The following is a 57671-nucleotide window of genomic DNA, read 5'->3' on the forward strand; positions in this document are numbered from 1 at the left end:
CTCGCTGGCGTGGGTCGCGACGATCGTCATGTTCTGGTACGTGACCTCGCACAACGTCCGGCACGGCCTGCTGCCCGCGCCCGCCCCCGTGCGGAGCCTCCTGGACGAGTTCACCTGGGTGCTGCCCGCCCTGCACATCGGGATCATCGGCATGCTGATCCTGACCCGCTGGTGGGACTTCTGGACCGGCTGACCGGTACCGCGGCCGGCGCCCCGCACCGTCGCCACGCTGGGTTTCCTCCCCAGTCGGCCCCCACGGGAGGAACCCCCTGCGCGGCACGCTCCACGGTCTCAGGGCGGGCGCGGGCGCCACGGCGGCCGCCGCACTGCTCACCACGACGCTCGCGGGCTGCGACGACCCGTTGCGGTCCGGGACGGGCCCGCGCAGGAGTTCACCGTCACCGTCCGCACCGAGCGGTTCCGGCTGCGGGCCGCGACCGCCGCGCCGACCGGCAGCACACCGCTCATGGTGAGCCTGTTCGACACGGACGCCGCCCGGAACGCTCCCCTGCGGGACGCCCGGCCCGGCTATGGCTCCCTCCCGCACACCACCCGGGGCGGCTGAACACGCGAAAAACAGCCGCCTCTTCGAGACGGACGGGCCGCTTCCCGGCGTAGAGCCGATGAGGAGCAGGACCGGGATCGATCGGGAGGGGCCGGGGAATGGCGATGCGGTGCGGAGGGCGGATACGCGGAGGGGTCGCCAGGACGGCGGCCGCCGCGGCCGCCATGGCGGCGTTGACGGGGTCCCAGGCGCCGGGCGCCCTGGAGCGGGCGGCGCAGCCGGGGCGGGACGGCGCCGTGTCGCCGGGGCATGAGGCGCCCGGTGACGCGTACTACTACACGGCGCTGCCGCCGCTGGGGCCGCGCGGCGCTCCGGACGCGGGCCCGGGGCGGTCGCCGGCGGACGGTGTGGTCGCGACGCCGGGCGGGGGCGGGATCCCGGCGACGGTGCTCGCCGCGTACCGGAGGGCGGAGGAACGGCAGCGGGAGAGCGATCCGGGCTGTGGGCTGCGGTGGCAGCTGCTCGCCGCGATCGGCCAGGTCGAGTCGGGGCAGGCGCGCGGGGGACAGGTGGACGCGCACGGGACGACGTACCGGCCGATCATCGGCCCCCGGCTCGACGGCGCGGGCTTCGCCCTGATCCGGGACACCGACGGCGGCGCGCACGACGGCGACACCGTGTTCGACCGGGCGGTCGGGCCGATGCAGTTCATCCCGTCCACCTGGGCCCTCTGGGGCGCCGACGGGAACGACGACGGCCTCGCCGATCCGCACAACGTCCACGACGCCGCGCTCGCGGCCGGCCGCTACCTGTGCGCGGGCGGGCGCGACCTGTCCGACCCGGCCGACCTGGACCGGGCGGTCCTCGCGTACAACCGGTCCCGGGAGTACCTCCGTACCGTCAGGGCCTGGTACGCGTACTTCGGCGGCGGGCGGTGGTCGGTGCTGCCGGACGGGCGCGGACCGGTCCCGGGACGAGAGCCGGGTACGGGTACGAGTACGGGGCCGACGGCCCCGGCGTCCCGGCCCACGCCCCGGGCGACGGGCTCCCCTTCACCCGCCCCGTCGCCTTCGTCGTCCGGTACGGGCTCGGGCTCACCGTCCGGGGCGCCGTCGCCGACGCCCACGCGGACGGCCGACCGGCCCGGCGGAGGCTCAGGCTCCGCGGTCCCGCCGCTGGTCACGGAGGTGAGCACCGGCATGCCTCTGCCGGAGGACGGGCTCCTGCCCGGGGTCGGGGGCACTCACCGGTAACGGTGAGGACTCACTGCGCCCCGGCCCCTCCACAATCACGCGTACCGAAGGGTAACGTCGCCGCCTGCCCTGCTATCGGTTGTGAGCGCGAAGGGGCCCTCATGACGACGACGGACATGCACCCCTCCCACCCGGCCGGACCCGGCGACGACGCGGCCCGGTCCCGGTGGGAACGCATGTGGAGCCACCGTGAGCAGCTGCTCAAGGTGGCCCGCCGGAGGTCGATGACCGCCGAGGACGCCGAGGACGCCGTCCATGAGGCGATGCTGCGCGCCGCCGAGAACCCCCACCTCGACGACGCGCGGCTCGGCGCGTGGCTGACGACCGTGACCATGCGGCTGTGCGTCGACCGGTACCGGCAGGTCAACCGCGAGGCCGAGGTGCGCGCCCTGCCGAAGCTCACCGCGCCGGGCCCGGTGCCCGTCGAGGAGGCGGTGTGCGACCGGGCGGAGGCCACCTGGCTCGCGTACCGGAGCAGGGAGCTGCCCGCGCGGCAGGCCGAGGCGCTGCGGCTGAAGTCGCAGGACCGGGACGTCGAGCAGGTCGCCCGCGAGATGGGGCTCAGCTACCAGGCCGTCGAGTCGTTGCTGGCCAGGGCCCGGCGGACGCTGCGCAACTCGCTCGCCGGCACGCTCGGGCTCGCGCTGTGGCTGTGCGGGCGCGGCGGCAGGGCGCAGACCGGCGGGCATGTGCAGGCGGTGGCCGTGACGGGCGCGGCGACGCTGGCGGCGGCCGTCCTGGCGCTGCCCTTCGCGTACGACGCCGCGCCCGGCCCGGCGCCGCGCCCCGGCACGTCGCAGGTCGGCGGGGGCGGGGTGGGCGTGGCCGGGTACGAGGTGCCCGCGCCGGGTGCGCGGACGGACGCGGGCGGGCCGGACGCGGGTGCGGGTACGGACGCGCCCGGCGGCGCCGGGGGGCCGGCGGCGCCCGGCGGGCTGCCCGTGGAACTGCCGGAGGTGCGGCTGCCGGAGGCGCTGCCGGGCGTGGGGCTCCCGGACGTACCCCTGCCCGCCCCTTCGCTGACCGCGCCGGCGCTGCCCGGTCCGGCGCTGGCGGACGTACCCCTTCCGGACGTACCGCTGACGGACGCGCCCCCGGCGGACGTACCGCTGCCGGACGTACCGCTGCCCCGCGTGTCGGCTCCCGTGCCGGCGTCGGCGCCCGTGCCGGTCGAGGCGTCGGCTCCCGTGCCGGTCCCGGTACCGGCCGCGCCGTCCCTCCCGTAGGCACCTGGGGTTTCCACCCCGTAAAAAATCTTCGGTTCTCCGCGACGGACGCGGCGCCCCTCCCCGTAGAGCAGGTGTCGGAGCTGCTCCCCGCTGAAGGGTGAACCGGATGGGTGTCGAGATCTGTGTGGAAGGGTTGACGAAATCCTTCGGCCACCAGGTCATCTGGCAGGACGTGTCACTGACCCTGCCCGCCGGCGAGGTGTCCGTGATGCTCGGCCCTTCGGGCACCGGGAAGTCGGTGTTCCTCAAGACGCTCGTGGGTCTGCTGAAGCCCGACCGGGGGTCGATCCGGATCGCCGGGCAGGACGTCACGCGCCTGCGCGAACACGAGCTGTACGAGGTCCGCAAGCTGTTCGGCGTGCTGTTCCAGGACGGCGCCCTGTTCGGGTCGATGAACCTGTACGACAACATCGCCTTCCCGCTGCGCGAGCACACGCGCAAACCGGAGAGCGAGGTCCGGCGCATCGTCCTGGAGAAGATGGACATGGTCGGCCTGATCGGCGCCGAGGAGAAGCTGCCCGGCGAGATCTCCGGCGGGATGCGCAAGCGGGCCGGACTGGCACGGGCGCTGGTCCTCGACCCGGAGATCATCCTCTTCGACGAGCCGGACTCCGGGCTCGACCCGGTACGGGTGGCCTACCTCAACCAGCTCATCGTGGACCTGAACGCGCAGATCGACGCGACGTTCCTGATCGTCACGCACGACATCGCGTCCGCCCGGCAGGTCCCGGACAACATCGGGCTGCTGTTCCGCCGCGAGCTGGTGATGTTCGGGCCCCGCGAAGAGCTGCTCGCGAGCGACGAGCCGGTGGTACGGCAGTTCCTGAACGGCCGGATGCAGGGGCCGATCGGCATGGCGGAGGAGAAGGACGCCGCCCAGGTCGAACAGGAGCTCGCCCAGCTCGACGCGGGCGACCACCGGGGGCCGCGCGGCGGCAAGGGGGCGTCCGGCGAGGGCGTGACCCCGCGTCTGCTGCCGAGCCCGGGCGTGCCCCGGCCGCCCCGCTGGGAGGCGATCGCCCGCCGCGAGGCGGAACTCCTGGAAGCCGCCCGCGCCCCTCGGGCCGAGGAACCGGCCGACGCCCCGGCCCCGACCCCGGCACCGGCCTCGCCACCGGCCCCCACGCCCGAGCCCACGCCCACGCCCGCGCCCGAGGCCACGCCCACGCCTGAGGCCACGCCCACGCCCGAGCCCACGCCCGCGCCCGAGCCCACGCCCACGCCTGAGGCCACGCCCACGCCCACGCCCGAGACCACGCCCACGCCCGCGCCCGAGCCCACGCCTGAGACCACGCCCGCGCCCGAGGCCACGACCGCCATCGCGGCGGACGGCGCCGCGCCTGAAGAGCCCGGGGCGCGGGAGTCCGAGTCGCGGGAGTCCGGGGCGCGGAGGTCCGCGCCGGAAGAGCCCCGGGCGCGGGAGTGCGAGTCGCGGGGCGGCGCGCGTGAGGAGGCGGACCGGTCGTGAGCCTCTCCCCCACCGGCGGTCTGCGCCAGTCCGGCGCCCTGTTCGCGATGGCCCTGGACGTCCTGCGCACCCTCCCCCGACGGCCCTTCCAGGTGCGCGAGTTCATCCAGCAGGCCTGGTTCGTCGCGGGCGTCACGATCCTGCCCACCGCGCTCGTGTCGATCCCGTTCGGCGCGGTCATCGCGCTCCAGATCGGCGGGCTGACCCGCCAGCTCGGCGCCCAGTCGTTCTCGGGCGCCGCCTCCGTACTCGCCGTGCTGCGCGAGGCGTCGCCGATCGTCACCGCGCTGCTCATCGCGGGCGCGGGAGGCACCGCGATCTGCGCGGACCTCGGCGCGCGGAAGATCCGCGAGGAGATCGACGCCATGCAGGTGCTCGGCATCGACCCGATCCACCGGCTCGTCGTACCGCGCGTCCTGGCGACCATGCTCGTGGCGGTACTGCTCAACGGCCTCGTCTCGGTCGTCGGCGTGGCCGGCGGCTACTTCTTCAACGTCGTCATGCAGAACGGCACACCCGGCGCGTACCTCGCCTCGTTCACCACGCTCGCCCAGCTCTCCGATCTGTGGGCGGCGGAGCTGAAGGCGCTGGTCTTCGGCGCCATCGCGGCGATCGTCGCCTCGTACAAGGGGCTGACCGCCAAGGGCGGGCCGAAGGGCGTCGGCGACGCCGTGAACCAGTCCGTGGTCATCACCTTCATGTTGCTGTTCGTGACGAACTTCGTGATGACCGCCGTCTACTTCCAGCTCGTTCCGCAGAGGGGATGACGATGGCTCCGCTGAACCGATTCCTCGAAGAGCTGGGCGGCCAACTCGTCTTCTACGGACGCTCCCTGGCCTGGACCGGCCGCACGCTGCGCCGCTACAAGAAGGAAGTGCTGCGGCTGCTCGCCGAAGTCAGCTTCGGGCGGGGCGCGCTGGCGGTCGTCGGCGGCACCGTCGGCGTGATCGCGTTCCTGTCGTTCTTCACCGGCACGGAGGTCGGCCTCCAGGGTTACGCGGCGCTCAACCAGCTCGGCACCTCCAACTTCGTGGCGTTCCTGTCCGCGTACTTCAACACCCGCGAGATCGCCCCGCTCGTGGCCGGGCTCGCGCTGTCCGCGACGGTCGGCGCGGGGTTCACCGCGCAGCTCGGGGCGATGCGGATCAGCGAGGAGACCGACGCCCTGGAGGTGATGGGCGTTCCGTCGCTGCCGTTCCTGGTGACGACCCGGATGATCGCCGGGTTCGTGGCGGTGATCCCGCTGTACGTGGTCGGGCTGCTCTCCTCGTACTTCGCCGCCCGCACCATCACCACCGGCTACTACGGGCAGTCCACGGGCACCTACGACCACTACTTCCAGCAGTACCTGCCACCGGTCGACGTGCTGTGGTCCTTCGGCAAGGTGATCGTCTTCGCCGTCGTGATCATCCTGGTCCACTGCTACTACGGCTACTACGCGAGCGGTGGCCCCGCCGGCGTCGGTGTCGCGGTGGGGCGTGGCGTACGGACGTCGATCGTCGCCATCAACATCCTCGACTTCTTCCTCAGCCTCGCGATCTGGGGCGCCCACACGACCGTACGGATAGCGGGGTAACGCGCCCATGCGAACCACGACACCACGTCTGCGGCTGTACGGCGTCGTCTTCATCGCCGTGCTCGCGCTGCTGCTGTCGCTGACCGTCGCCGTCTACCAGCAGGTGTTCACCCCGGTCGTCCGGGTCACGCTGGAGGCCGACACCCTGGGCAACCAGCTGGAGCCCCGCGCCGACGTGAAGCTGCGCGGCCTGCTGGTCGGCGAGGTGCGGGAGGTGCGGTCCGACGGCGAGAAGGCGACCCTGTCGCTCGCGCTGAAGCCGGAGCACATCGCGCTGATCCCGGCGGACGTCCACGCCCGGCTGCTGCCGAAGACCCTGTTCGGGGAGAAGTTCGTCGACCTGGTCGTGCCCCGGGGCGCGGCGGCGGGGCGGCCCATCCGCGCCGGTGACGTCATCACCCAGGACCGTACGGAGGTCGGCATCGAACTCCAGCGGCTGATGAACGACCTGCTGCCGCTGCTCAGGGCCGTGCAGCCCGCGAAGCTGAACGCCACGCTGTCCGCGTTCGCCACCGCCCTCGAAGGGCGCGGCGACGACATCGGCGCCAACCTGGTCCGGCTGGAGGGCTACCTCCGCGAGCTGAACCCGCACATGCCGTCGCTCCGCGAGGACATCTCACGGTTCGCCGATGTGGCCGAGATCTACAGCGAGGCAGCCCCCGACCTGCTGCGGATCCTGGACAACACGCTCACCACCAGCCGGACGCTGGTCGAGAAGGAGGACCGGCTCGCGTCCTTCCTGACCCGGACCGCCACCGCCGCCGGCACGGCCGACGCCGTCATCGGCGAGAACGCCGACCGGCTCATCACCCTGGGCCGCGTCTCCCGTCCCACCCTGTCCCTGTTCGCCCGCTACTCGCCCGAGTACCCCTGCCTCCTGGAGGGGCTGGTACGGCAGGAGAAGGCGTCCGAACAGGCCTTCAGGGGTGGCGTGATGCGGATCACCCTCGAACTCGTACACGCCCGTCCCCCCTACCGACCCGGCGAGGAACCGCGCTATGCCGACCGCTCAGGCCCCGACTGCAGAGGTCTGCCCCATCCACGCACCCCCGCACCGCACACCAGGCTCGACGACGGAACCTCGGGCACGAGCGTGTCCGGCACCCCGGCCGAGCAGCGGGCGGTCGCCGCACTCGTCGCCCCGGTCATGGGCGTGTCCGCCGACCGGGTGCCGGCGGTCGCGACCCTGCTCTTCGGCCCGATGGCACGCGGAACGGCGGTGAGCGTCGTATGAAGCCCCGTACGAGCGGTCACACGCGGGCCACGGCGACCGCCGGGCCGCTGCTGAAGCTGGGTCTGTTCGCCGTGGTCACCGTGGCGGCGACCGGTGTTCTCGCCGCGACGATCGTCAATGTCTCCTTCACCCCGAAGGACACGTACACGGCCGTGTTCAGCGATGTCACCAGCCTGGAGGAGGGCGACGACATCCGGGTCGCGGGGGTGAGGGTCGGCGAGGTCGAGGACATCCGGATACGGCCGGGCGGCTCCGGCGGCCGGGCGCTGGCCGAGGTCGCCTTCAGCGTCTCCCGTGACCGGCCGCTGCCGATCGGCACCAAGGCGGTCATCCGCTACCGGAGCCTGGTCGGGCAGCGGTACATCGCGCTGACCGAGGGCACCGGGGACGGGACGAAGCGGCTGCCGCCCGGCGGGCGCATCCCCCTGTCCCGTACGGAACCGGCGCTCGACCTCAACGCGCTGCTCAACGGGTTCAAGCCGCTGTTCGCGGCGCTGAGCCCGCAGGACGTGAACCAGCTCGCCACCGAGATCATCAAGACCCTGCAGGGCGAGGGAGGCACGGTGAACAGCCTGCTCGCGCACACCGCCTCGCTCACCACGACCCTCGCCGACCGCGACAAGCTGATCGGCTCGGTGATCGACAACCTCAACTCCGTGCTGGCCACCGTCGACCAGCGCGGTACCCGGTTCGCCGAGCTGATCAAGCAGCTGCAGCGGGTGATCTCGGGGCTCGCCGCCGACCGCAAACCGATCGGTGACTCGCTGGCCGGCGTCAACGGCCTCGCGGCGGCCACCTCCGGCCTGCTGGAGGACGCCCGGCCGCCGCTGAAGGACGACATCGCCGAGCTGTCCCGGCTCACCGGCACGCTGAAGGACCACGAGAAGACGGTGGAGGGCGTGCTGCGGCGGCTGCCGAACAAGCTCGACAAGCTGACGGGCACCGCCTCGTACGGCTCCTGGTTCAACTTCTACCTGTGCGACTTCGACGGCCGCGTGGTGCTGCCCCGCAGCGCGGGCAGGCCCGCCGAGACGCTCACCCCCGAACTGCACGTGGCCCGGGCGAGGTGTGGCGGATGAGACGGCTCACAGGCATACGGCTCGCGGGCGTCCGCCGTGCCGGCATACGGCTCGCGGGCGTACGCCGGTCGGGGCGGGCGCGCCGGTCGGGGCGGATGACGCCGTTCCGCGACCGGAACCCGGTGGTGATCGGCGCCGTCGGACTCGCCACGATCCTGGCGCTGATCGTCACCGCGTTCAACGTGGAGAACCTGCCGCTGATCGGGAACGGCGACCGGTACAGCGCCGCCTTCTCCGAGGCGGGCGGGCTCAAGCCGGGCGACGAGGTGCGGATCGCCGGCGTCAAGGTCGGCAAGGTGGACGACGTCGACCTGGACGGCGACCACGTCAAGGTCACCTTCCGGGTCAAGGGCGAACCCGAGCTCGGCACCCGGACCGGGGCCGCCATCCGGGTCAAGACGATCCTGGGCGCCAAGTACCTCGCCCTGGAGCCGAAGGGCCCCGGGCGGATGAGGCCGGGCAGCGAGATCCCGCTCGCCCGGACCGTCGCGGCGTACGACGTGGTGACCGCGTTCAGCGATCTGACCACCACCACCGAGCGGATCGACACGAAGCAGCTGGCCACCGCCCTGGACACCATCTCCACGACGTTCGAGGACTCCCCCGCCGAGGTGAAGGCGTCCATCGAGGGCCTGTCGAAGATCTCCCGGACCGTGGCCTCGCGGGACGAGGCGCTGCGCCGCCTCCTCGACCACGCCAACGGCGTCACCGGGGTCCTGTCGGAACGGACCGGCGAGTTCACCAAGCTGGTCAAGGACGGCGACAAGCTGTTCCAGGAGATCCACGCCCGGCGCAAGGTCATCCACTCGCTGCTCACCAGCTCCGTGGCGCTGGGCGTCCAGCTGTCCGGCCTCGTCCGGGACAACCGCGCGACGATCGGGCCGGCCCTCGCCAACCTCAACGCGGTCGTGAAGCTGCTGGAACGCAACCAGGCCAGCCTCGACCGCAGCGTCCAGCTGCTCGCCCCGTACGCCCGGCTCTTCACCAACACCCTGGGCAACGGCCGCTGGTTCGACAGCTACATCCAGAACATGGTCGCCCCCACACCGGTGGTGCCCCGAACCGGCACGACCGGGACGACCGGGACGACCGGGACGACCGGGACGACCGGGACGACCGGGACGTCCGGCACGACCGGGGTCTCCGGATCGGGAGGAGGACGATGAAGCACATCCTCGTACGGCGGCGCCGGTTCCTGGTCACGGTCCTCGCCCTGGCGCTCGTCGCCGGACTGGCGAGCGCCCTGTGGCCCCGGTCCCCCGAACCGGTCCGGGTCACCGCGTACTTCCCGCGCACGGTAGGCATCTACCCCGGCTCCGACGTGCGGGTCCTCGGCGTGAGGATCGGCGAGGTCACGGCGATCACACCGGAGGGCGACCGGGTGCGGGTCGAGCTGGAGTACGACGGCGACCGCAAGGTGCCCGCCGACGCCCAGGCGGCGATCATCAACTCGTCGGTCGTCAGCGACCGTTACCTCCAGCTGCTCCCCGTCTACCGGGGCGGGCCCGAGATGCGCGGCGGTGCCGTCATCCCCGAGCACCGCACGGCCGTCCCCGTCGAACTGGACCGCGTCTTCGACAGCCTGCGCACGACGGCCGACGCGCTCGGCCCGCGCGGCGCCAACAAGGACGGGTCGCTGTCCCGGCTGCTCGCGGTCAGCGCCGACAACCTGCAGGGCCAGGGCGCGAAGCTGCACCAGACGGTCGAGGACCTGTCGCAGGCCGTCACCACCCTGTCGGGCGGCCGGCAGGACCTGTTCGGCACCATCCGCAACCTCCAGGTCTTCACGGCCGCGCTGGCCGCCGACGACGACAGCGTCCGGGCGTTCAACGACAACCTGGCCAAGGTCGCCGAGCAGCTCGCCGGGGAACGCAAGGACCTGGCGGCGGCGATCGCGCACCTGGCGACCGCCCTGGCCGACGTGTCGGAGTTCGTGAAGAACAACAAGAAGGCGCTGACCGCCGACGTGAAGGGGCTGAGCAAGGTGACGCGCGTGCTGGTCACCCAGCGCGCGGCACTGCGGGAGTTCCTCGACGTCGCCCCGGCCGGTCTGTCGAACCTGCAGAACGCCTACAACCCGTCGGCCGGCACCCTCGACACCCGCAGCAACCCCGACCACCCGCAGGACCCGGCGGCGCTGCTGTGCTCGCTGCTCAGGACCACCGGCGAGAAGGCCGACTGCGCGAGCCTGCGGTCCTTGTTCGACTCCCTGCCGAAGCCGCCCGTCGCCGATCCCGCCGGCCACGTCACCGGCGTCGCCCCCGCCACGGGCCCGGTCGACCGGACGCTCGGCGGAATCCTGGAGGCCCGTACATGACGCCCACTCATATCAGCGGGGGTACGCGTACTCGTGCCCCTCGTCGTCTCCGTCGGCACACCGTCCTGTGGACGGCCGCCGCGTCGCTGCTCCTCACCGGCTGCGAGTTCAACGGCCTCTACGACGTCGGGCTGCCCGGCGGCGCGGCCGCCGACGGCCGCGCGTACCACGTGACCGTCCACTTCAGGGACGTGCTCGACCTGGTGCCGCAGTCCACGGTGAAGGTGAACAACGTCACCGTCGGCGCCGTCGAGAAGGTGGAGCTGGAAGGCTGGCACGCGCGCGTGCGGCTGCGCGTCGCCGACTCGGTGAAGCTGCCCGCCAACGCGGTCGCCGAGCTGCGGCAGACCAGCATGCTCGGCGAGAAGTACGTCGCCCTGTCCCCGCCCGCCGACGCCGCCCCGGCGGGCCGGCTCACCGACGGCGCGGTCATCCCGCTGTCGCGCAGCGGACGCAACCCGGAGATCGAGGAGGTCCTCTCCGCGCTGTCGGCGCTGCTCAACGGCGGCGGCGTGGCCCAGCTGAAGACCATCTCCGTGGAGTTGAACAAGGCGCTGGAAGGCCGTGAGAACCGGGTCAAGGCCCTGCTCTCGGAGCTGGACACCTTCATCGGCGGCCTCGACCGACAGCGCGGCGAGATCGTCCGCGCGCTCAAGGGCATCGACAGGCTGGCCGCGACCCTGCGGAAGGAGAAGGCCACCATCGGCAAGGCGGTCGACACGCTGCCGCCCGCGCTGAAGGTGCTGGCCGACCAGCGGACCAGGCTGACCGCGATGCTGACGTCCCTGTCGAAGCTCGGCACCACCGGCACCCGCGTGATCAACGCCTCGCGGGACGACCTGATCGCCAACCTGCGCAGTCTCCAGCCGATCCTGGCCCAGCTGAACAAGGCGGGCGCCGATCTCCCCAACGCGCTGGAGCTCCTGACGACGTATCCGTTCCCGCGCAATGTGGTCGACGCCATCAAGGGCGACTACGTGAACCTGAAGGTCACGGCCGACCTGGACTTCGACAGCCTGTACGGCAACCTGGCCGGCGACCCCGGCCGGCCGCCGGCCCCGGACCTGCCCGACCCGTCGCTGCCCGGCGTACCGGACGTCCCGGGAGTTCCGGATGTGCCGGGCGTACCGGATGTCCCCGGCGTGCCGGGCGGGCCCGACACGCCCGGGGTTCCCTCGGCGCCCGCGCCCGCCCCGGCGCCGACACGGTCGGGTGCACCGCCGCTGTGCCCGCCGGTGTGCGCGAACGGCGACTACGCCTCGTACGTCGGAGGGGCCGGGGCCGGGGGCACGGGGGCCGGGGGCCCGGAAGCCTGGGGCCCTGGAGCCTGGGGCCCGGAAGCCTGGGACTCGGGTGCCTGGAGCCCGGAAGCCTGGGGCTCGGGCGTCGACCTCCGGCTGGCGGAACTCATGCTGAGGGGGATGCAGCTGTGATCACCCGTACGGTCAAGGCGCAGCTGATCGCCTTCGCCACCGTCACGGCGCTCGGCGTCTCGTACGTCGGCGCCGAGTACACCGGTCTCGCCGACAGCCTCCTGGACCGCGGCTACACCGTGCGCGCCGACTTCCCCGAGTCGGGCGGCATCTACACGGGGGCCGAGGTCACCTACCGCGGGGTGCCCGTGGGCCGCGTCGGCGACCTGCGGCTGACGGGTGCCGACGGCGTGACCGTCGCCCTGGACATCGAGGACGGCACGCGCGTCCCGTCGGACACGGTGGCGGTGGTGGCGCACCGCTCCGCCGTCGGCGAGCAGTACGTGGACCTCCAGCCGCGCCGCCGGGGCGGCCCGTACCTGCGGGACGGGAGCACCATCCCGCGCGGCAGCACGCGCGTACCGCACCCCACCACCGAGCTGATCACGAGCGTGGACCGGCTGGTCCGCTCGGTGGACAGGAAGGACCTGCGGATCACCGTCGACGAACTGGGCGCGGCGTTCGCCGGAACCGGCCCGCATCTGAGCCGGCTGGTGGACTCGGGGAACGCGCTGATCACGACGGCGACGGACTCGCTGCCCCAGACGGTCGCGCTGATCGAGGACTCCCGGAAGGTCCTGAAGACACAGGCCGACAAGGGCTCGGCGATCACCTCGTTCTCGAAGGACCTGGCGGCCCTCACCGCCCAGCTGAAGGCGAGCGACGGCGACTTCCGCGCCCTGCTGGACGACGGCACGTCGGCCGCCCGCGAACTGGACGGGCTGCTGCGCGACAACCGCCCCCACGTCCCCGTGCTGCTGGGGAACCTGATCAGCGGCGGGCAGATCACCGCCGCCCGACTGCCCGGTGTGGAGCAGATGCTGGTGACGTTCCCGGTGGTCGTGGCGGGCAGCTACACCGTCATCCCGGGCGACGGCACGACCCACTTCGGCATGGTCGTCAACTCCGACGACCCGCCCGCCTGCCGCCAGGGTTACGGAACCCAGCGGCGCGACCCCGCCGACACCTCGGACCGGCCGGCGAACACGGAGGCGCGCTGCACCGCCCCGCGCGGCAGCGCCACCTCGGTCCGGGGCGCCCAGAACGCCCCCGGTGCGGCAGGGCGGTCCGGGGCGCGGCCCGTCCAGGTCGGCTCGACGGGCGGACAACAGACCCTGTTCGGAAAGGACTCGTGGCAGTGGCTGCTCGTAGGACCGATGGGACCCGTGGCATGACGTTCCGAGCCCGTTTCGCCGACCGCGCCGACCGCGCCGACCGCGCCGACCGCGGCGACCGCGCCGGGCACACCGGCCGCGGTGTCGTCGCCGCCGTCGCCGCCGTCGCCGCCGCGCTGGTCGCCGCGTCGGGCTGGCTCGGCGTACAGCTGTACGAGCGGGGCGAGGTGGAGGACCGCCGCCAGGACATCCTGGCGGCCGCGCGCCAGTCGGCGCTCAACTTCACGTCGCTCGACTACCGGCAGTACGACCGGGACAGCAAGAACGTGCTGAGCGGCGCGACCGGCGAGTTCGCGGAACAGTTCTCGGCCCAGACGGCCGAGCTGACGAAGCTGGTCGCCGCCAACAAGTCGGTCTCGGAGGGCCAGATCCTGGAGGCGGGCATCGTCAGGGCCGACGAACGGACGGCCCGCGTCCTGCTGGTGGCGGACAGCAAGGTCACCAACGTGTCGGCGCCGCAGGGCACGTCCCGCAACTACCGGCTGCAACTCGACCTCGTGTACGAGGGCGGCCGCTGGCTCACCTCGAACGTGGAGTTCGTGGGCTGACCTCCCGCCCAGTCCGGGCCGACCGCCCGCCCTCAGCCCCCACCCCGAAGGAACCATCATGGCGAAGCCCGTACGAGTGGCAGCGGCGGCCCGCGCGGCGGCCAAGCGCGCCGAGAAGGCCCGCACGACCCCTGGCCAGGACGCTGCCCTGGCACCGGACCCGCGCTCGGACCGGGACCCGCGTCGCTCGGACCGGGACCGAGACCGGAACCAGGACCGGGACCGGGCCCGAGACCGGGACCGGGACCGGGACCGGGCCCGAGACCGGAAGCAGGACCGGGACCGGGCCCGAGACCTGGACCGGGACCGGGACTCGGAGGCGCCCGAGACGACGGGGAGTTCGCGCCGCGTGCGCCGCGCGGGGCCCGGGACAGCACGCGCCTCCAGCGCCGAGGGGACCGGCAGGGGCCGGGCGAGGGCGGTGACCGCAATCCTCGCCCTGCTGGTCGTCGCCGGCCTGGCGGCCACCACGTTCCTCGGCCTGCGCTACCACGACGCCCGGCGCACGGACGAGGCGCGCACGGCCGCCGTGGCGGCGGCCCGCAAGGCCGCGCCGGTCATCCTGTCGTACGACTACCGGCATCTGGACCGGGACTTCGCCGCGGCCCGCCGCCACCTCACGGGCGGGTTCCTCGACGAGTACGGCAAGACGACGAAGGCCGTCGTCGCCCCCACCGCCACCAAGTACCAGGGGGTGGTCAAGGCCACGGTCGCCAAGCCGCCCGGCGCGGACGCGTCTGCGGCGGTCTCGGTGGTGTCGGCGAGCCCGGACAAGGCCGTCGTCCTGTTGTTTATGAATCAAGTCACGAACAGCACCCAGGTGACCGCTCCGAGGGTCGATCTCAACCGCGTCCGGATGACCGTCGTACGCACGGAGAACGGCTGGAAGATCAGCGCTGTCGACGCGCTGTGAGCCGCTCCACACGCCTGATCTCCGCACGGCACAGGGTGGGCGCCGGGTTCGCGGTCCTGCCTGACACGAATCCCGCACGGGACGTGCGTCAGGCGGCCATGGAGGTCTCCGCGCGTGACGTCCCCAACCTGGGATCGCGCCGGCATCTGGCCGGGCACGGCGGCGACGAGCTGTTCACCCCGTTCCCCGGCTGTCCGCACGGGCTGCTCCGGCGCCACCCGGTGACCGCGGTACGGCACCTGCGCGGCTACGCCGCCCTGAAACGCTGGCCGTTCCTGGGCACGCTCGCCGCGCTGGCACGCCCCGGGGACGAGGCGGCCTGGCGGCGGGCGCAGGCCGACCACCTCACGGACCGTCCCCTGACGAAACGCCGCCCGAACCGGCATCCCCATCGGCGAACCCACCCCAAGGGCCACTACCGCTCCCTGATCACCATCCCCCGGCGGTCCCCGCTCCCCCGGCCTGACACCCGCGCCCACCGGCGCACGACGCCCCGGGCAACAGAAAAGGCCAGGTCAGACAGTGTCTGACCTGGCCTTTCTCTGAGCCGCCTTCGGGATTCGAACCCGAGACCTACGCATTACGAGTGCGTTGCTCTGGCCAACTGAGCTAAGGCGGCATGCCGCGTGTGCCCCTCGGGGTGCCGCAGCGAGCCCAAGTCTACACAGGTGGGAGGGGTGCTTCGCACACCCCTTTGTGCGGGGGCCCGGGGCTAGCGGCAGCGCTTGTCGGACGGGGGGACCTTGCCGTCGAGGAGGTAGGCGTTGATCGCGGTGTCCACGCAGTCGCTGCCCCGGCCGTACGCGGTGTGGCCGTCGCCCTCGTAGGTCAGGAGGGTGCCGGAGGAGAGCTGGTCGGCAAGGGCCTCAGCCCACTTGTAGGGGGTCGCCGGGTCTCGGGTGGTGCCGACGACGAGGATCGGGGCGGCGCCTTCCGCCTTGATGCGGTGCGGGGTGCCGGTGGGCTTGGTGGGCCAGTACGTGCAGTTCAGGGCTGCCCAGGCGAGGCCCCTGCCGAAGACCGGGGACGCCTTCTCGAAGGAGGGTGCGGCGGCGGTGACGGCGGCCGGGCCGGTGAAGGCGGGCGGCTGGTCGAGGCAGTTCACGGCCGCGTTGGCGAACATCAGGTTCGAGTACGAGCCGTCGCCCTCGCGCTCGTAGTAGCTGTCCGCGAGGGCGAGCAGCGCGGATCCCTCGCCACCCATCGCCTCGGTGAGCGCCTCGCGGAGCTGCGGCCAGGCCGCCTCGTCGTACATCGCGGCGATCACGCCGGTGGTGGCGAGGGACTCGCCGAGCGCGCGGTCATCGCCGGTGGGGACCGGTTCGGCGTCGACCCGCTTGAAGAAGGCGGTCAGGCGGTCGGCGGCATCCGCGGGGGACACGCTGCCGAGGGGGCAGTCCGATTCCTCGACGCAGTCGGCGGCGAAGGCCTGGAACGCGGTCTCGAAGCCGGCCGTCTGGTCGCGGTTCAGCTCCTCGGCGCCGAGGGACGGGTCCATCGCGCCGTCGAGGACGAGGCGGCCGGTCCGGGCGGGGAAGAGCTCGGCGTACGTGGCACCGAGGAACGTGCCGTACGAGGCGCCGACGTAGTTCAGCTTCTCGTCGCCGAGCACCGACCGCACGATGTCCATGTCGCGGGCGGTCTCCACGGTGGAGACATGCGGCAGGATCCGGCCCGAACGCTTCTCGCAGCCCGCCGCGAAGTTCTTGAACGCGGCTTCCAGCGCGTCGGTCTCACGCTGGTCGTCAGGCGTCTGGTCGATCTGCGTGTACGCGTCCATCTGCGGCCCGTCGAGGCATTCCACGGGCTCGCTGCGGGCCACGCCGCGCGGGTCCACGGCCACCATGTCGTAGCGGGCGCGGACCGGGGCGGGATAGCCGATACCGGCGTACGCCTGCAGGTAGCCGACGGCCGAGCCGCCGGGTCCGCCCGGGTTGACCAGGAGGGAGCCGAGGCGCTTGCCGGGGCCGGTGGCCTTGATCCGCGCGACGGCCAGGTCGATCCGGTCGCCGGCCGGCTTCGCGTAGTCGAGCGGTGCCTTCACCGTGGCGCACTCGTACCCCGGCGCGCCGCACTCGCGCCAGCTCAGCCGCTGGTCGTAGTACGTCCTGAGCTCGGCGGGCGCCGCCGCCGCGCCCGTAGCGGACGCGGACGCCGGGCGGGGCGCACCGCCGTCCGTACAGCCCGACAGGAGCAGGCCGAACACGGCGATGGCGAGGGTGGACGTGCGGAGGAGTCGGCGGGAGTCCATCCCCGGAGCGTAGCGGGAGCGGTACCGTTTGTTCCTCTTCGTACTCGTACGGGTTACTCCGAGGCCCCGCCTTCAAGGCCCTGCGGCCCTGCGGCTTTCAGCCCGCGCGCAGCGCCACCGTCATCGCCTCGACCGCCAGCAGCGGCGCCACGTTGCGCTCCAGGGCCTCGCGGCAGGCGAGGACCGCCTCTATCCGGCGCAGCGTGCTCTCCGGCGTCGAATCGCGGGCGACGCGGTCCAGCGCGTCGCGCACGTCCTCGTTGGCGATCTGGGAGCGGGAGCCGAGCTGGAGTGCCAGCACGTCCCGGTAGAAGCCCGTCAGGTCGCTGAGGGCCAGGTCGAGGCTGTCGCGCTGCGTACGGGTCCTGCGGCGCTTCTGCCTGTCCTCCAGGTCCTTCATGACGCCCGCCGTGCCGCGCGGCATGCGGCCGCCCTGGGCCGCGCCGAGTGCCGCCTTCAGCTCCTCGGTCTCCTTGCCGTCGACCTCCTCGGCGACCTGTTTGGCGTCCTCACCGGCCGCGTCGATGAGTTCCTGGGCGGCCTTGAGGCAGCCGCCGATGTCCTGGACGCGCAGGGGGACCTTCAGGACGGTGGCGCGCCGGGCGCGGGCCCGCTCGTCCGTGGCGAGCCTCCGGGCGTGGTCGATGTGGCCCTGGGTGGCGCGGGAGGCGGCGGCCGCCGCCTCCGGTTCGATGCCGTCACGCCGTACCAGGACATCGGCGACGGCCTCCACCGACGGCGTCCGCAGCGTGAGGTGGCGGCAGCGGGAGCGGATGGTGGGCAGGACGTCCTCCAGGGACGGCGCGCACAGCAGCCAGACGGTGCGCGGCGCCGGCTCCTCCACGGCCTTCAGCAGGACGTTGCCCGCGCCTTCGGTGAGGCGGTCGGCGTCCTCGAGGACGATGACCTGCCAGCGGCCGACCGCCGGCGAGAGCTGGGCGCGCCGGACGAGGTCGCGGGTCTCCTTCACGCCGATGGACAGCAGGTCGGTGCGGACGACCTCCACGTCGGCGTGCGTCCCGACCAGGGCGGTGTGGCAGCCGTCGCAGAATCCGCAGCCCGGCTGCCCGCCGAGTGCCCGGTCGGGGCTGACGCACTGGAGGGCCGCGGCGAAGGCGCGGGCGGCGGTGTCCCGGCCGGAGCCGGGCGGCCCGGTGAACAGCCAGGCGTGCGTCATCTTTGACGCCTCGGGCGGCGCGGTGCCCTCGGCGGTGGCGGTGACGAGCGCGTCGGCGTCCCGAGCGGCGGCGGCCAGCTGCTCCTGGACGCGGTCCTGGCCGACCAGGTCGTCCCATACGGGCATGGGCCACCACCTTTCCTCTTGCCGGCGTTTCCCCCGTGGCCTCCCATTGTGGGGGACGGGTCTGACAACGCCCGCCCCGTCACCTCGACGCCACCGGCGGCGGCCGGGCCGGGCCCGAGCGCCGTCGACGTCAGCGGCCACCGTCGATGCCAGCGGCCGCCGTCGACGTCAGCGGCCGCCGCGGCCCCTGCGGTCGTCCTCGTCGTCGCGCGGGCCGAGCAGTTCGTCGGCGAGCGACGGCAGGTCGTCCAGCGGGGTCTCCTCCGCCCAGTCCGAGCGACGCCTCGGCCTGCCCTGCTCATCGACCTGGGGCAGCTCGCGCGTCCGGTCGTTCGCGCCCGCCGCCTCCTGCCCGCCGCCCGGCGCCTCGTCCCGGAAGAAGCCCGGCGGCACCCGGTCGGCAGGGCCCTCGCCCCGTACCGGAGGAAGGACCGTCGTCTCGGTGACGTCTGCGGCATCCGAGGCGCCCGGGGCGTCCGCGTCGTACGTGCCGTCCGTCGGCGGCTGCGGATCGTCCTTGCGCATGCTGATCCGCTGGGTGGCCTCGACGTCGTCCTTGCGCATGTCGATGCGCTGGGTCTCGTCGTCCTTGCGCATGTCGACGCGCGGGGTCTCGTCGTCCTTCCGCATGTCGACGCGCGGGGTCGGCACGGTCTGCGCCATGTCGTCCGGCTTCACGACCGGCGTGGGCACGGTCACGTCGTCCGGCTTCACGACCGGCGTGGGCACGGTCACGTCGTGCGGCGACACGGCCGGGGCCGACGCCGCCGCCTCGCGCGCCTTCGCGGCGGTCGCTGCGGCTGCTGCCGCTGCAGCGGCGGCAGCCGCTTCGGCTTCCGCCTGGCGGCGCGCCTCCTCCGCCCGCAGCAGGGCCTCCTCGGCCTTGCGCTGCTTCTCACGGCGCCGCTCCTCGGCCTCGGCACGCAACCGGGCCTCCTCCTCGGCCTGCTTGCGCAGCCGCTCCTGCTCCTCGCGGCGCGCCTTCTCCTCCGCCTCCCGGCGGCGGCGCTCCTCCTCGGCGAGCCGACGCGCCTCCTCGGCCCGCTGCCTGGCCTCCTCGGCCTGCCGCTCGGCCTCGCGCTGCCGCGCTTCCTCCTCCTCGCGGCGCTTGCGCTCCTCCTCCTCGGCGCGCAGCTTGGCGAGCTGCTCCTGGCGCTCGCGCTCCAGACGCTCCTCCTCGGCCTTGCGGGCGGCCTCTTCCTCCGCCTTGCGGCGGGCCTCCTCCTCGGCGGCCTTCCGCGCCTCCTCCAGGGCCTTCACCTCGGCCTCGGACAGCGGGAGCATCTGGTCGAGCCGGTGCCGTACGACGGTGGTGACGGCCTCCGGCTCCTGGCCGGCGTCCACGACGAGGTAGCGGCCGGGGTCGGCCGCCGCGAGGGCGAGGAACCCGGCCCGTACGCGCCGGTGGAACTCGGCCGGCTCGGACTCCAGCCGGTCCGGGGCCTCTGTGAACCGCTCCCGCGCGGTCTCGGGCGAGACGTCGAGCAGCACGGTCAGGTGCGGTACGAGGCCGTCCGTCGCCCAGCGGGAGATCCGGGCGATCTCGGTCGGGGACAGGTCGCGGCCGGCGCCCTGGTAGGCCACCGACGAGTCGATGTACCGGTCGGAGATGACGATGGCGCCCCGCTCCAGGGCCGGGCGGACCAGCGAGTCGACGTGCTCGGCGCGGTCTGCGGCGTACAGCAGCGCCTCCGCGCGGTGCGAGAGCCCGGCGGACGAGACGTCCAGGAGGATGGAGCGCAGCCGCTTGCCGATGGGCGTGGCGCCGGGCTCCCGGGTGACGACCACCTCGTGGCCCTTGGCCCTGATCCACTCGGCGAGGGCCTCGACCTGTGTGGACTTGCCGGCCCCGTCGCCACCCTCCAGGGCGATGAAGAAGCCGGTCGGCGACGGCGCCTGCGCCGGGTCGGCGCCGCGTAGCGCGTCCCGCAGGTCGCGGCGGAGCGGCACCCCCGACCGGTCGTCGGTCTTGGCCAGCACGAGCGCCGCGACGGGCAGCAGCAGCGCGCCGACCAGCATCAGCGTGAACGCGGCGCCCCCGTGCGCGAAGACGAAGTCACCGCTCGCGAGGCGGTGCGGCCCGATCGCGGCGGCGAGCAGCGGGGCGGCGACGGCGCCGAGCGCGATGGCGACCCGTACGACCGCCTGGAGGTGCTCGGTGAGCCTCGGGCGCCGGTACTCCTCGGTCTCCTGGTCGATCAGGGTGTGCCCGGTGTTGGCGGCGACACCGGCCGAGAAGCCCGCGCCGAGCGCCAGGAACAGCACGGTCGCCAGGTCGGGGACGAGGCCCATCGCGAGCAGTGCGACGCCGGTGACGGTGATCGCGAGGGCGAGCAGCCGGCGGCGCGACAGGACCGGCAGCACCGCGCGGGCGGAGCGGATGCCGAGGCCCGTTCCGCCGGTCAGCGCGAGGACCAGCAGCGCGAATCCGACGGGGCCCCCGCCGAGTTCGGCGGCGTGCAGGACGGCGACGGCGGCGGCCGAGGCGATGGCCGCGGCGACGGCGGCGCAGGCCGGTACGAGCAGCGGTATGGCCGCCGTGCGGCCCTTGTCGCGGCCGCTTCCGGTGGACGGGCGGCGCAGACCCTCCAGCGGCGAGCGGGGCCGCGGCGTCTGGGCGTCGGGCAGTTCGAGGAAGTACAGGATCGACACGGAGGCGGCGAACAGGCCGGCGGCGGCGTACGAGCCGAGCGCGGCCTGATGGGCCGAGAACCACGCGATGCCGGTGCCGAGCAGGTTGCCGATGAGCGTCGCGACGAGCAGGGCGGCCGCGCCCGCAGGGAGGGCGGCGAAACCGGTGCGCAGCGACAGCCGCCGCAGCGCGTCCATCCGGTCGGGCAGGGGCCGCACGGCCGCGCCCTCCAGGGGCGGCGGAGGCAGCAGCGCGGGCGCGGCGCTCTCCTTGGCGATCGTCCAGAAACGTTCGGCGACACCCGCCACGAACACCGTGATCAGTACGAAGAGGATCGCCTTGTCGGGCGTCCAGTCGATCCACAGCGGCGCCACGACCAGCAGCGCCAGCCGCGTCCCGTCCGCGGCGACCATGGTCCAGCGCCGGTCGAGCGGCCCGCCGGCGGCGGTGAGTCCGGCCATCGGCCCGAGCAGTACGGCGCCGAACAGCAGTGTCGACAGGATCCGTGTCCCGAACACCGCCGCCACGGCGAAGGCCGCACCGCGGACGCCCCCTCCGAGTGCCCCCTCGGTGACCGCGGCCTGCAGCGCCAGCAGGACCAGGACGAGCAGGGCGAGTGCGTCGCCGATGCCGCCGATCAGCTGTGCGCCCCACAGCCGCCTCAGCGGCTGGTTGCGCAGCAGTGCTCGTACGGCGCGCTCGCGGGAGTCTGCGGCAAGTGCGGCGTCGGAGTCTTCGGAGTCTGAGGTGGGGCCCAAGACCGTTGGCTGCTCGGCTCGCGTCATCCCCTCAGCCTATCCGCAGCGACCGACAACCCGTCCCCACGCCCGAACTGACGACCGCCCGAACCCTCCGCGACGGGCGGACGGCCGGGCGGTACGCCACACCCGGGCGCCGACGTCGGCAAGGGACGATACGGCTACGGCTACGGCTACGGCTACGCGGACGGTACGGCCACTCCGGCCACTCCGGCCACTCGGCCGGTGGGTGACCGGGCGATCACCGCGCGGCCGTGGAGCCGCCCGGCACCGGCCACCGTCCGCTCGGCTACCCGTCTACGCGCCTGCCCGTCTACGCGCCTATTCGCCTATTCGTCTGCGGCCGTCTTGGACGCGGTGGTCTTCTTCGCCGCCGTCTTCTTGGCCGCCGTCTTGGTGGCGGTCGTCTTCTTCGCCGCCGTCGTCTTCTTCGCGGCGGTCTTCTTCGCCGCCGTGGTCGTGGCCTTCTTGGCCGGCGCCTTCTTGACCGCCTTCTTGGCGGTCTTCTTCGCCGGGCCCTTCGCCCGCTTCTCGGCCAGCAGCTCGTAGCCGCGCTCCGGCGTGATCGTCTCCACGCTGTCGCCGGTCCGCAGGGTCGCGTTCGTCTCGCCGTCCGTGACGTACGGGCCGAACCGGCCGTCCTTGACCACGACGGGGCGCTCGCTGACGGGGTCGGTGCCGAGTTCCTTCAGCGGCGGCTTGGCCGCCGCACGGCCACGCTGCTTCGGCTGAGCGTAGATCGCGAGGGCCTCGTCCAGCGTGATCGTGAAGAGCTGCTCCTCGTTCTCCAGCGACCGCGAGTCCGTGCCCTTCTTCAGGTACGGGCCGTAGCGGCCGTTCTGCGCGGTGATCTCCACGCCCTCGGCGTCCTTGCCGACGACGCGCGGCAGCGACATGAGCCGCAGCGCGTCCTCCAGGGTCACCGTGTCGAGGGACATCGACTTGAAGAGGGAGGCCGTGCGCGGCTTCACCGCGTTCTTGCCGGTCTTCGGCGTGCCCTCGGGCAGGATCTCGGTGACGTACGGGCCGTAGCGGCCGTCCTTGGCGACGATCTGGTGGCCGGTCGCCGGGTCGGTGCCCAGCTCGAAGTCGCCGCTCGGCTTGGCGAGCAGTTCCTCGGCGTACTCCACGGACAGCTCGTCGGGTGCGAGGTCGTCGGGGACGTCGGCGCGCTGGTGGCCCTCCGCGTCCTTCTCGCCGCGCTCCACGTACGGGCCGTAGCGGCCGACGCGCAGCACGATGTCGTTGCCGACGGGGAAGGAGGAGATCTCGCGCGCGTCGATCGCGCCGAGGTCCGTGACGAGTTCCTTCAGCCCGCCGAGGTGGTCGCCGTCGCCGTTGCCGGCGTCGGCGGCGCGCCCGGCACCCTCGGCGGCGCCGCCCTCGCCCTCACCGAAGTAGAAACGCTTCAGCCACGGCACGGCCTGGGCCTCGCCACGCGCGATGCGGTCGAGGTCGTCCTCCATCTTCGCGGTGAAGTCGTAGTCGACGAGCCGGCCGAAGTGCTTCTCCAGCAGGTTGACGACGGCGAAGGAGAGGAAGGACGGCACGAGGGCCGTGCCCTTCTTGAAGACGTAACCGCGGTCGAGGATCGTGCCGATGATCGACGCGTACGTCGACGGGCGGCCGATCTCGCGCTCTTCCAGCTCCTTGACGAGCGATGCCTCGGTGTAGCGGGCCGGCGGCTTGGTGGCGTGGCCGTCCGCCGTGATCTCCTCGGCGGTCAGCGCGTCGCCCTCGGACACCTGCGGGAGCCGCCGCTCGCGGTCGTCCAGCTCCGCGTTCGGGTCGTCGGCACCTTCCACGTACGCCTTCATGAAGCCGTGGAAGGTGATCGTCTTGCCGGACGCGGTGAACTCGGCGTCCCGCCCGTCGGCGGCCCGGCCGGCGATCTTGACGGTGACGGAGTTCCCGACGGCGTCCTTCATCTGGGAGGCGACGGTCCGCTTCCAGATCAGCTCGTACAGCCTGAACTGGTCGCCGGTCAGACCGGTCTCGGCGGGCGTGCGGAAACGATCACCCGAAGGCCGGATCGCCTCGTGCGCCTCCTGCGCGTTCTTGACCTTCCCGGCGTACGTGCGGGGCGAGGCCGGCAGGTAGTCGGCCCCGTACAGCTGCGTGACCTGGGCGCGGGCGGCGGCGACGGCCGTGTCGGACAGCGTCGTGGAGTCCGTACGCATGTAGGTGATGAAGCCGTTCTCGTACAGCTTCTGCGCGATCTGCATCGTCGCCTTCGCACCGAAGCCGAGCTTGCGGCTCGCCTCCTGCTGGAGGGTCGTGGTGCGGAACGGCGCGTACGGCGAGCGGCGGTACGGCTTCGACTCGACCGCGCGGACGGCGAACGACGTCTCGGCGAGCGCGGCGGCCAGGGCACGTGCGTTCGCCTCGTCCAGGTGGAGGACCTGGTCGGACTTCAGCCGGCCGTCGGGCCCGAAGTCGCGGCCCTGGGCGACGCGGCGGCCGTCGACCGTGGCCAGCCGGGCGGTGAGCGTCGACGGGTCGGACGCGTCCCCGGCACGGCCGGTGCCGAAGATGCCGGTGAGGTCCCAGTATTCGGCGGAGCGGAAGGCGATGCGCTCGCGCTCCCGCTCGACGACGAGGCGGGTCGCGACGGACTGGACACGGCCGGCCGACAGCCGGGGCATGACCTTCTTCCACAGGACCGGCGAGACCTCGTAGCCGTAGAGGCGGTCGAGGATACGGCGGGTCTCCTGGGCGTCGACCATGCGCTTGTTCAGCTCGCGCGGGTTGGCGACGGCCTGCCGGATCGCGTCCTTGGTGATCTCGTGGAACACCATCCGGTGGACGGGGACCTTGGGCTTCAGGACCTCCAGGAGGTGCCACGCGATGGCTTCGCCCTCGCGGTCCTCATCGGTGGCGAGGTAGAGCTCGTCGGACTCGGCGAGCTGCTCCTTGAGCTTCCTGACCTGGGCCTTCTTGTCGGCGTTGACGACATAGATCGGCTGGAAGTCATGCTCGACGTCCACGCCGAGACGGCGCACCTCGCCGGTGTACTTCTCGGGCACCTCGGCGGCGCCGTTGGGGAGGTCGCGGATGTGCCCGACGCTCGCCTCGACGACGTAGCCGGGGCCGAGGTAGCCCTTGATCGTCTTCGCCTTGGCAGGCGACTCGACGATGACGAGTCGGCGGCCGCCCTGTGCGGTCTCGCTTGTCGGGGACAACTTTCGCTCTTCTCTCCGGTCGGCGCTCGGTGGCATGTGCGACGCGGGTACGGGCCCGTCTCCGGGTCCACCGCGGGCACTGCGGCACTGCTGTGACGCTGCTATGACGCTGCTGTCGCTGCGGAGTGTGACGGTACAACCCGCCCCCGTGTCAAACGGCAAAAGACCGCAACGGCCACTCGAACGGTAACCCGAGTTCTGGCATTCCTGCCGCCCGGACTCCCCTCCCAGCGCGGAGGCTCACATTCCGGCGGGGCGCCGCCGAGCCGGTGCGGGACGTCTGACGGGGCCGTTTCCGGCGGCCGGCCCGGACGCCGGCCGAAGATCCACCGGACGTCGGCCGAAGATCGCCGGTCGCCGGGCGAAGATCCGTCCGCAGTCGGCCGCCGCGCCTCCTGAGCGGGTCGTGCCGGGCCTGGCCTGGGCCGAGGGCCCCGCCGCCGGACCGCCGCCGGGCCCGCCGCCACCTCGGCGGCCTCGCGCCGCGCCCCGCCGGGCGACACCGGACGGTGCCCGGACGACCTCCGGCGGTCCGCCGCGTGCTCCCGGGCGGTCGCGCTCAGATCCGGCCGAAGCACCACACCCCGAGAGTGACGAACGCCGCGCCGAACGTGGTGGCGAACGCGACAGCCGTCGCCGGGCTGACCCCGTGGGCGACGGGCGCCCGGTGCAGCACCCGGGCACCGGTCCACAGCAGCAGCCCCGCTCCGAACAGCGTGAACGCCGTGCCCGCGAAAATGGCCGGTCCGCTCTCCATGCCCGTACCCCGTTCCCTCCGTGATCCCGACCGTGGGCCCTCTCGGGTGTCCCCGAGGGCGAGGCTGACACTTCCGGGCGTCGGGAGCGCGAATTGCGGGTGAACGACGCGGGGGTCGTCCCCGCCGTTCACCCGCCCGGCGCCTCGTCCGCCCCATCGAGCCGCCCCCTCGGGCGGCACACCGGCGGGCGGGCGGGGCCGCCGGCCTAGATCGCGGGCTCCGACATGCCGTTCGCCGGGTACAGGAAGCCCTCCTCCACGAGCAGCCGGATCGCCTGCGGCGTGCGGTCCCGGAGCAGCACCGGGTCCTCGCCCATCAGCTGGGCGATGGCGTCGAGGATCCGGCCCGCGGGGAGAGTCCCGTCGCACACGCCTGCGAATCCCGCGCCGACCGCGTCCACCTTGGTGGCGCGGCGCATCCCCCGGTTCTGACGGAGGACCACATGCTCGGGGTCCTCCGCGCCGGGCAGCCCGACCTGTTCCTGTATCACCTCGGTCGCCAGGAGGAAGTGGTCGGCGAGGAGCGCCGCGTCGTCCCGGGTGCGGAGGTAGTCCTGGCGGGCGAAGTGCGCGATGACGGCCTCACCGAGCGGCTGTTCGACCGAGTGCGGCCACTCCTCGATCACGACGGACGGATCCTCTGCGCCGGACTTGCGGAGCGTGATCCAGCCGAAGCCGACGGCCTTGGTCTTGCGCGCCTCGAACTCGTCGAGCCACGCCTCGTACCGCGCGGCGTACTCCTCCGGATCGTCGCGGTGGTCGCCGGCGTCCCGCAGCCACAACTCGGCGTACTGCGTCACGTCCTGCACCTCGCGCTGCACGATCCACGCGTCGCATCCGCGCGGGACCCAGGAGCGCAGCCGCTCCTGCCACTCCTCGCCCTCCACGTGCTGCCAGTTGGCGAGAAACTGCGCGTACCCGCCGTCGTTCAGCCGCTCCCCCGCCTGCTGCACGAGCGTGCGGCACAGGTCGTCACCGCGCATCCCGCCGTCCCGGTAGGTCAGTCGCGCGCCGGGCGAGATGACGAAGGGCGGGTTCGACACGATCAGGTCGTACGTCTCCCCGCCGACCGGTTCGAACAGCGAGCCCGCCCGCAGGTCGGCCGCCGGCGCGCCGGAGAGCGCGAGCGTCAGCCGGGTGAACTCCAGGGCCCTGGGGTTCAGGTCGGTGGCGGTGACGTGCGTGGCGTGCTGCGCGGCGTGGAGCGCCTGGATGCCGGAGCCGGTCCCGAGGTCGAGCGCCGAGCGGACGGGGCGGCGCACGGTGATGCCGGCGAGCGTGGTGGAGGCGCCGCCGACGCCGAGGACGACACCCTCGTCATGGCCGCTCGCCCCGCCGGCACCGCCGACGGCGCAGCCGAGGTCGGAGACGATGAACCAGTCCTGGCCTTCTGGGCCGCTGTAGGGACGGACGTCCACCGTGGCGCGGATCTCGCCCGCGTCCTCGGTGACCCAGCCGTCGGCGATGGCGCCCTCCAGCGGCAGGGCGGTGCCGGCCAGGGCGCGGGGCACCGACTGCTGGAGCAGGAAGAGCCGGACGAGTATGGCGAGGGGCGCGTCCCCGCGGGTCGCCCGCAGGGCGGGCACCGTCTCGCTGCGGGCGAGGGCGGCGTACGCGGGTGCGCCGAGCAGCTCCAGCAGCCCGTCGGCGGTGAAGTCGGCCGCGAGCAGGGCGTCGCGGAGGCGGGCGGCGCTGTGGGGCACCGGAAGGCTGGCGGTCACGCTGGTCGTACTCACATGCATATTGTGACCGCGACCACTGACATTCCACGAACGGCCCGGCTTCCTGTGGAGAAACCGGGCCGTACGTGCGTATGCGTACCGCTATTCGGCCTTGGCGGAGGCGGAGGCGGACGACTTGGACGGCTGCTTCGACGGTGCAGCGGGCGACGCGGGCGCGCCCGACGCGCCGGTTCCCGGCTCGGCCGCCGGGGACCCGGCCGGCGCCACCGAGGCCTTGGCCTTCTGGCATCCGGGCTGCTTGGCCATGGCCTGGCCGAGTTCGCCGGACTGGAGCTTGGCCAGCGCGTCCTGGTCCATCTTCTCGATCTTCTTCAGCCCGTCCGCGACGTCCTGGAGGCCGTCCGCGAACTTCTGCTGGTTCTTCGGGTCGAGGGCGTCGACCTGCTTCTTCAGCCCCTCGTACGCGGCTGCCGTGGCGTTGAGCTCCTTGACGGCGTCCTGCTGGATCTTCTCGCCGTCCTCGAGGGGCGGCGCGCCTGCGTCCTGCACCGCCTTGGCGAGGGCCTTGTCCGCGTCGGCGATGTCCTGGAAGGACGCCGAGTCGGCGGACTGGATGTCGGCGGGCTTGCCGTCGGCGGCGGTCGAGATGATGGTCTGCTGGGCGTTGGCCCTCTTCTGGATCTGCGGTTGTGCCTGGTCACAGACCTTCTTGGCCCAGGCGTCCACCTTGCTGTCGCCGTCGTCGCCGCAGCCCGACAGCACGAGTACCAGTACCGCACCGCCGGACAGTGCGGCTGCGAGCTTCTTGTTCACCGGATTGGTCCCTTCCAAGGCTCTCGGCCCCGGAACATACACGGCAAGCGGGCGACTTCGGCATGTCATACGACCGTTACGTCCGCTTTTGCAGCCATTTGCACCAAGAGAGACAAGGCTCACGGCGACACGCCGCGCCGGGTGATCGCGGAGCGTACGCACCGTCACCGCGCCATGGCGACACGACCGCCACGATGTCATGGACAGGCCCCGGTGGCATCCGCCGCCGGGGCCTGTCCGTGGTCGTGGTGGACGGGGTCTACGGAACCGGTGTCCGCGCCGATGGGCCGACGGCCGTGCCCGAGGGGTCGCCCTGATCACCGACGGCGACCGAGCGCCGCTTGGAGATGTACACCGCGCCGACGATGACGACGATCGCGATCGTGGCCACCGCCGCCCGTACGCCCGCGTTGGCGTCATCGCCGTAGCCGAACTGCACCACGGCCGGCGCGATCAGCAGCGCCACCAGGTTCATCACCTTCAGCAGCGGGTTGATCGCCGGGCCGGCGGTGTCCTTGAACGGATCACCGACCGTGTCGCCGATGACCGTCGCGGCGTGCGCCTCGCTGCCCTTGCCGCCGTGGTGACCGTCCTCCACGAGCTTCTTGGCGTTGTCCCAGGCACCTCCGGAGTTGGCGAGGAAGACGGCCATGAGGAGCCCGGTGCCGATGGCACCGGCGAGGTACGAGCCGAGCGCCCCCACCCCGAGGGTGAAGCCGACCGCGATCGGCGCCATCACGGCGAGCAGGCCGGGCGTCGCCAACTCACGCAGCGCGTCCTTGGTGCAGATGTCGACGACGCGCCCGTACTCGGGCGTCTCGGTGTAGTTCATGATCCCGGGGTGTTCGCGGAACTGCCGCCGCACCTCGTACACCACCGCTCCGGCCGACCGCGAGACGGCGTTGATGGCCAGCCCGGAGAAGAGGAAGACGACCGCGGCGCCGAGGATCAGCCCGACCAGGTTGTTGGGCTGTGAGATGTCCATGCTCAGGTTCATGTCGCCGGCGCTGGCGCCCACGTCGGCGACGGCCGTGGCGATGGCGTCCCGGTACGAGCCGAAGAGCGCCGAGGCCGCCAGGACGGCCGTGGCGATGGCGATGCCCTTGGTGATGGCCTTGGTGGTGTTGCCGACGGCGTCGAGGTCGGTGAGGACCTGCGCGCCGGCGCCCTGGACGTCGCCGGACATCTCGGCGATGCCCTGCGCGTTGTCGGAGACCGGGCCGAACGTGTCCATGGCGACGATCACGCCGACGGTGGTGAGGAGCCCGGTGCCGGCGAGCGCCACCGCGAAGAGCGCGAGCGTGATCGAGGCGCCGCCCAGCAGGAAGGCCCCGTACACGCCGAGGCCGATCAGGAGGGCGGTGTAGACGGCGGACTCCAGACCGATGGAGATGCCGGCGAGCACGACGGTGGCGGGGCCGGTCAGGGACGACTTGCCGATGTCCCTCACCGGGCGCCGGCCGGTCTCGGTGAAGTAGCCCGTCAGCTGCTGGATCAGCGCGGCCAGGACGATGCCGATGGCCACGGCGACCAGAGCGAAGACGCGCGGATCGCCACCGTGCGTGCTGATGGCGGAATCCGTGACGCCTTCGAGGGACGCGAAGGAGGACGGCAGGTACACGAAGACCGCGACGGCGACCAGGACGAGCGAGATCACCGCCGAGATGAAGAACCCCCGGTTGATGGCCGTCATCCCGCTGCGGTCGGCACGCCGCGGGGCGACCGCGAAGATGCCGATCATCGCGGTGACGACGCCGATGGCCGGGACCATCAGCGGGAACGCGAGCCCGAGGTCGCCGAAGGCGGCCTTGCCGAGGATCAGCGCGGCGACGAGCGTCACGGCGTACGACTCGAAGAGGTCGGCTGCCATGCCGGCGCAGTCGCCCACGTTGTCGCCCACGTTGTCGGCGATGGTGGCCGCGTTGCGCGGATCGTCCTCGGGGATGCCCTGTTCGACCTTGCCGACGAGGTCGGCGCCGACATCGGCGGCCTTGGTGAAGATGCCGCCGCCGACTCGCATGAACATGGCGATGAGCGCCGCGCCGAGGCCGAAGCCCTCGAGCACCTTGGGCGCGTCGGCCGCGTAGACGAGCACGACGCAGGACGCGCCGAGCAGACCGAGGCCGACGGTGAACATGCCCACCACACCGCCGGTACGGAAAGCGATCTTCATGGCCTTGTGCGAGACGGCCGTCAGATCCTTTTCCGGTTCTCCGGGTCCGGGGGTCGCTTCCCGCGCGGCCGCAGCGACCCGCACGTTGCTCCGTACGGCGAGCCGCATGCCGATGTAGCCCGTGACCGCCGAGAAAAGGGCGCCCACCAGGAAGAAGAGAGAGCGTCCGGCGCGCTGCGACCAGTTGTCCGCCGGCAGCAGCATGAGGAGGAAGAAGACGGCGACGGCGAAGACGCTGAGCGTGCGCAACTGCCGTGCCAGATAGGCGTTGGCGCCTTCCTGCACGGCGGCCGCGATCTTCTTCATGGCATCGGTGCCCTCGCCCGCCGCCAGTACCTGGCGCACGAGCAGCTGGGCGACGATCAGAGCGGCCAGTGCCACAGCCGCGATGGCGACCACGATGATCCGGTTCTCGTCGGTGAGTACCGCGGCGGCGAGAGACGTGTAGTCGTAGGACTGTTGTGGGTTGTGGAGCCCCGCCATTCGTCCTCCTTGACGTCAGAGCTCAAGATGTGGACGGATTGTAGGGACCGGAACCCGATCAAAACAGGGCGCCATGGAACAGAATTGACCTTCACATGCCACTCGGCAAATGATCGGTTGTCGAAAACCACTCGAAGGCAGTAACAGGGCGAAGGCGTCGCCCGTCTGTCGAAGATCCGAGAAAACGAAAAAGGCCCTGCTCAGCAGGGCCTTTTCGACATGCGGAAACATTCAGGGAACACGGGTGACACCGGTTGTCGGCCAGCTCATCCGGATGGCCCCGCCGGTCTCGCCGGCGGACACCTCGACGTCGTCGACGAGCCCGCTGATGACGGCCAGACCCATCTCGTCCTCGCCCTCCGCGTCGTCGAAGCTCTCGGCGGGCGCGCCACTGCGCACCCCGGGCACCCCGGCGGCGTCGGCCGCCGCGACACCGGCTCCGGGCACCTCGTCGCCGACCTCGATGGAGAAGGTCTTCTCCTCCTCGGTCAGCTTGACCCGGACCGGCGCGGTGACTCCGTTGCTGCGGTGCAGCCCGACCGCGCGGGAGCACGCCTCGCCGACGGCGAGCCTGACCTCGTCCAGCACTGCTTCGTCCACGCCGGCCCGGCGAGCCACGGCCGCCGCCACGAGACGGGCGGTCCTGACGTGCTCGGGCTGTGCGCTGAAGCGGAGTTCAACGGTGGCCATGCGGTCCCCCTCGGACGTACGGGCGTGCCTCTCAGGAGAGACCGGGCTGGACGCCCGGCACCCCTGCTCTTCCTCCGGAAGCCGGCGGCCGACCTCAGTCGGTGGCCTTGACGGCGTCCTCGACCGTGGTGTGGATCGGGAACACCTTCGTCAGACCGGTGATCCGGAAGATCTTGAGAATGCGCTCCTGGTTGCAGACCAGACGCAGCGAGCCCTCGTGCGCGCGAACGCGCTTCAGGCCGCCCACGAGTACGCCGAGGCCGGTCGAGTCCAGGAAGTCCACACCCTCCATGTCGACGACAAGGTGGTAGCTGCCGTCATTCACCAACTCGACCAACTGCTCGCGCAGCTTGGGCGCGGTATACACATCAATCTCGCCACCGACCTCGACGACCGTACGGTCGCCACTCGGGCCGGACACATTGCGAGTCGACAGGGACAGGTCCACGGATCCTCCAGCACCTTGCTATCGAGCGGTCGCCCCCTCGGGTCTCCCCGGCGGAGCCAGGGGACGGATCGCCAGCCGCGATGGCATTCAATCACTTACCAGCAGCCATGCACGACGCCTTGGGAGCATTGTCCGTCAAGCCAGTGACACACTCGGTGCCGATGGCCAGGAATCACCGCCCCAGCAGACCTCCCGAGAGCAGGGAAACCCGCCCCTCCCCCGGTGCGGTCCTCGACCGGCTCGCCTCGGGAGCGAGCCGGTCCGCGCGCATCACTCATACGGAGCACCTGCCCCCAAGAGAGGGTCGGCATGCCGTCTGGCCCGATCGCATCCGCCCAGAAGTGATCAATGCCATTCAGGGGGCCGGGATCCGCCATCCGTGGGCCCACCAGGCGGCGGCCGCCGAGCACGCGCTGGACGGCGAGTCCGTCGTCATCGCCACCGGCACCGCGTCCGGCAAGTCGCTCGCCTACCTCGCGCCCGTACTCACCACCCTGCTCGACGGCGCCGAGGCGGCCAACGGGCGGGGCACCACCGCCCTGTACCTCGCCCCGACCAAGGCGCTCGCCGCCGACCAGCGGCGCGCCGTGAAGTCGCTGGCGGCGCCGCTCGGCAACCGGATCAGGCCCGCCGTCTACGACGGCGACACGCCCGTCGAGGAACGCGAGTGGGTCCGCCAGTACGCCAACTACGTCCTGACCAACCCGGACATGCTCCACCGGGGCATACTCCCGGGCCACGCCCGCTGGTCCTCCTTCCTGCGCGCCCTGCGCTACGTCGTCATCGACGAGTGCCACACCTACCGGGGCGTCTTCGGCTCGCACGTGGCACAGGTACTGCGCCGTCTGCGCCGGCTCTGCGCCCGCTACGGCTCCGATCCCGTCTTCCTCCTGGCCTCGGCCACCGCCGCCGAGCCTGCGGCCGCCGCCGAGCGTCTGACCGGCCTGCCCGTCCACGAGGTCGCCGACGACGCCTCCCCCCGAGGCGAACTGGTCTTCGCCCTGTGGGAACCGCCCCTCACCGACCTCCACGGCGAGCAGGGCGCCCCCGTCCGCCGGACGGCCACCGCCGAGACCGCCGACCTGCTGACCGACCTGACCGTCCAGGGCGTGCGCTCGGTCGCCTTCATCCGCTCCCGGCGGGGCGCCGAGCTCATCTCCGTGATCGCCCAGGAACGCCTCGCCGAAGTGGACCGCTCCCTCGCCCGGCGTGTCGCCGCCTACCGGGGCGGCTACCTGCCCGAGGAACGCCGGGCCCTGGAGCAGGCCCTCCACTCGGGTGAACTGCTCGGCCTCGCCGCGACGACCGCCCTGGAACTCGGCATCGACGTCTCCGGCCTCGACGCCGTCGTCATCGCCGGCTACCCGGGCACCCGCGCCTCCCTGTGGCAGCAGGCGGGCCGCGCCGGACGTGCGGGCCAGGGCGCCCTCGCCATCCTCGTCGCCCGGGACGACCCGCTGGACACCTACCTGGTCCACCACCCCGAGGCCCTGTTCCGCCGGCCCGTCGAATCGACCGTCCTGGATCCCGACAACCCGTACGTCCTCGCCCCCCATCTGTGCGCCGCCGCGGCCGAACTTCCGCTCACCGAGAACGATCCGGCCCTGTTCGGTCCGGCCGCCGCCGGACTGCTGCCCCAGCTGGAGTCGGCTGGCCTGCTGCGCCGCCGCGCCTCCGGCTGGTACTGGACCCGCCGGGAACGCGCCGCCGACCTCGCCGACATCCGGGGCGCGGGCGGAAGCCCCGTCCAGATCGTGGAGGCCGGTACGGGCCGACTGCTCGGCACGGTCGACGACTCCGCCGCCCACACCGCCGTCCACGACGGCGCCGTCCACCTCCACCAGGGGCGCACCTATCTGGTACGGCACCTCGATCTGAAGGACTCGGTCGCCCTTGTCGAGGAGGCGAACCCTCCGTACTCGACCACCGCCCGCGACACCACCTCCATCTCCGTCCTGGAGACCGACACCGAGATCCCCTGGGGCGACGCCCGCCTCTGCTACGGGTCGGTCGAGGTCACCAACCAGGTCGTCTCCTTCCTGCGCCGCCGTCTGATCACCGGTGAGGTGCTCGGCGAGACCAAGCTGGACCTGCCGCCGCGCACCCTGCGCACCCGGGCCGTGTGGTGGACGGTCACAGATGACCAGCTCGACGCCGCCCGGGTGAACCCGGAGCAGCTGGGCGGCGCACTGCACGCCGCCGAGCACGCGTCCATCGGTCTGCTGCCGCTCTTCGCCACCTGCGACCGCTGGGACATCGGCGGAGTCTCCGTCCCGCTCCATCCCGACACACTGCTGCCGACGGTGTTCGTGTACGACGGCCATCCGGGCGGTGCCGGCTTCGCCGAACGCGCCTTCCACACGGCTCGCGCCTGGCTCACCGCGACCCGCGAGGCGATCGCCTCCTGCGAGTGCGAGGCGGGCTGCCCGTCCTGCATCCAGTCGCCCAAGTGCGGCAACGGCAACGATCCGCTGCACAAGCGCGGCGCCGTCCGGCTCCTCACGGAACTCCTGCGCGGGGCGCCACAGACGCCGGAGACGCCGTAGTCGCCGTGGTGGCGTGGGGGCCGTATTGGCGTGGTGGCGTGGGGGCCGGGAGCCGGCTGAGCTGGGCCGGGCGGGGCCGGGCCGGAGACGAGCATCGGGGGCCGGGAGCCTGGGCCCGGGGCTTGGAGGTCCTGGGACGTGGACCTCGTCCTGGGACGTGGACCTGGGCCTGGGACGTGGACCTGGGCCCGGGTCGGGGTCCGGGTCTGGCATCCGGTGTCAGGTGGCGGTCTCCGGTCGTGTCCGGCCTAGCGCGCGGTGGCCTGGCCGGAAAGGGCGGTCGGGAGGGGCAGTCTCCCGATGGACCATCCGGGAAGGCGGGACGGGCGGTCCCCGGATGGACCGTCCGGGAAGGACCGTCCGGGAAGGACCGTCCGGGAAGGACCGTCCGGTTGGGGCGGGCTCGGGAGGGCCGTCCCGGAAGATCGAGCCCGGTGGGACCAGATGGGCGGGCTCCCGAGAAGGGCGAGCCGGCGGACTATGGCGGCGGGACGGGCGGGCTTGGCACGGCTGCCGCGGGTGGGCCCGCCCGGGATCTGGCTTCAGGGGCGTACGGGCCGAGGCGTGCCCGTGTGGTGACGTCCGCGATCTCGCCGCGTACCGCACATCGCACCAGCTCCACGTCCTGGGCACTCGCCACCCGGGCCGCCGCCTGGCAGGCACGGGTGGTGCCCCACAGCGCACGGTCCGCCGCCGCGAGCGCGGCGAGGTCGGCGGCCCCGCCCGCGCGGTGCTTGGCGGCGACCGCCTGGCCCAGCGCGAGCACCAGGGCGAACACCGCGCACATCGCGGTCGCCGCCACCGCCGCCCATACGGTCGCGGCGCCCCGGTCACCTCCTCTCACGGCACACCACCGCCCGGGGAGCGCCCGCCCTGGATGGCGTTATCGCGCGGGGTGACACCCGGCATGGCATGGTCCGGCATGGCATGGCCCGGCGTGGATTCGCCCAGCGTGTCCTCTGCCAGGGCGGCCGCCTCCGCGTGCAGCGTCAGTGCCAGCGGGCCCGGCCCGGGTGCCGGCGCGTCGACCCGTACGCGCCACAGGTCACCTTCCCGCTCCACCGCCACCGTGGCTCCGTGCGGGGCGGCCGACCGGGCGGCGGCGGCCGCGACCGCCGGGGGATCCGATCGCGCGGCCGCCCTCGCCCCCGCCCGGGCCGCGTCCACGCACTGGATGTGCGCGGCCGCCGCGCTCAGGGCCCACAGCAGGGCGGCCGTGAACAGCACCAGCGCGGGCAGTGTCACCGCCGCCTCCGCCGTGATCGACCCCCGATCCCCGCTGACACTTGCCGCGCGGCCCGCCCTGGCAGGACAGGCCGTTTCCGGCACTGTCGTCTCGGCGTCAGAACTGCGCATCGAGCGCCCTGCCGATCACCGACTCCAGCCCCGCCGACACCACATCGCTCGTGACGATCTTGTATAGGACCGCCGCGAAAGCACACGCGGCGATCGTTCCCATCGCGTACTCGGCCGTGTTCATCCCCGCGTCCCGGCGCATCCGCGCCAGCGCCCGCGACCGGCCCCAGCGGGCCGCGATCCACGTCCCCACAGCAACCAACCCCCTCATGGCGGACGGCTCGTGCCGTACCGCTCGTTCACATGTGATTCCGTTTCCGGTTCTGTTCACAGCAGTTCGCTCGCCAGGCCCATGACGACCGGGGCCACGCCAACCGCAAGGAAGGCGGGCAGGAAGCACAGCCCCACAGGAGCCGTGATCAACACCTGCGCCCGCTGGGCCCGAGCCGCCGACTCGCGGGCGCGTTCCGCGCGCAGCGCGGCGGCCACCCGGGAGACGGGCCCGGCCGCCGGAGCCCCCGATGCCGCCGCCCGCTCCAGGCACCTGGCCAGCTCCCGGGCTCCCGGTATGGCGCCGAGCCTGCCCCACGCCTCGGCGGGGTCACCGCCCAGCCCCAGCTCGGCCGCCGCTCGGCTCAGCCGCTCGCCGACGGGGCCGCCCAGCGAAGCGCCGACCGCTTCCGCCGCCTCGCGGGGACCCGCACCGGCCGACAGACACGCCGCCAGAAGGTCTGCCGCCAGCGCCAGTTGCCGCGCCACCGCCCCGTCCTCGGCCACGGGACGCGGCCGCAGCCGCCACCTCCGCACCCCGTACGCGGCAACCGCCCCGACCACGCAACCGGCCACCCCGCCGACGAGCATCCAGCCGATGACCGCGGCGGCCAGCGGCATCGCCCACCGCCCGGCCGCCGCCCCGCTCACCGGCCACCAGGCCAAGCGGGGAACCCGCCGCCGGCCACGGCCACGCTCCCGGCCCTGCCCCTGGCCCGTGGCGCGGTCCCGGCCCCGGTCATGGCCCCCGGCCAGCAGCGCATCGAGCCGCCCCCGTACCCGGCGCCGTCGTCGCCACGCCGCCATCTCCCAGCCCAGCCACAGGGCACCCGCCGCAGCGACGGCCACGGCCGCGCTCCCGTGCGTGTACCGCGTGTACTGCGTGTACTGCGTGTACTGCGTGTACTGCGTGTATTCAGCGATCATGTTTCCTCCCCCGCCCGGACGATCCGCCCGGCCCACCACAGGCCGGCCGCCTCCAGCGCGCAGCCCACGGCCAGGCATCCGATCCCGGCCGGGGTGTGCAGCAGGACCCGCAGTGGATCGGCGCCCAGGGCCCCTCCCATGGCGAGACCCGCGAGGGGCAGCAGTGCCAGGAGAACGACCGTCGCCCACGCACCCGAGAGCTGTGCCCGCAGCCGTTCCCGCTGGTCGCGCCGCTCGCGCAGCGCCGCCTCCAGTCGGTCGAGGCCGGCCGCCAGTCCGGCGCCGCCGTCGACGGCCACCTGCCAGCAGGCAGCCAGCCCCGCCAGCCCGTCCGCACCGTCCGCGAACGCCGCCTTCCGCAGGGCGCCCGGTACGTCGTCCCCGAACCTCGCGGCGGCCAGCACCTCGGCTTCCTCCTCGCCGAGCGCCCCGGTGGACCGTGCGGCGAAGTGCAGCGCCTGCGCGGGCTGCCATCCGGCACGCAGTTCGCCCGAGACCGCTCCGCACAGCCCGATCACCGCCTCCGTCCGCCGGTCCCGCTCCTGGCGCCCCGCTCGGGCACGCAGCCACCGCCTGGCCAACGGAACCGCGGCAGCACCGGCGATCAGGGGCAGTGGGGACTGTCCGAACACCGCCAGAACGGCCGCCGGCGGCAGGCAGAGCCACTCGCGCCGCTCAAGCGCCAGGAGCTTCCACCGGCGCCACCACTCGTCCCTCCATCGGGACGCCGATGTCTCCTCAGGCCCGGCCCCGGCGAAAAGGAGCCGCGCGCGACGGGGCACCGGCTCCCCGACCGCCAGCAGCCAGGCGGCCACGCCCGCGCACACGGCCGCCGCGTACGCAGGCTGTACCGTCACCACCGCGCACCCCCGATGAGCATGCGCAGCCGGTCCCAGCCCCGTCCGTACAGGAACCCGTCGGCGCCCCACCGCAGCGCCGGCACGGTGACCACGAGACCGGCCCGGTCGCGGTCCAGCACATGCACCTCGGCGATCCGCCGCATGCCGTCCCGGTCCCGTACGAGGTGCAGTACCGTCGACAGGCCGGCCGCCAGCTGGCTGTGCAGTGCCGCCCGGTCCAGTCCGGCGGCCGTGCCGAGCGCCTCCAGCCGGGCCGGAACGTCGGATGCGGTGTTGGCGTGCACGGTGCCGCACCCTCCTTCGTGACCGGTGTTGAGGGCGGCCAGCAGGTCTGTGACCTCCGCCCCGCGCACCTCGCCGACGACCAGCCGGTCCGGCCGCATGCGCAGGGCCTGCCGCACGAGGTCCCGCAGGGTGACCCGGCCGGCGCCCTCCTGGTTCGCGGGCCGGGCCTCCAGTCGCACCACATGCGGGTGGTCCGGCCGGAGTTCCGCCGAATCCTCGGCCAGCACGATCCGCTCCGTCCCGCCCACCAGCCCCAGGAGCGTCGACAGGAGGGTCGTCTTGCCCGTTCCGGTCCCGCCGCTGACCAGGTACGAGACCCGGGCGTCCACCAGAGCGCGCAGCAGCCGGTCGCCGCCCGGTGGCACCGTCCCCGCCGCGACGAGCTCCCCCAGGGAGAACGCCCGCGGCCGCACCACGCGCAGCGACAGACAGGTCGAGCCGACCGCCACCGGTGGCAGGACGGCATGCATACGCGTCCCGTCGGGCAGCCGGGCGTCGACCCACGGCCGGGCATCGTCGAGGCGTCGTCCGGCGACAGACGCGAGCCGCTGGGCCAGCCGCCGTACGGCCGCCGCGTCCGGGAACGACACGTCCGACCGCTCGAGCCCGGCGCCCCGGTCCACCCAGACCCGGTCCGGCGCCGACACCAGTACGTCCGTCACGGCGGGATCGGCGAGCAGCGGCTCCAGCGGCCCGGTGCCGACCAGTTCGCAGCGCAACGCCTCCGCGGCGCCGAGCACCTGGGCGTCGCCCAGCAGTCGCCCCTGTGCCCGGAGCGCCGCCGCGACTCCGGCTGGAGTCGGGTCGGTGCCGCTCTCGGCGAGCCGCTGCCGTACGGCCTCCAGCAGCCCGGCCGTCATGAGACACCCTCCCCGGCGAACGCGCGCTCCCAGAAGGCCGTACAGAACCGCCCGAGCGGCCCGGCCGTGCTGTCACCCGGTGGCACGCCGGCATCGACTGCGGCCGGCAGACCGGGTTCGACGGGCAGTTCACCGGCGAGGGGGAGGCCCAGGACATCGGCGATCCACTGTTCGTCCACGCCGGAGGTGTACGGCCCGCGTGCCACGACCCGCAGATCCCGCAGGACCATGCCCGCCAGCGACGCCACGCGTTTCGCACCCGCGACGGCCCTCAGCTCGCCGGGCACGACCAGCAGACCGAGGTCCAGCTGGGCCAGGGCTTCGGCGGTGGCGCCGTCGATCCGGCGGGGCAGGTCCACGACGACGACCCCGCCGCGCCTGCGGGCAGCCGCGAGGACCGACCGCATCGCCTCGGGAGGGATGACGACGGCGTCACCCCGGTCCCAGCTGAGGACGCGCAGACCGCACAGCGAGGGCAGCGACTCCTCCAGCGCCGCACCGGCGACACGTCCCTCGGAAGCGGCGAAATCCGGCCATCGGAGCCCCTCCGCCTGTTCTCCGCCGAGCAGCACGTCGAGGCCGCCACCGAGGGGGTCCCCGTCCACGAGCATCGTCCGCCGTCCGCAGCGAGCCGCGGTCACGGCGAGGGCGCAGGCCAGGGTCGACGCACCGGACCCGCCGCGTCCGCCGATCACTCCGACGGTCAGCGCCTGGCGCCCCACGCCCTCGGCCACGTCGGCGATACGGTCCACGAGCCAGCGCTCCGCGTCCGGCAGCCGCAGCACGCAGTCGGCGCCGATCTCCACGGCGCGCCGCCATACGCCGGGATCGTCCTGGTCACGGCCGACGAGCAGGACTCCGCGTCTGCGTGCGGCGCCCCTGCATCGGGCGGCCGCGTCGTCGCCGACCAGGACCAGCGGTGCGGCCTCCCAGTTCGCCCCGCGCTCCGGCACGGAGTGGTGGACCTGTGGGTGCGCGCCCGCCGCCGCGCACAGTCTCAGCAGGTCGTCGAGGAGTTCTTCGTCCTCGGTCACGATCAGCGGCCCGGCCCGCCGCGCCTCGGCGGCCGGCGCCCGGTCGGATGTGATGGATCCAGCCACGATCTGCGCCCCCTTCACTCATCTGTCTTCTCGTCAGAGATCTGCGTTTCCTCCGGTCCGCGGACTTCGCGGCGGGAATCACAGTGGGGGCGTTCCGGAAATAAAGTGGATCTTGCTCAAAAACTGTGGACAACTCAGCGGTTGTGAATATCCCGGTAGCTCATACCGGTGACTTCCGGAGAGCAGCCCTAGCGCTACGCACAGTGACGAGTCATGGTGGTCGAAGGGCACAGCCGACGCGACGACCGGGAGGAAGAGATGATCGGCGTCCTGCGTGATCGCCACACGGAAATACGTCCGGACATGCGACGACCCCCGCCGGGGGGGAGAGCGGGGGTCGTCTATCCGGCCGACTCGGGGGGGGGAGGAGCCGGGCCGGGTTAGCACGGTCGCGAACGATCCGTGACTTCCATGGTGTACCCGAGAGCCTTCTCAGGCAAACCCACACGCCCCAGCGTACGCCGAATGGAGTGCACCTATGCTCGGGCTCGTGGAAAACCACTCCTTGCCCCGCACAGCGGCCTTCTTCGACCTGGACAAGACGGTCATTGCGAAGTCGTCGACACTGACCTTCAGCAAGTCCTTCTACCAAGGCGGACTGATCAACCGCCGAGCTGTACTACGCACCGCCTACATCCAGTTCGTCTTCCTCGCGGGCGGCGCCGATCACGAGCAGATGGAGCGCATGCGCGAGTACCTCTCCGCGCTGTGCAAGGGATGGAACGTCCAGCAGGTCAGGGAGCTGGTCGCCGAGACCCTCCATGACCTGATCGATCCCATCATCTACGACGAGGCGGCGTCGCTCATCGAGGAGCACCACGCCGCCGGCCGGGACGTGGTGATCGTCTCCACGTCCGGCGCCGAGGTGGTGGAGCCCATCGGGGAACTGCTGGGCGCCGACCGGGTCGTGGCGACGCGGATGGTGGTCGGCGACGACGGGTGCTTCACCGGCGAGGTCGAGTACTACGCCTACGGCCCGACCAAGGCGGACGCGATCCGCGAGCTGGCCGAGTCCGAGGGGTACGACCTGGCGCGCTGCTACGCCTACAGCGACTCGGCCACCGACCTCCCCATGCTGGAGGCCGTCGGACATCCTTACGCGGTCAATCCGGACCGGGCGCTGCGGCGCGAGGCGGTCGCCCGCGATTGGCCGGTTCTCGTCTTCGACCGGCCGGTCCGGCTCAAGCAGCGGATCCCCACGTTCAAGATGCCTCCGCGTCCGGCGCTCATGGCAGCGGCCGCGGTGGGCGCGGCCGCCGCCACCGCCGGGCTCGTCTGGTACGCAAGCAGACGCCGTCAGGCTGCGGCTCGCGCGATGCCCACACCCTTTGTCCGCGTGTGAACACGACAGTAAAAAGTGGAACCAGGACTTTCACATACCGGCTGACGGTAGTACAAAGGACTTAACGGCCCGCGAGACCAAGGACATCCGAGAGGATCACCTGTTGAGCAAGAAGGCCCCACGGACCGAACAGCACGAAAGCTGAGCACCCACGCGACGTCGACCCGTCGATTACGGGCCAGCCGCACCAGGCGTCGGGCAAAGTCCCCGCCTGATGGGCACATATCGAGGACGCATGGTAACTCGGCGGACGTGCCAGCGGCGGTACCGATTCTCGGTACCGCCGCACCCTGTACCGAGCCCGTTCAGGCCGCGCCGCGCTGCAGCGCCTCGCACACCGCCGTCGACTCGCGCACACCCAGCTCCACGGCCCGGCCGCAGTGCGCGATCCACCGCGCGACCCCTTCGGGGGTACCGGAGAGATAACCCTCGAACGCCGCGACATACGCCTCGCGCCCCAGCTCCGCGTGTCCGACCTCGGCCGGGCAGATTCCCTTGGGGTCGAGCCCGCTCCCGACCAGGACGATGCGCTCGGCCGCCCGCGCCACGAGTCCGCTGTACGTCGTGAAGGGCCGCAGCGCGAGCAGCTCGCCGTGCACCACGGCAGCTGTCACCAGGGCCGGTGCCGAGCCACCCGCGATGATCACGTCCGACAGCCCGTCCAGCCGGCCCGCGACCTCGGCGGCATCCGGCAGCGGCGCGTCGATCAGCGGCTCACGCACCGCCTCACCGTTCCGCCGCGGCCTGCCCACCGCGTCACCGGCACCATCGGCGACCCCGGCGGCGTCGGCACCACCCACACCACCCGCCGCGACCAGGTGCAGCCGGGCGAGCACCCGCAGCGGCGACTGCCGCCAGATGGAGAGGAGTTGACCCGCCTCGGCACTCAGGCGCAGGGCGGCGCCGACCGTGCGCGCCTCCTCGTCGGCGCCGAAGTCGGTACGCCTGCGCACCTCCTCCAGCGCCCAGTCCGCCCCGGACAGCGCCGCAGAACCGCGGGCGCCGCGCAGCGCGGCCTCCGACGACACCTCGTTGCTGCGCCGCCTCATCACCCGGTGTCCGTAGACACGGTCGACGGCCTTGCGTACGGAGTCCACGGCTTCGGGTACACCGGGCAGCGCCGCGAGGGCGGCCAGCGGGTCAGCGGCATTCGTACTCATAAGTAAGGAGGCTACGCGTCCCACCCTTTCGACCCCCGCCCGAGTGGTGTTCCTCATACGGCTCGCGGACCCGCCGCGATCGAACCACTACCCTAGGTGAACATGAAGATCGCTTTCGTAGGGAAGGGCGGCAGCGGCAAAACGACGCTGTCCTCGCTCTTCATCCGCCATCTCGCCAGCCATGGGGCGCCCGTCGTCGCGGTGGACGCCGACATCAACCAGCACCTCGGGGTCGCACTCGGCCTGGAGGAGAACGAAGCCGCCGCACTGCCCGCGATGGGCGCCCATCTGCCGCTGATCAAGGACTATCTACGCGGCGGCAATCCACGGATCGCCTCGGCCGAGACGATGATCAAGACGACCCCGCCCGGTGAGGGTTCCCGGCTGCTGCGGGTCCGTGAGGACAACCCGATCTACGAGGCGTGCGCCCGGCCGGTTCGGCTGGACGACGGCGAGGTGCGGCTCATGGCCACCGGGCCGTTCACCGAGGCGGACCTCGGGGTCGCCTGCTACCACTCCAAGGTGGGCGCGGTCGAGCTCTGCCTCAACCACCTGGTGGACGGCCCGGACGAGTACGTCGTGGTGGACATGACGGCCGGCTCCGACTCCTTCGCGTCCGGCATGTTCACGCGTTTCGACATGACGTTCCTGGTAGCGGAGCCGACCAGGAAGGGCGTGTCCGTGTACCGCCAGTACAAGGAGTACGCACGGGACTTCGGCGTCGCCCTGAGGGTGGTCGGGAACAAGGTCCAGGGCGCGGACGACGTGGACTTCCTACGGGACCAGGTGGGCGACGACCTGCTCGTGACCTTCGGGCATTCGGACTGGGTACGCGCCATGGAGAAGGGCCGCCCCGCGCCGTTCGAACTGCTGGAGGCGGAGAACCGCTCGGCTTTGCACTCCCTGCGGGCGACGGCGGACGCCTCGTACCGGAACCGGGACTGGGAGCGCTACACCCGCCAGATGGTCCACTTCCACTTGAAGAACGCGCGGAGCTGGGGCAATGAGAAGACGGGTGCCGACCTGGCCGCGCAGGTCGACCCCGCCTTCGTCCTCGGTGAAGCGCTCCCCCAGCTGTCCTGAGGCCCGACGCCGGGGACCGGCCGTCGCCGGTTCCGTTCGCCACCGGGGCCCGGCACCGCCGGGTCCCGGCACCGCCGGGTCCCGGCAAGGACCGCCCAGGTCAGTACAACTAGGACGTACTGCGTGACGGGGCCGAGCCGGGTGAGGCGGACCGGGGGGCGGCGGAGCCGGAGGCGGCGACCGCCGGACGGGGGGCGAGGAACGACGCCCAGCCCTCGGCCGGCGCCTGCCCCACCTTCAGTGTCCGCAGTTTCGCGAGCACGTCCGGGTCCTGAGCGTCCAGCCAGTCGGCGAGCTGGCGGAACGACACACAGCGCACCTCCGCCTGCACGCAGACGTGCGCGATCGTCTCCTCGATCGCCCGCATATACGTGCCGCCGTTCCACGACTCGAAGTGGTTGCCGATGATCAGAGGGGCCCGGTTGCCCTGGTACGAGCGGGTGAACGCCTGGATCAGGCCGTCGCGCATCTGATCGCCCCAGTACTTGTGGCGCGCGGGGTCGCCCTTGACCGTCCCCGACTGGTTGACCATGAAGTTGTAGTCCATCGAGAGCGTCTCGATCGTGCGGCCCGGGACGGGGACGAGCTGCATCGACAGGTCCCACAGCCCCTCGTCCTTGTCCGGCCACACCTGGTTGTTGACCCCGCTCGTGTCGTACCGCCAGCCCAGCTCGCTCGCGGCGCGCATGAAGTTCTCGCGGCCCTCCAGGCACGGGGTGCGGGCACCGATGAGCTCCTTGTCATAGTCGAACGGCAACGGCTTCTCGGCGGTAAGGCCCGCGTTGGTGCGCCAGTTCTTGACGAAGGACTTGGCCTGCGCGATCTCACTCTTCCAGTCCTCCACGGACCAGGTGCCGACGCCGCCGGCGGCGCCGCAGAAGTGGCCGTTGAAGTGGGTGCCGACCTCGTTGCCCTCCAGCCAGGCACCGCGCAGTTCGCGGACGGTTGCGCGAATGCCCTCGGTGTCGTTGAAGCCGATGTCGGACCGGCCCGGGGCGTGTCCTGGCGGGTTGTAGAGGGTTGCCTTGTCCTCCGGCAGCAGATAGACGCCGCTGAGGAAGTAGGTCATCGTCGCGCCGTACTTCTTGCCCACTGTGCGGAAGTGCGAGAACAGCTTCTGGCTGTCCTCGCCGGCCCCGTCCCAGGAGAAGACGACGAACTGGGGCGGTTTCTGACCGGGCTTCAGCCTCTCGGGCTTGCGGAGTCCGGGCTGGGCCCCGGTGAAGGACGTCGATCCGTCGCCGATCAGCCGGACCGCGCTCTTCGGCGCGGCTGCTCCCTTCTTGGGGCCCGGCGCCCCCTGGGGGGCCGACTCGTCCGTGCCGGCACAGCCCGCCAGCCCGGCGGTCAGCGCCACCGCGACGGCGCCGACAGTGATCCTCTTCGTGGCGGCCATCATCCGCCCACCCTTCTGTGCTTCCCGGGGTCGATTGCGAGCGCCGCCAACGTCGCACCGGGACCGGAGGGGAAAAGGTATGACAAGCCGTACTAGACACACTTATCACCACCACGAGTGAATCATTGCCCTATTTGCCCCGAAAATAATGCCGGACTCTTTACTCTGCATTACGATCCATTTACTGAGAGTTGGGAATCCCGCCCGCTGCACGCCGTGCCCCACGGCCGCGCCCCACGTTCGTCTCGCACGCTTCTGTTCGTCTCGCACGTATCCGCGACCGCGCCGCCCCGGAGGAGAAGACGGGACCATGACCGCCCTTGTACCCCCGCGCACCAGCAACTCCGGCCCCTCGGCCGACCCCGGCGCCCGCACCACCGGCGCCTCCCGCCTGTCCCGTACGTCATGGGCGGCCCGAAGGTCCCGCTTCAGCCGACCGCACAGCCCGCCAGGCGGTCGCCGCTTCCCGATCGCGGGCGCGGACCTGTCCGCGTCCATCGCCGTGTTCCTCATCGCCCTGCCGCTATCCCTCGGCATCGCTCTCGCCACCGGGGCGCCGCTCCAGGCCGGACTGGTGGCCGCCGCCGTCGGCGGCATCGTCGCCGGCCGATTCGGCGGTGCGCCGCTCCAGGTGAGCGGACCCGCAGCCGGACTGACCGTGGTCACCGCTGAGTTGATCCAGCGGTACGGATGGCGCACCACCTGCGCCATCACCGTTCTCGCCGGACTCGCCCAACTAGGGCTCTCCACCCTGCGGGTGGCGCGCTCGGCACTCGCCGTGTCCCCGGCGATCGTGCACGGCATGATCGCGGGCATCGGTGTCACGATCGCGCTCGCCCAGCTCCATATCGTTCTCGGCGGCACACCGCAGAGCAACGTCGTGGCCAACGCCCTCGGGCTGCCGGGGCAGCTCGCCGACCCGCATACGGCCGCGCTGTCGGTGAGCGTCCTCACCGTGGTCGTGCTGCTGGTGTGGCCACGGCTTCCGGGACGCGGGGGCCGGATCGTCCGCAAGGTGCCCGCCGCGCTGGTGTCGGTCGCCGCGGCGACCGTCCTCGCGTGGGCGGCCGGAATGCACGTGCCCCGCGTCGACCTGCCCTCCTGGAGCAGCCATGCGCTGCCGGGGATCCCGGAGGGACCCGTTCTCGGCATCGCCGCCGGGGTGCTCACCGTCACGCTGGTCACCAGCGTCCAGTCACTGCTGTCGGCCGTCGCCGTCGACAAGCTGGTCGCAGCCCGCAAGGACACGGGCAGCCAGGTCCCGCGCTCCCGGCTGGACCGCGAACTGGCAGGTCAGGGCGCCGCGAACGCCGTGTCCGGGGCCCTGGGCGGACTGCCGGTCGCCGGAGTCGCGGTGCGCAGTGTGGCCAATGTGTCGGCGGGCGCGGTGAGCCGCAACTCCACGATGCTGCACGGCGTCTGGGTGCTGCTGGCGGCCTTTCTCCTCGTCCCCCTGCTCGATCTGATCCCGCTGCCGGCACTCGCCGCGCTGGTGATGGTGGTCGGCGTACAGATGGTCAGCATCACCCATATCCGCAGCGTCACCCGGCATCGCGAGGTGCTCGTGTACGCGGCGACCCTCGGCGGTGTCGTCCTCATCGGCGTCCTCCAGGGCGTGGCCCTGGGCATCGTGGTGGCCACGGGCGTCGCGATGCACCGGCTGTCGAGGACCCGGATCACCAGGGAGGAGCGGGATGGCGCCGAACACATCAGGGTGCGGGGCCAGTTGACGTTCCTCGCTGTGCCACGGCTCAGCCGGGTGCTGCACCAGGTTCCGCAGGGAGCCCATGTGGTGGTGGAGCTGGACGGTTCCTTCATGGATCACGCCGCCTACGAGACCCTGCAGGACTGGCAGGGGTCCCATACGACCAGGGGCGGCCGGGTCGAGCTGACCGGCCGGTCCGGTGGGAGGATCGCCGAGCCCGCGTCCGGTTCGCACGCCTGCTGCCGGACCTGGACCCCGTGGCGCAACCACCAGTGCGGCGAGCACACGACCGAACCGCCGCGCACGAAGGCGAACCGGCTCGCCAGCGGGCTCAGCTCGTTCCAGCGGCACACGGCCCCCCTCGTACGCGAGGAGCTGGCACGCCTGGCCCGCGAAGGGCAGCGGCCTTCGCAACTGTTCCTGACCTGCGCTGACTCCCGGCTGGTCACCAGCATGATCACGGCAAGCGGACCGGGTGATCTGTTCACCGTGCGCAACGTGGGCAACCTCGTACCCCTGCCCGGCGACGAGGGCGGGGACGACTCGGTGGCGGCCGCGATCGAGTACGCGGTGGAGGTGCTGCGGGTGCAGTCCATCACCGTGTGCGGCCACTCGGGGTGCGGGGCCATGCAGGCCCTGCTGAGCGGCGCCCCTGACGAGGGGGCACCGCAGACCCCGCTGCGACGCTGGTTGCGGCACGGGCAGCCGAGTCTGGAGCGGATGCGCAGCAAGCGCCGCACCTGGGCCAGGATCGCGGGACGGCTCCCCGCCGACGCGGTGGAGCAGCTCTGCCTGACCAATGTGGTGCAGCAGCTGGAGCATCTGAAGGCCCACGAGTCGGTGGCCCGGCGCCTGGCGGACGGCACGCTGGAGCTCCACGGGATGTACTTCCACGTCGGTGAGGCACAGGCGTATCTGCTGACCCATACGGATGAGGTGGACGACGTCTTCCGGCGCGTGGCGCCGGCCGTACGCCGGGAAGAGGCTCACGCCTGACGCTGCGGGCAGCGGCGACCGCCCGTGCCGGATCGGGCCTGCCGACGAACCATGCCGGAGCGAGCCGGCCGAAGCGGGCAGCTCCGGGCAGCCCAGGTCCAGGCCCAAGCCCAAGCCCAAGCCCAAGCCCAAGCCGAGCCGTAACGGAACCGACCCGGCCCGAGTGAAGCCGGACGGCTCGACCCCAGGCGGGCGGACCCCGGACCGGCCGGACGGCTCGACCCCAGGCGGGCGGACCCAGCCGAGCCAAGCGGAGTCCAGCCGGGCGGAGCCCAGCCCGGCCACGGCTCGACTCCAGCCGTCCGGATTCCAGCCGGGCCGGGCGGCGCGGAACCGCCCGGCTCCGAACCGGTCTCCGGCATGGTGAACCATGCGCGTCCGGCGGCCGTGGAGGTGGTTGGGCCCCTCCTTCCCACCGCCCGGGGAGGAGGGGCCCACTCCACCGCACCGATCTTCGGTCATCAGCCCACCCCCACCTCCACCATGTCCACCGCCCACCAGCCGCCAACAGGTCTAAACCAATGCGTGGGAAACCCTTGTCACCCGGGCATCCGGCTGATGAGCTATGGGCTGGGACACACCGGACGCCCTGAGAATGGGAGATGTCGTGAGTAACGAGAGCCTGGCCAACCTCCTCAAGGAGGAGCGGCGCTTCGCACCGCCCGCCGAGCTGGCGGCGAACGCCAATGTGACGGCGGCCGCGTACGAGCAGGCCGAGGCGGACAGGCTCGGTTTCTGGGCCGAGCAGGCACGCCGGCTCAGCTGGGCCACCGAGCCGACCGAGACCCTGGACTGGTCGAACCCGCCGTTCGCGAAATGGTTCGCCGACGGCACGCTCAACGTGGCGTACAACTGCGTGGACCGGCATGTCGAGGCCGGTCACGGCGACCGGGTCGCCATCCACTTCGAGGGGGAGCCTGGCGACAGCCGCGCCCTCACGTACGCGGAGCTGAAGGACGAGGTGTCCAAGGCGGCCAACGCCCTGACCGAGCTGGGCGTCCGCAAGGGCGACCGGGTCGCCGTCTACATGCCGATGATCCCCGAGGCCGCCGTCGCGATGCTGGCCTGCGCCCGCATCGGCGCCGCTCACTCGGTGGTCTTCGGCGGGTTCTCGGCTGACGCCGTGGCCTCCCGCATCCAGGACGCCGACGCGAAACTGGTGATCACGGCGGACGGCGGCTACCGGCGCGGCAAGCCGTCCGCGCTGAAGCCCGCCATCGACGAGGCGCTCACCAAGTGCCCGCAGGTCGAGCATGTCCTCGTGGTGCGCCGTACCGGGCAGGAGACCGCGTTCACCGAGGGCCGGGACGTGTGGTGGCACGACGCCGTCGCCCGCCAGTCCACCGAGCACACACCGGAGGCGTTCGAGGCCGAGCACCCGCTCTTCATCCTCTACACCTCCGGCACGACCGGAAAGCCGAAGGGCATCCTGCACACCTCCGGCGGCTACCTCACCCAGGCGGCGTACACGCACCACGCGGTCTTCGACCTCAAGCCGGAGACCGACGTCTACTGGTGCACCGCCGACGTCGGCTGGGTCACCGGCCACTCGTACATCGTGTACGGGCCGCTGGCGAACGGCGCGACGCAGGTCATGTACGAGGGCACGCCGGACACGCCCCACCAGGGCCGTTTCTGGGAGATCGTGCAGAAGTACGGCGTCACGATCCTCTACACGGCGCCGACCGCCATCCGTACGTTCATGAAGTGGGGCGACGACATCCCCGCCAAGTTCGATCTGTCCAGCCTGCGCGTCCTGGGATCGGTCGGTGAGCCGATCAACCCGGAGGCGTGGATCTGGTACCGGGAGCACATCGGCGCCGGCCGGACGCCGATCGTGGACACCTGGTGGCAGACCGAGACCGGGGCGATGATGATCTCGCCGCTGCCGGGCGTCACCGAGACGAAGCCGGGCTCGGCCCAGCGCCCGCTGCCGGGTATCTCGGCCACCGTGGTGGACGACGAGGCCGCCGAGGTACCCAACGGCGGAGGCGGCTACCTCGTCCTCACCGAGCCGTGGCCGTCGATGCTGCGCACCATCTGGGGCGACGACCAGCGGTTCATCGACACCTACTGGTCCCGCTTCGAAGGCCGCTACTTCGCGGGTGACGGCGCCAAGAAGGACGACGACGGTGACATCTGGCTGCTCGGCCGGGTGGACGACGTGATGCTGGTGTCCGGCCACAACATCTCGACCACCGAGGTGGAGTCGGCGCTGGTCTCGCACCCCAAGGTCGCCGAGGCGGCGGTGGTCGGCGCGGCCGACGAGACCACCGGTCAGGCCATCGTGGCGTTCGTGATCCTGCGCGGTACGGCGGCGGCCGAGGCCGAGAACGACGGCCTGGTCACCGATCTGCGCAACCACGTGGGCGCCACACTCGGCCCGATCGCCAAGCCGAAGCGGATCCTGCCGGTGGCCGAGCTGCCCAAGACCCGCTCCGGGAAGATCATGCGCCGCCTGCTGCGCGATGTCGCGGAGAACCGCCAGCTGGGCGATGTCACGACGCTGACCGACTCGTCCGTGATGGACCTGATCCAGTCCAAGCTGCCGAGCGCCTCCAGCGAGGACTGATCGGACCGCCACTGACCGGACGGCGGCCTCGGCGGGCACCGGAGCCGCCTCGACGGACACCAGGCGACCTCGGCGGACACCGCCTCGACCGACCAGGGCCGCCTCGACGGACAACGGAGGGCGGCTCGACGGACACCGGAGCGGCCTCGGCGGACCTGTTCCCTCAGGCCCGCCGAGGCCGGCCCAGGCCATTTCTGACAGCTTCGGACCTGTCCTGACACTTCCGGACCGAACGCTCCAGCGAGGCCCCCGGCGACGACGCGCCGGGGGCCTTCTTTATGCATAAGGTGAAGTTTGCCGGATATGCCCTTGCGCCCTCCGGGTAGGGTATGGATCGCATCAACAAAGCGACAATAAATCTGAGGGGCGCCGGGAAGTCTGGTCGGCACGTGCTTCGGCATGTCCGCGTGTCCACACATCCAGTGTCGATATGCAGGTATGTCAACATGTCCGCCGACACCGACCGGAGGTCCTCTCACCGTGGCCGCGCCCAACCCGACCGACCGCAAGTTCCTCGGCCGTCTCTCTCTTCCCGAGCGCACCTTCGTCGCTGAGGCGCTGCGCGCCGAAACCGTCGGCGGCGTCCTCCTGCTCATCGCCGCCATCGCCGCACTGGTCTGGGCGAACACCCCGCTCGCCGGCAGCTACGAGACGGTGCGGGAGTTCCACATAGGCTTCGAGTCGATCGGGCTCGATCTGTCGATACAGCACTGGGCGGCCGACGGACTGCTCGCGATCTTCTTCTTCGTCGCCGGTATCGAGCTCAAGCGTGAACTGGTGGCCGGCGAGCTGCGCGACCCCAAGGCCGCCGCGCTCCCCGTGGTCGCGGCCCTGTGCGGCATGATCGCCCCCGCGCTCGTCTACGTCGTGGTGAACGGCTTCGGCGGCGGTTCCCTGGCCGGCTGGGCCGTGCCGACGGCCACCGACATCGCCTTCGCCCTCGCCGTGCTCGCCGTCATCGGCACCTCGCTGCCGTCGGCGCTGCGGGCGTTCCTGCTGACCCTCGCCGTCGTGGACGACCTCTTCGCGATCCTGATCATCGCGGTGTTCTTCACCAACGACCTGAACTTCGCGGCGCTCGGCGGTGCGGTCGCCGGCCTCGTCGTCTTCTGGCTGCTGCTCCACAAGGGCGTGCGCGGCTGGTACGTGTACGTTCCGCTGGCCCTGGTCATCTGGGGCCTGATGTACAACAGCGGCGTCCACGCCACCATCGCGGGCGTCGCCATGGGCCTGATGCTGCGCTGCACCCGCCGCGACGGGGAGAAGCTGTCCCCCGGCGAGCACATCGAGCACCAGGTACGCCCGCTGTCGGCCGGGTTCGCCGTACCGATGTTCGCGCTGTTCTCGGCGGGTGTCTCGGTCTCCGGCAACGCCCTGGCCGACGTCTTCACCAAGCCGGAGACGCTGGGCGTCGTACTCGGCCTGGTCGTCGGCAAGGCCTTCGGCATCTTCGGCGGCACCTGGCTGACAGCCCGGTTCACCCGGGCGCAGCTCAACGAGGACCTCGCCTGGGCGGACCTGTTCGCGGTGGCCACGCTCGCCGGTATCGGCTTCACCGTCTCGCTGCTCATCGGCGAGCTGGCGTTCGACGGCGACAGCGCGCTGACCGACGAGGTCAAGGCGGCGGTCCTGATCGGCTCGCTCATCGCCGCCCTGCTCGCCACGGTCCTGCTGAAGATGCGCGTACGCAAGTACCGGGCGCTCGTCGAGGTCGAGGAGCGCGACGAGGACTTCAGCGGCATACCGGACGTGTACGAGGTCGACGACCCGGAGCACCACCGCAGGATGGCGGAGATCTACGAGAAGAAGGCCGCAGAGCACCGGCGGCAGGCCGAAGACGCGGGGGCACCGCGCGGGGACGGCGACCGTCCGGCATGATCTGAGGTCGGACCCCAGAAGAGAAGAGGGAGCCAGACCATGAGCGACCCGGCCGGCCACGCCAGGAGCAACGGACACGCACCCGAGGGCAGCCTCGGCCAGCTCGTCGCCTCGGCGACCGCCGAGATGTCCGCGCTGGTGCACGACGAGATCGCACTGGCCAAGGCGCAGCTGCGCCAGGACGTCAAGCGCGGCGCCATCAGCGGCGGCGCGTTCACCGCCGCCATCGCGGTACTGATCTTCTCCCTGCCGATGCTCAGCTTCGCCCTCGCGTACGGCATCCACGCCTGGAGCGACTGGCACCTCTCGGTCTGCTTCCTGCTGTCCTTCGCCGCGAACATCGTCGTCGCCGGTCTGCTGGGGCTGATCGGCGCCGTCTTCGCCAAGAAGGCCAAGAAGGGGAAGGGCCCGCAGAAGACGGCGGCCTCGGTCAAGGAGACGGCCGCCGTGCTCCAGAAGGCCAAGCCGCACCCGCGTGACACGGCCCTGCCGGCCGCACCGGTAAGGGAGAAGGCCACGGCTGTGGCACGCTCGTCCGCATGACGGTCCCTGAGAACACCCCTGGCAGTCCCGTACGGATCGACGGTCCCTGGACACACAGGGACGTCGCCGCCAATGGGGCGCGCTTCCACATCGCCGAGATGGGTGACGGCCCGCTGGTGATGCTGCTGCACGGCTTCCCCCAGTTCTGGTGGACGTGGCGGCACCAGCTGCCCGCGCTCGCCGAGGCGGGGTACCGGGCGGTGGCGATGGACCTGCGGGGCGTGGGCGGCAGCGACCGTACGCCCCGGGGCTACGACCCGGCCAACCTCGCGCTCGACATCACCGGCGTCGTACGGTCCCTCGGCGAACCGGACGCGGCGCTCGTCGGGCACGACCTCGGCGGCTATCTGGCCTGGACGGCGGCGGTGATGCGGCCCAAGCTGGTGCGGCGGCTGGCCGTCGCGTCGATGCCGCATCCCCGCCGCTGGCGGTCGGCGATGCTCTCCGACTTCGCGCAGACCCGCGCCGGCTCGTACGTATGGGGCTTCCAGCGTCCGTGGCTGCCGGAGCGCCGGCTCGTCGCGGACGACGCGGCACTGGTCGGCCGGCTGATCCGGGACTGGTCGGGGCCGAAGGAGCCGGACGACGAGGCGATCGAGGTCTACCGGCGCGCGATGACCGTTCCGTCGACGGCGCACTGCTCGATCGAGCCGTACCGGTGGATGGTGCGGTCCATGGCCCGCCCCGACGGTATCCAGTTCAACCGGCGGATGAAGCGCCCCGTGCGGGTGCCGACGCTGCACCTGCACGGCTCCCAGGACCCGGCGATGCGCACACGCAGCGCGGCGGGGTCGGGCGAGTACGTGGAAGCACCGTACCGCTGGCGGCTGTTCGACGGTCTCGGCCACTTCCCGCACGAGGAGGACCCGTTGGCGTTCTCCACGGAGCTCATCAACTGGCTCAAGGACCCCGAACCGGACCGCTGACGGGACCCTGCTCCCCGCTGCCCGGGGCCCTGGCCCCCTCCGCCCGGGGCCCTGGCCTCCGCCGCCCGGCTCTGTCGTCGAATGCCACGGGAACCCGGCGGAACGGTTGTCCTACGAACAGCCAAATGCCTGGCGCATAGGCCAATTGGCCGTCCCTCAGGCGGTTACCGACCTTGGGCCCCGGGCACAGGTCGGGGTATGGGCTGGACGCACGACTACGCTGACGCAGCACGCAACCGCCGCTCGGCCTCCGCGCCGACTCCCGAGAGGAGCGGCCCGCCGAACCAGGAGCACGAGTTGCGCCTCGGTATTCCCCGTATTCTCCGGCGCCGCGCCCGCTGGGTGTCGGCGCGGCTGCGCCATCCCCGCGGCTGAGCCTTCCGGCGGCCGGGGCCGGCGCGCCGGGCCGCGAGCGCTCCCCCGGTCGAAGGGGGAGCGCCCGCGCGGTCAGAGCGCGCAGCCCTGGCTGTCCACCTGCTGGTTGGCGGCCGCACCCCGCTCGATGTCCTCGCGGATCTCGTCGGCCGTCAGCGCGTAGCCGGTGTTCGCGTCGTCCAGGGACCTCGCGAAGATGACTCCGTACACCTTGCCGTCGGTGGTCAGGAGCGGTCCTCCGGAGTTGCCCTGACGGACCGTCGCGTAGAGCGAGTACACATCGCGTCGCACCTCGCCCCGGTGGTAGATGTCCGGGCCGTTGGCGTTGATGCGGCCTCGGACGCGCGCGGAGCGGACGTCGTACGCGCCGTTCTCCGGGAAGCCCGCGACGATCGCGCTGTCCCCGCTGCGCGCGTCCGTGTCGGTGAACTGGAGCGGACGCGCCTTCAGATCGGGTACGTCCAGTACGGCGATGTCGCGCTGCCAGTCGTAGAGCACGACCTTCGCGTCGTACAGCCTGCCCTGCCCGCCGATCTGGACGGTGGGCTCGTCCACACCGCCGACGACATGGGCGTTCGTCATCACCCGGCGGTCGGCGAAGACGAAGCCGGTGCCTTCGAGGACCTTGCCGCAGCTCGGCGCCGTGCCGACCACCTTGACGATGGACTGCTGGGCGCGGGCGGCGACGGGGCTGTCGGCGAGCGCCGGGTCGGGGGCGCGGACCTCGGTGATGGGCTCGTTGGCGAACGGGCTGAAGACCTGCGGGAAGCCGTTCTGTGCCAGTGCCGACTGGAAGTCGGTGAACCAGGTGGACGCCTGCGACGGCATCACCTGTGAGACGCCGAGGAGCACCTTGGAGTTACGGACCTCCTTGCCGATGGTCGGCAGGGAGGTTCCGGCGAGGGCCGAGCCGATCAGCCAGGCGACGAGCAGCATGGCCACCACGTTCACCAGGGCGCCGCCCGTGGCGTCCAGGACGCGGGCCGGCGACCAGGTGATGTGGCGGCGCAGCTTGTTGCCCAGGTGCGTGGTGAATGTCTGTCCCACCGAAGCGAAGATCAGCACGATGGCGATGGCGACGATCGCGACCGTCGTCGAGACGTTCTTGTCGTCACCGCCGAGCTGACGCCAGACGAACGGGAGCACGTAGACGGCGACGATGCCGCCGCCGAGGAAGCCGATCACCGACAGGATGCCCACGACGAAGCCCTGGCGGTACCCCACGATCGCGAACCACACGGCGGCGAGCAGCAGCAGAATGTCCAGCACGTTCACCGTCATTAGCCTCGCAGATTCGTCTCCGGTCGCCCCGTTCGACCTCGGAGCCCAGCAGCCAGCCTGTCATGCACGCCAGTCGAGTGGCACCTGCTTGGCCCGGTCCCACGGCTCCTCCCAGCCCGCGTAGTGCAGGATCCGGTCGATCAGCCCGGCCGTGAAACCCCACACGAGAGCCGATTCGACCAGGAAGGCGGGGCCTCGGTGACCGCTCGGGTGGGTCGCCGTGGCGCGGTTGGCGGGGTCCGTGAGGTCCGCCACCGGCACGGTGAACACGCGGGCGGTCTCGGCCGGGTCGACGGCGCCGACCGGCGACGGCGCACGCCACCAACCCAGTACGGGCGTGACGACGAATCCGCTCACGGGGATGTAGAGCCGGGGCAGCACCCCGAAGACCTGCACGCCCGACGGATCGAGCCCGGTCTCCTCCTCGGCCTCGCGCAGCGCGGCGCGCAGCGGACCCGAGGTCGCCGGGTCGCCGTCCACCGGATCGAGGGCACCGCCGGGGAAGGAGGGCTGGCCCGCGTGCGACCTGAGCGTGCCGGAACGCTCCATGAGCAGCAGCTCGGGCCCGCGCTCGCCCTCCCCGAAGAGGATGAGCACGGCAGCCTGGCGGCCGCCCGCCTCGGGCGGCAGGAAGCGGCTGAGCTGCTCGGGCGCGATGGTGCGCGTGGAGTTCGCGACGGGCTCCAGCCATGGGGGAAGGCCCTCCGCACTGACGAGCACATCGCCCTGCCCGACGGCCTTCGGAACCTCGCTGTGCCCGCCGGTCGTCGGGGTCTCACCGTGCCCGCCGGCGCTCTGGGCCTCCCCGTGGCCGACGGCCGTCGGGGCCTCACGGTGGCCGCCGGACGCCGGGGCCTCACGGTGGCCGCCGGCGGTCTGGGCGCCGTCGTGGCCGGCGCGGGCGTGCGCGTCGCCGTTGCGGGCGCCGGTCTGAGCCGTGTCGCCGCCGACACCCGCGTGGGCGTCGCCTTCGCGGGCGCCTCCATGCGTCTCGCCGTGCCGGACGTCCCGGTGGCCCTCGCCGTGCCCGGCGCCCGCGTGGGCGCCGCCGGGCTCGTGCCGGGCCTCGGTGGCCGCGCCACCTGGACGGTGCGGCTCGCCGGGCGGCGGCCCGTGGTGGGCCCTTACGGCCCCCGCCCGCGCTGTGGGGGCCGCGCCACCGCCGTCCCGCCCGTCGCCGTGCGTCCTGTCCGTACCGGCGTTCTCACCAGCGCGAGTCATAGGCAACACCCCCGGCTGTCCCAACGCGTGCCGACCACCGGTTCGTTCCAGCCACCGGGGCGGGTCACTCGCCGCCACCGAGGGGGGCGGCCGGTTTGCCCGGATAGTCCGGCGGCGGGGCGAGCCGCTGGCCCGGGTACCCGCCCATCTCGTACTTCAGCAGCTTCTTCGCCTTCTCCGGGTCGGTCTCGCCCTCCCCGTACGAGGGACACAGGGGGGCGATCGGGCAGGCGCCGCACGCCGGCTTGCGGGAGTGGCAGATGCGCCGGCCGTGGAAGACGACGCGGTGCGACAGCATCGTCCACTCCGACTTGGGGAAGATCGCGCAGATCTCCGCCTCGACCTTCTCCGGGTCCTCCTGCTCCGTCCACTTCCAGCGCCGCACGAGCCGCCCGAAGTGCGTGTCCACGGTGATCCCCGGTACGCCGAAGGCGTTGCCCAACACCACGTTGGCCGTCTTGCGGCCGACACCCGGCAGCGTGACGAGATCCTCCAGGCGACCCGGGACCTCTCCGCCGAAGTTGTCCCGAAGGGCCGTTGACAGGCCCAGCAGCGACTTCGCCTTGGCCCGGAAGAAGCCGGTGGGCCGGATGATCTCCTCCAGGGCCTCCGGCGCGGCGGCGGCCATGTCCTCCGGTGTCGGGTACTTCGCGAACAGCGCGGGTGTCGTCTGGTTCACCCGCAGATCCGTGGTCTGCGCGGACAGCACGGTCGCCACGAGCAGCTCGAACGGATTGCGGAAGTCCAGCTCCGGATGGGCGTACGGATAGACATCGGCGAGTTCCCGGTTGATCCGGCGGGCGCGCCGGACCATGGCCAGACGCGATTCCTGCTTGACCGCCTTCTTCGCCCGCTTTGGGGCCTTCTGTACGGATTTCTTGACCGAGGGCGACACTTGTTCGCCCACAGCGGAATTCTGTTCCCCGGACACTCTCCCGGCCCCCTTGGCCTGCGCTCTCACCGGCGAATTGGACACCCGGTCAGCCTACGGTCCCGCACTGACATCCGCCCCGACCACAGGCGATCACGACCCAATCGGGCCCCTGCCGTACGGACACGCGTACCCGTGCGTCAAACTTGTTGTGATTGATCGCACGATGATTAACCT

Annotated in this window: 42 protein-coding genes, 1 tRNA gene and 3 pseudogenes; 23 read left to right on the forward strand and 23 right to left on the reverse strand. The window is 72.2% G+C overall.

All coding sequences use genetic code 11. The annotated features are described in order from the left end of the window. The 15 genes and pseudogenes from ACGF5U_RS11595 to ACGF5U_RS11665 form a co-directional block, all read left to right on the forward strand. A pseudogene (locus ACGF5U_RS11595) lies at positions 1 to 193 on the forward strand (hypothetical protein); the annotation flags it as partial. 536 nt (positions 194 to 729) lie between these two features. Further along, positions 730 to 1758, forward strand: a complete 1029-nt coding sequence (locus tag ACGF5U_RS11600; RefSeq protein WP_392710613.1) for a lytic transglycosylase domain-containing protein — start codon at positions 730 to 732, stop codon at positions 1756 to 1758. 101 nt (positions 1759 to 1859) lie between these two features. Continuing rightward, entirely contained in the window at positions 1860 to 2984 is a 1125-nt protein-coding gene (locus ACGF5U_RS11605; RefSeq protein WP_392709820.1) for a sigma-70 family RNA polymerase sigma factor, read from the forward strand. A gap of 109 nt (positions 2985 to 3093) precedes the next feature. Further along, a pseudogene (locus ACGF5U_RS11610) lies at positions 3094 to 4083 on the forward strand (ABC transporter ATP-binding protein); the annotation flags it as partial. 368 nt (positions 4084 to 4451) lie between these two features. Further along, positions 4452 to 5222, forward strand: coding sequence for an MlaE family ABC transporter permease (locus ACGF5U_RS11615; protein ID WP_392709821.1), 771 nt, complete (start codon positions 4452 to 4454; stop codon positions 5220 to 5222). A gap of 2 nt (positions 5223 to 5224) precedes the next feature. Next, positions 5225 to 6031, forward strand: a complete 807-nt coding sequence (locus ACGF5U_RS11620) for an MlaE family ABC transporter permease (RefSeq protein WP_392709822.1) — start codon at positions 5225 to 5227, stop codon at positions 6029 to 6031. A 7-nt stretch (positions 6032 to 6038) separates the two neighbouring features. Continuing rightward, positions 6039 to 7265 (forward strand): MCE family protein, encoded by a 1227-nt coding sequence (locus ACGF5U_RS11625; RefSeq protein ID WP_392709824.1) that lies wholly within the window; start codon positions 6039 to 6041, stop codon positions 7263 to 7265. Continuing rightward, a complete protein-coding gene (locus tag ACGF5U_RS11630; protein ID WP_392709826.1) occupies positions 7262 to 8344 on the forward strand; it encodes an MCE family protein in 1083 nt (360 codons plus the stop codon). Before ACGF5U_RS11625 ends, ACGF5U_RS11630 begins: the two co-directional genes overlap by 4 nt. A gap of 95 nt (positions 8345 to 8439) precedes the next feature. Next, positions 8440 to 9510, forward strand: a complete 1071-nt coding sequence (locus tag ACGF5U_RS11635) for an MCE family protein (RefSeq protein WP_392710615.1) — start codon at positions 8440 to 8442, stop codon at positions 9508 to 9510. Then, positions 9507 to 10661, forward strand: a complete 1155-nt coding sequence (locus ACGF5U_RS11640; protein ID WP_392709827.1) for an MCE family protein — start codon at positions 9507 to 9509, stop codon at positions 10659 to 10661. The genes ACGF5U_RS11635 and ACGF5U_RS11640 overlap by 4 nt, the downstream gene beginning before the upstream one ends. Next, on the forward strand, positions 10658 to 12094 hold the full coding sequence (locus ACGF5U_RS11645) for an MCE family protein (RefSeq protein WP_392709828.1): 1437 nt from the start codon (positions 10658 to 10660) through the stop codon (positions 12092 to 12094). Before ACGF5U_RS11640 ends, ACGF5U_RS11645 begins: the two co-directional genes overlap by 4 nt. Further along, complete coding sequence (locus ACGF5U_RS11650) at positions 12091 to 13308, forward strand: MCE family protein (RefSeq protein WP_392709829.1); 1218 nt, start codon at positions 12091 to 12093, stop codon at positions 13306 to 13308. The genes ACGF5U_RS11645 and ACGF5U_RS11650 overlap by 4 nt, the downstream gene beginning before the upstream one ends. Further along, positions 13305 to 13856 carry a hypothetical protein gene (locus ACGF5U_RS11655; RefSeq protein ID WP_392709831.1) on the forward strand — a complete coding sequence of 184 codons (552 nt, stop codon included), beginning with the start codon at positions 13305 to 13307 and terminating at the stop codon, positions 13854 to 13856. The genes ACGF5U_RS11650 and ACGF5U_RS11655 overlap by 4 nt, the downstream gene beginning before the upstream one ends. 58 nt (positions 13857 to 13914) lie before the next feature. Continuing rightward, a complete protein-coding gene (locus ACGF5U_RS11660; protein ID WP_392709833.1) occupies positions 13915 to 14769 on the forward strand; it encodes a hypothetical protein in 855 nt (284 codons plus the stop codon). 131 nt (positions 14770 to 14900) lie between these two features. Next, positions 14901 to 15149: pseudogene (locus ACGF5U_RS11665) on the forward strand (asparagine synthase); the annotation flags it as partial. A gap of 165 nt (positions 15150 to 15314) precedes the next feature. Here the strand turns inward: ACGF5U_RS11665 and ACGF5U_RS11670 are convergent. The 11 genes from ACGF5U_RS11670 to ACGF5U_RS11720 form a co-directional block, all read right to left on the reverse strand. Next, positions 15315 to 15388 (reverse strand) — tRNA-Thr (locus tag ACGF5U_RS11670). Between the two features lie 93 nt (positions 15389 to 15481). After that, complete coding sequence (locus tag ACGF5U_RS11675) at positions 15482 to 17020, reverse strand: alpha/beta hydrolase (protein WP_392709835.1); 1539 nt, start codon at positions 17018 to 17020, stop codon at positions 15482 to 15484. Between the two features lie 97 nt (positions 17021 to 17117). Beyond that, entirely contained in the window at positions 17118 to 18323 is a 1206-nt protein-coding gene (locus ACGF5U_RS11680; protein WP_392709836.1) for a DNA polymerase III subunit delta', read from the reverse strand. Between the two features lie 168 nt (positions 18324 to 18491). Further along, the gene (gene tmk, locus ACGF5U_RS11685; RefSeq protein ID WP_392709838.1) at positions 18492 to 21740 is read right to left on the reverse strand and encodes a dTMP kinase; all 3249 of its coding nucleotides are present in this window, start codon (positions 21738 to 21740) and stop codon (positions 18492 to 18494) included. A 302-nt stretch (positions 21741 to 22042) separates the two neighbouring features. Then, complete coding sequence (topA, locus tag ACGF5U_RS11690; protein ID WP_392709839.1) at positions 22043 to 24895, reverse strand: type I DNA topoisomerase; 2853 nt, start codon at positions 24893 to 24895, stop codon at positions 22043 to 22045. Positions 24896 to 25454: 559 nt separating this feature from the next. Then, positions 25455 to 25652 (reverse strand): hypothetical protein, encoded by a 198-nt coding sequence (locus ACGF5U_RS11695; RefSeq protein ID WP_392709840.1) that lies wholly within the window; start codon positions 25650 to 25652, stop codon positions 25455 to 25457. A 206-nt stretch (positions 25653 to 25858) separates the two neighbouring features. Further along, on the reverse strand, positions 25859 to 27394 hold the full coding sequence (locus tag ACGF5U_RS11700) for a methyltransferase (protein WP_392709842.1): 1536 nt from the start codon (positions 27392 to 27394) through the stop codon (positions 25859 to 25861). 81 nt (positions 27395 to 27475) lie between these two features. Beyond that, positions 27476 to 28147, reverse strand: coding sequence for a small secreted protein (locus tag ACGF5U_RS11705; RefSeq protein WP_392709843.1), 672 nt, complete (start codon positions 28145 to 28147; stop codon positions 27476 to 27478). A gap of 259 nt (positions 28148 to 28406) precedes the next feature. Further along, positions 28407 to 30803 carry a sodium-translocating pyrophosphatase gene (locus ACGF5U_RS11710; protein WP_392709844.1) on the reverse strand — a complete coding sequence of 799 codons (2397 nt, stop codon included), beginning with the start codon at positions 30801 to 30803 and terminating at the stop codon, positions 28407 to 28409. A gap of 231 nt (positions 30804 to 31034) precedes the next feature. Continuing rightward, a complete protein-coding gene (locus ACGF5U_RS11715) occupies positions 31035 to 31493 on the reverse strand; it encodes an ATP-binding protein (protein ID WP_392709846.1) in 459 nt (152 codons plus the stop codon). 94 nt (positions 31494 to 31587) lie between these two features. Beyond that, positions 31588 to 31941 carry an STAS domain-containing protein gene (locus ACGF5U_RS11720; RefSeq protein ID WP_392709848.1) on the reverse strand — a complete coding sequence of 118 codons (354 nt, stop codon included), beginning with the start codon at positions 31939 to 31941 and terminating at the stop codon, positions 31588 to 31590. Between the two features lie 80 nt (positions 31942 to 32021). On the opposite strand from ACGF5U_RS11720, the gene ACGF5U_RS11725 reads away from it, so the two are divergent. Then, entirely contained in the window at positions 32022 to 34487 is a 2466-nt protein-coding gene (locus ACGF5U_RS11725; RefSeq protein WP_392709849.1) for a DEAD/DEAH box helicase, read from the forward strand. Positions 34488 to 34965: 478 nt separating this feature from the next. Here ACGF5U_RS11725 and ACGF5U_RS11730 read toward each other — a convergent pair whose 3' ends face one another. From ACGF5U_RS11730 to ssd, 7 genes are all read right to left on the reverse strand, one after another. Continuing rightward, positions 34966 to 35331, reverse strand: a complete 366-nt coding sequence (locus tag ACGF5U_RS11730; RefSeq protein ID WP_392709850.1) for an Rv3654c family TadE-like protein — start codon at positions 35329 to 35331, stop codon at positions 34966 to 34968. Further along, positions 35328 to 35732, reverse strand: a complete 405-nt coding sequence (locus ACGF5U_RS11735; RefSeq protein ID WP_392709852.1) for a TadE family type IV pilus minor pilin — start codon at positions 35730 to 35732, stop codon at positions 35328 to 35330. Before ACGF5U_RS11735 ends, ACGF5U_RS11730 begins: the two co-directional genes overlap by 4 nt. A 97-nt stretch (positions 35733 to 35829) precedes the next feature. Beyond that, on the reverse strand, positions 35830 to 35985 hold the full coding sequence (locus ACGF5U_RS11740) for a DUF4244 domain-containing protein (RefSeq protein WP_392710616.1): 156 nt from the start codon (positions 35983 to 35985) through the stop codon (positions 35830 to 35832). Positions 35986 to 36110: 125 nt separating this feature from the next. Then, positions 36111 to 36860 carry a type II secretion system F family protein gene (locus tag ACGF5U_RS11745; protein ID WP_392710618.1) on the reverse strand — a complete coding sequence of 250 codons (750 nt, stop codon included), beginning with the start codon at positions 36858 to 36860 and terminating at the stop codon, positions 36111 to 36113. A 116-nt stretch (positions 36861 to 36976) separates the two neighbouring features. Beyond that, positions 36977 to 37840: a type II secretion system F family protein gene (locus tag ACGF5U_RS11750; RefSeq protein ID WP_392709854.1), complete on the reverse strand. Its 864-nt coding sequence runs from the start codon at positions 37838 to 37840 to the stop codon at positions 36977 to 36979. Beyond that, positions 37834 to 38985 carry a TadA family conjugal transfer-associated ATPase gene (locus tag ACGF5U_RS11755; protein ID WP_392709855.1) on the reverse strand — a complete coding sequence of 384 codons (1152 nt, stop codon included), beginning with the start codon at positions 38983 to 38985 and terminating at the stop codon, positions 37834 to 37836. The genes ACGF5U_RS11750 and ACGF5U_RS11755 overlap by 7 nt, the downstream gene beginning before the upstream one ends. Then, entirely contained in the window at positions 38982 to 40085 is a 1104-nt protein-coding gene (gene ssd, locus ACGF5U_RS11760) for a septum site-determining protein Ssd (protein ID WP_392709857.1), read from the reverse strand. The genes ACGF5U_RS11755 and ssd overlap by 4 nt, the downstream gene beginning before the upstream one ends. A gap of 478 nt (positions 40086 to 40563) precedes the next feature. Here ssd and ACGF5U_RS11765 point away from each other — a divergent pair, with 478 nt between their 5' ends. After that, the gene (locus ACGF5U_RS11765) at positions 40564 to 41427 is read left to right on the forward strand and encodes an HAD family hydrolase (RefSeq protein ID WP_392709859.1); all 864 of its coding nucleotides are present in this window, start codon (positions 40564 to 40566) and stop codon (positions 41425 to 41427) included. 305 nt (positions 41428 to 41732) lie between these two features. Here ACGF5U_RS11765 and ACGF5U_RS11770 read toward each other — a convergent pair whose 3' ends face one another. Further along, positions 41733 to 42587 (reverse strand): oxidoreductase, encoded by an 855-nt coding sequence (locus tag ACGF5U_RS11770; RefSeq protein ID WP_392709860.1) that lies wholly within the window; start codon positions 42585 to 42587, stop codon positions 41733 to 41735. A 102-nt stretch (positions 42588 to 42689) separates the two neighbouring features. Between ACGF5U_RS11770 and ACGF5U_RS11775 the strand changes: the two genes are divergently transcribed. After that, on the forward strand, positions 42690 to 43670 hold the full coding sequence (locus ACGF5U_RS11775) for an ATP-binding protein (protein ID WP_392709862.1): 981 nt from the start codon (positions 42690 to 42692) through the stop codon (positions 43668 to 43670). 109 nt (positions 43671 to 43779) lie between these two features. On the opposite strand, the gene ACGF5U_RS11780 is transcribed toward ACGF5U_RS11775, so the two are convergent. After that, the gene (locus tag ACGF5U_RS11780) at positions 43780 to 45069 is read right to left on the reverse strand and encodes a hypothetical protein (RefSeq protein ID WP_392709864.1); all 1290 of its coding nucleotides are present in this window, start codon (positions 45067 to 45069) and stop codon (positions 43780 to 43782) included. A 307-nt stretch (positions 45070 to 45376) separates the two neighbouring features. Between ACGF5U_RS11780 and ACGF5U_RS11785 the strand changes: the two genes are divergently transcribed. The 5 genes from ACGF5U_RS11785 (at position 45377) to ACGF5U_RS11805 (ending at position 53686) form a co-directional block, all read left to right on the forward strand. Further along, a complete protein-coding gene (locus ACGF5U_RS11785; protein ID WP_392709865.1) occupies positions 45377 to 47767 on the forward strand; it encodes a bifunctional SulP family inorganic anion transporter/carbonic anhydrase in 2391 nt (796 codons plus the stop codon). 607 nt (positions 47768 to 48374) lie between these two features. Continuing rightward, the gene (acs, locus tag ACGF5U_RS11790; protein ID WP_392709867.1) at positions 48375 to 50339 is read left to right on the forward strand and encodes an acetate--CoA ligase; all 1965 of its coding nucleotides are present in this window, start codon (positions 48375 to 48377) and stop codon (positions 50337 to 50339) included. A gap of 480 nt (positions 50340 to 50819) precedes the next feature. Then, on the forward strand, positions 50820 to 52217 hold the full coding sequence (gene nhaA / locus ACGF5U_RS11795; protein ID WP_392709869.1) for a Na+/H+ antiporter NhaA: 1398 nt from the start codon (positions 50820 to 50822) through the stop codon (positions 52215 to 52217). Positions 52218 to 52256: 39 nt separating this feature from the next. After that, a complete protein-coding gene (locus ACGF5U_RS11800; protein WP_392709871.1) occupies positions 52257 to 52760 on the forward strand; it encodes a phage holin family protein in 504 nt (167 codons plus the stop codon). After that, complete coding sequence (locus ACGF5U_RS11805) at positions 52757 to 53686, forward strand: alpha/beta fold hydrolase (protein ID WP_392709873.1); 930 nt, start codon at positions 52757 to 52759, stop codon at positions 53684 to 53686. The genes ACGF5U_RS11800 and ACGF5U_RS11805 overlap by 4 nt, the downstream gene beginning before the upstream one ends. A 447-nt stretch (positions 53687 to 54133) precedes the next feature. Here ACGF5U_RS11805 and ACGF5U_RS11810 read toward each other — a convergent pair whose 3' ends face one another. The 3 genes from ACGF5U_RS11810 to nth all read right to left on the reverse strand — a co-directional run bounded on the left by ACGF5U_RS11810 (position 54134) and on the right by nth (position 57458). After that, on the reverse strand, positions 54134 to 55336 hold the full coding sequence (locus ACGF5U_RS11810; RefSeq protein ID WP_392709875.1) for a MarP family serine protease: 1203 nt from the start codon (positions 55334 to 55336) through the stop codon (positions 54134 to 54136). Between the two features lie 66 nt (positions 55337 to 55402). Continuing rightward, positions 55403 to 56062: an NUDIX hydrolase gene (locus ACGF5U_RS11815; RefSeq protein ID WP_392710620.1), complete on the reverse strand. Its 660-nt coding sequence runs from the start codon at positions 56060 to 56062 to the stop codon at positions 55403 to 55405. Between the two features lie 565 nt (positions 56063 to 56627). Further along, positions 56628 to 57458, reverse strand: a complete 831-nt coding sequence (gene nth, locus ACGF5U_RS11820) for an endonuclease III (RefSeq protein ID WP_392710621.1) — start codon at positions 57456 to 57458, stop codon at positions 56628 to 56630. Positions 57459 to 57671 lie beyond the last annotated feature (213 nt).

Source organism: Streptomyces sp. NPDC047886 (assembly GCF_043204435.1).
GTDB lineage: Bacteria > Actinomycetota > Actinomycetes > Streptomycetales > Streptomycetaceae > Streptomyces.

What these genes read in the sequence shown, in the direction of transcription:
- ACGF5U_RS11600 (WP_392710613.1), top strand. Translation starts at nt 730, where the DNA reads ATGGCGGCGTTGACGGGGTCCCAGGCGCCGGGCGCCCTGGAGCGGGCG.
- ACGF5U_RS11605 (WP_392709820.1), top strand. Translation starts at nt 1,860, where the DNA reads ATGACGACGACGGACATGCACCCCTCCCACCCGGCCGGACCCGGCGAC.
- ACGF5U_RS11620 (WP_392709822.1), top strand. Translation starts at nt 5,225, where the DNA reads ATGGCTCCGCTGAACCGATTCCTCGAAGAGCTGGGCGGCCAACTCGTC.
- ACGF5U_RS11625 (WP_392709824.1), top strand. Translation starts at nt 6,039, where the DNA reads ATGCGAACCACGACACCACGTCTGCGGCTGTACGGCGTCGTCTTCATC.
- ACGF5U_RS11630 (WP_392709826.1), top strand. Translation starts at nt 7,262, where the DNA reads ATGAAGCCCCGTACGAGCGGTCACACGCGGGCCACGGCGACCGCCGGG.
- ACGF5U_RS11635 (WP_392710615.1), top strand. Translation starts at nt 8,440, where the DNA reads ATGACGCCGTTCCGCGACCGGAACCCGGTGGTGATCGGCGCCGTCGGA.
- ACGF5U_RS11640 (WP_392709827.1), top strand. Translation starts at nt 9,507, where the DNA reads ATGAAGCACATCCTCGTACGGCGGCGCCGGTTCCTGGTCACGGTCCTC.
- ACGF5U_RS11645 (WP_392709828.1), top strand. Translation starts at nt 10,658, where the DNA reads ATGACGCCCACTCATATCAGCGGGGGTACGCGTACTCGTGCCCCTCGT.
- ACGF5U_RS11655 (WP_392709831.1), top strand. Translation starts at nt 13,305, where the DNA reads ATGACGTTCCGAGCCCGTTTCGCCGACCGCGCCGACCGCGCCGACCGC.
- ACGF5U_RS11660 (WP_392709833.1), top strand. Translation starts at nt 13,915, where the DNA reads ATGGCGAAGCCCGTACGAGTGGCAGCGGCGGCCCGCGCGGCGGCCAAG.
- ACGF5U_RS11675 (WP_392709835.1), bottom strand. Translation starts at nt 17,020, where the DNA reads ATGGACTCCCGCCGACTCCTCCGCACGTCCACCCTCGCCATCGCCGTG.
- ACGF5U_RS11680 (WP_392709836.1), bottom strand. Translation starts at nt 18,323, where the DNA reads ATGCCCGTATGGGACGACCTGGTCGGCCAGGACCGCGTCCAGGAGCAG.
- tmk (WP_392709838.1), bottom strand. Translation starts at nt 21,740, where the DNA reads ATGACGCGAGCCGAGCAGCCAACGGTCTTGGGCCCCACCTCAGACTCC.
- ACGF5U_RS11695 (WP_392709840.1), bottom strand. Translation starts at nt 25,652, where the DNA reads ATGGAGAGCGGACCGGCCATTTTCGCGGGCACGGCGTTCACGCTGTTC.
- ACGF5U_RS11700 (WP_392709842.1), bottom strand. Translation starts at nt 27,394, where the DNA reads ATGCATGTGAGTACGACCAGCGTGACCGCCAGCCTTCCGGTGCCCCAC.
- ACGF5U_RS11710 (WP_392709844.1), bottom strand. Translation starts at nt 30,803, where the DNA reads ATGGCGGGGCTCCACAACCCACAACAGTCCTACGACTACACGTCTCTC.
- ACGF5U_RS11715 (WP_392709846.1), bottom strand. Translation starts at nt 31,493, where the DNA reads ATGGCCACCGTTGAACTCCGCTTCAGCGCACAGCCCGAGCACGTCAGG.
- ACGF5U_RS11725 (WP_392709849.1), top strand. Translation starts at nt 32,022, where the DNA reads ATGGCATTCAATCACTTACCAGCAGCCATGCACGACGCCTTGGGAGCA.
- ACGF5U_RS11740 (WP_392710616.1), bottom strand. Translation starts at nt 35,985, where the DNA reads ATGCGCCGGGACGCGGGGATGAACACGGCCGAGTACGCGATGGGAACG.
- ACGF5U_RS11745 (WP_392710618.1), bottom strand. Translation starts at nt 36,860, where the DNA reads ATGGCGGCGTGGCGACGACGGCGCCGGGTACGGGGGCGGCTCGATGCG.
- ACGF5U_RS11755 (WP_392709855.1), bottom strand. Translation starts at nt 38,985, where the DNA reads ATGACGGCCGGGCTGCTGGAGGCCGTACGGCAGCGGCTCGCCGAGAGC.
- ACGF5U_RS11765 (WP_392709859.1), top strand. Translation starts at nt 40,564, where the DNA reads ATGCTCGGGCTCGTGGAAAACCACTCCTTGCCCCGCACAGCGGCCTTC.
- ACGF5U_RS11770 (WP_392709860.1), bottom strand. Translation starts at nt 42,587, where the DNA reads ATGAGTACGAATGCCGCTGACCCGCTGGCCGCCCTCGCGGCGCTGCCC.
- ACGF5U_RS11775 (WP_392709862.1), top strand. Translation starts at nt 42,690, where the DNA reads ATGAAGATCGCTTTCGTAGGGAAGGGCGGCAGCGGCAAAACGACGCTG.
- ACGF5U_RS11780 (WP_392709864.1), bottom strand. Translation starts at nt 45,069, where the DNA reads ATGATGGCCGCCACGAAGAGGATCACTGTCGGCGCCGTCGCGGTGGCG.
- ACGF5U_RS11785 (WP_392709865.1), top strand. Translation starts at nt 45,377, where the DNA reads ATGACCGCCCTTGTACCCCCGCGCACCAGCAACTCCGGCCCCTCGGCC.
- ACGF5U_RS11800 (WP_392709871.1), top strand. Translation starts at nt 52,257, where the DNA reads ATGAGCGACCCGGCCGGCCACGCCAGGAGCAACGGACACGCACCCGAG.
- ACGF5U_RS11805 (WP_392709873.1), top strand. Translation starts at nt 52,757, where the DNA reads ATGACGGTCCCTGAGAACACCCCTGGCAGTCCCGTACGGATCGACGGT.